The sequence below is a fragment of the Nocardia sp. NPDC050717 genome (assembly GCF_040654275.1).
In the GTDB taxonomy this organism is placed as follows: domain Bacteria; phylum Actinomycetota; class Actinomycetes; order Mycobacteriales; family Mycobacteriaceae; genus Nocardia.
The window spans coordinates 1-55,197 of sequence record NZ_JBFAHR010000005.1 but is presented as its reverse complement, the minus strand read 5'-3'; the positions used below and the strand labels follow the sequence as shown (position 1 = coordinate 55,197).

Sequence of the window (55,197 nt, the reverse complement as noted above, 5' to 3'; positions counted from 1 at the left end):
GCCCTGGTCGTCGACGACGACGGCGCCCGATCCGGTGTCGAGCACCGAGCGGGCCTCGGTGCCCTCGTGGAAGGTGTAGCGGCCGCTGGCCGCCATGTGGGCGCGCAGCGCGGGCAACGCCTGGCGCGACTCGACCGCGGCGTCGGTGGAACAGTGCAGTCCGGCGAGGTATTTGCCGCGCAGCGCGGGATTGAGCGCGCGCACCTGCTCGGGTTCGAGCAGGGTGAAGCCACGATCGGCCGCGGTCGGCCCCGCCGCGGCGGCTTCGGCGACCGCGAGCTCGGCGGGCGTGCGCGCCAGGGTGATCGAGCCGGCGGGCCGGAAGCCGACACCGGCGACCCGGCCGCCGATCTCCTCCCACAACTCGCGGGAACGCAGGGTCAGCGCGAGCTCACCCGCTGCCCGTCCGGAGACCCAGACCAGGCCGAAGTTGCGGACCGTCGCACCACGGGCCTCCCGCTCGCGTTCGAGCTGGACGACCTCGTGCCCCCTGGTGATCGCCGCCCAGGCGTGTGCGGTGCCGAGTATCCCTCCACCGATGATGACCAATCGCATGGCATTGATAGTGGCAAATGGTCTAGACCGATGGGTGTGGCGTGAGCGAACGCTGGGTTAACGTTTGGTATAGACCAATCCAGTACGCTGGAGTCATGGACGCACCGGCCACGACGACCCGAGTTCCCAAGGTCTTCCTCGTTCGCACCGAGATCGACGCCATCCTGGCCGAACTCGGCGAAGGCGACCCGGTGCCCTCCGAACGCGACCTCGCCGCCAGGTTCGGCGTCGCCCGCGAGACGGTGCGACAGGCACTGCGAGAGCTGCTGGTGGAGGGCAGGATTCGCCGACGCGGCCGGGGCACCGTCGTCTCGCGCCCGAAGCTAACCCAGCCGCTGTCGCTGCGCTCCTACACCGAGGGCGCGCTCAGCCTCGGCCGGACGCCGGGCCGCATCGTGGTCACCTGGGAGGACATCCCCGCCGACGCGGAGACCGCCACCGATCTGGACCTGGAACCCGGCACGCGGGTCATGCACCTGGAACGCGTGCTGCTCGCGGACGGCGAGCGGATCGGGCTGGAGAGCACCTACCTGCCGCTGCACCGCTTCGCCGACCTGCGCGGCGGATACGACCCGACCACCTCGCTGTACGCGGCGATCCGCGCGACCGGCGTGGAATTCGCCGGCGCGCGGGAACGGATCGAGACCGTACTCGCCGCACCGCGCGAGGCAGGCCTGCTCGAATGTACGACGGCGCTGCCGATGCTGCTGCTGCACCGGCGAAGCGTCGACGCCGACGGAGCGCCCATCGAACGGGTGCGCTCGCTGTACCGGGGTGACAGGATCGCCTTCGAGGCGCTGCTGTCACCCGAGCACACGTGACGGATCTACTGCTCCGGCAGCCTTCGCCGCCCGCCCGCCACATCGGTGACGAGGTCGGTGTAGCCGTCGACCAGTTCGGCGAGGTGGTACCAGTGCTTGTGCGTGCTGTCGCTGCGCACCCCGTCCAGATCGATGGCCTGGTTGGCGTCGACCCAGCTGCGCGCCATCCGGTCGACCACGGCGCCCAGGCTCTCGGTGTGCAGTGACGCTCCGCTGCGATGCAGCGGGATCTCCTGCACGATCCAGTCGTTGATGTCGTCGACGAGTTCGCTGCGGCGGCAGTCGATCTCGGCGATCAGCGCGGCGTCACGCACCTGTGCCCGCCGCTCGTGCAGCTCGGCGAGCGCATGCGCTGAGCGCAACAATTCACGATCCTGAAAACGCCTGCCCTGGAATGCGCACAACAATTGCGGCGCAGTCGGCAGTACCCCCATCACCGGCGCGCTCATCGCAACGCCCCGAATTCACCCGACACCCAAGATTTGTGTACCAACATGATTGGCTCTCGATTCGGTTATCCCGGTCTTCTGTTCGGATTGCTCGCAACCAGGCTATCTGGATCATGCTCGCTCCCATGGCGAAACGCAAGATTGCGTTGTCACTCCTGCAGTAAAGCCACCCTGACAGAACCTGTGGTCACATCGAGCCCATCAGGGCCGTTCGCGTGACATCCGGGCCGCACAGCGCAATAATGCGAATCACCAAGCGCGCCAGAGGCGAAGGGGAACCATGGCAGGCAAGCGCACGACACTGACCGTCCGGCTCCGTCGGCTCGCCGCGATGCTCCGCGAGTTGCGCGAAAGCGCCGGGCTCACCAAGGAAGATGTCAGCGCTCGTACCGGCATCAACGTCACCACGCTCTATCGCATCGAAATGGCTCAGGCCCGCCCGCAGCGGCGCACCCTGGGCGCGATGCTCGACCTGTATCAGGTCACCGACAAAACGCGCGAAGAAGCGCTGAGTCTGCTCAGCGACGCACTCAAACCGGGGATGTCACACGCTTACGAAGGCGCTCTCTCCGATGTGTACGCCACCTACATCAACTTCGAGGCGGAAGCGCTTTCCGCGCGTCAGTACCAGACCTCGACTGTGCCCGGCCTGCTGCAGACCTTCGACTACGCCGCCGCGGTGATCGACACCTCGATGCCACGCCTCGACGCGTCGGTGATGGAGAGCAGGGCCAAGGCCAGGATGGATCGCGCGGTCAACCTGACCAAGGACGACCCGCTCGAGCTCTGGGTGGTGATGGACGAGGCGGCGATCCGCAGGGTCGTCGGCGGGCCCGCGACGATGATCGGCCAGCTCGACCGGCTGCTGCTCGAGACCAAGCGCAAGAACGTGATCCTGCAGGTGCTGCCGTTCGACGCGGGCGCGCATCCCGGCATGGCCGGTTCGTTCACCCTGCTCGACTTCCGCAACCCGGTCGATCCCGAACTGGTGTACGTGGAGAGCATGTCGGTGCACGACCTGGTGGAAGGTCATTCCGAGATCCGCCGGTTCGGCGTGATCTTCGACCAGCTGCGCGCCATGGCATTGAGCCCGCGCGACTCGGCCGCGCTGATCCAGCAGGCGCGCGACGACATCGCCGCGCGCGCCGAGCAGCAGAAGTAGTGCTCAGCGGGCCGCCCGCACCGGCGACCCGGCCATCGCGAGCGCCTCGGCGATCGCAGGCATACAGACCGCATCGAGCAGCTCGTCGTGCGTGGCGTCGAGCACGATCGCGGTGACGGTGCCCTCGGTGTGGGCCCGCCAGTTCCGCCGCACCGCTGCCGGGTCGGCCCCTGACGCGCGGCCCGCCACAACGACCGTCAGCTCGCCGGGCAGGATCGCCGGGGCGTGCCGGGCCGTCGCCCCGGCCGCCTCCGCGATGCGGTCGATGTCGGCGCCGGTGAGGTCGACCGTTCCCGCGAGCGCGGCCACGACGCGCGCGGCCGCGTCGGCCGAGGGCAGGTCACCGGCGCCGAACACCCAGCCGAACCTGGCCGCCCATTCTCCCGCGGACGGAGGCGATTGCCCGGCGGCGACCGGGCTGCCAGGATCGGCGCCGAGCACGACGAGCCGGACCTGCTCGCCCGCCCCGCGCAGGACGCAGGCGATCTCGTGCGCGACGAATCCACCCACCGACCAGCCGACCAGCTGATACGGACCGTGCGGCGCGACCCGCCGGATCTCGGCGACACACCGGGCGGCGTCGTCGCGCACCGTCCGCGGTGGCGGGCCGTCGGACGCCGCGAGGGCGGGCTGCAATCCGTAGACCGGAACGGCGGGGTCGAGGTGCCCGAGCAGGGCGGCGAAGCTCCAGGCGAGCCCGGCCTCCCCCGCCAGGCAGAACAGGGGCGCGCCGTCGACGGCGCCGCCGTGCGGGCGCAGGGGCAACACGACCGACAGCGCGGCGGAGCCTGCCCGCCGGTCGTCGGCGGGCGCGGCCGGACAGTCACGACGGTGCGGCCACCCGCACCCCGGGTCCTCCGGGGCGCCGTCCGTGTCGCCGTGCGTGCTCACACCACAGGATACGTCGTCCGAAACAGGCACCGTGCCAACACTTTCCGGGGCAGTCAGTAGGTGTGCGCGGGCAGGCGGCGCACCCCGGCGCACAGATCGTCGACCAGGCGCTGATAGCTGTCGGCGAGGTCGTCGAGGCGCACCCACTCGTCGTAGTAGACCGCGTCGGGCGCACCGGACAGTGCGCCGAACGCCTGTGCGCTGTGCCCGGCCAGCCGGTCGACCAGCCCGCCGAGCGTCTCGCAGTGTTCGGCGGCCGCGGCGTAGGGCACCGGCGCCGCCAGGATGGCCCAGCGGTCGATGGCCCGGATGAGCCGGGTCCGCCGTCGCTCGATCGTGGCCGACTCGCTCAGCGGTGTCCGCTCCCGCAGCTGGTGCAGCACGGCCAGTTCGCCCGCGGCGTCGAGCAGGGGGTGGTCATCGTGTGGCAAACCACGCACCGCCGCCAGGATAAGGTCGCGACCGGGCAGCAAGGTCGCCGAGTGCCCGCGCCGCGTCGCACCGGCGGCCGCCGAACCGACGACGTCATCGCGCGAAACCTTCATCCGGCTACCTCCGATCGGGCACGACACCACGGGTGCGGGTGTCCTCGTGTGCGGCGGGAGGACGCCGTCGCCGCGCTGGTCACGCGCCTCGGGCAATCATCCCGCCACCACTGTCCCGTACATCGTTGCCAGGCGGAACGAAATCGGTCATTCCGCCTGCCCGATCACTGCACGCGGAGGCTGCCGAACAGGCCGTCCTTCGCGTCCGCCGGACCCGCCGTGAAGTAGAGCGCGTTCGCGTCACCGAGGGTGTCGCCGTTGCCGAACCGCAGCGCCAGCAGGCCGGGGATCTCGACGGGGTTCGCCTCGTCGTCGCGCAGGTAGTCCACGAAGGTGCCGGTGGTGTCGTCGTAGGCGAGCACGCGGCCGAGGCCGCCGAAGTTGCCGACGAGCAGCTTGCCCGAGAGCGCGCCGAAGTTCGACGGCGCGATCGCCACGCCCCACGGCGCGTTGAGCCTGCCGCCGTCGTCGACGATGCGCACGAGCTTGCCCGCCGCGTCGAACTCGGCGAGCTTGCCCCGGTCCGGCTTGCCTGCCGCGGACTTGTCGGCCGCGGCGTCGAGCGTGGCTGGCTCGCCCTTCGCGAACTTCTTCGGGTCCTTGCTGTCGGGCTCGGTCACGGCGTAGGAGACGAAGACCCGGCTGCCCACGGTGGTGACGTTGAACGGCGCCGGATCACCGGGCACCACCTTCTTGCCCTTCTCCGGGGTGGCCGGATCGATCACCTCGCCGGTGGCGAACGGGTTGGCGAAACCGATGGTGGCCACCGGCTGCCAGAACTTGTCGAAGGTGCGGATCTGCGGATCGGCGCCGAAATCGGCGGCGAGCAGCTTGTCACCGGCCGGGGCGAGCGCGATGCCGAAGAACGACATGCCCTGAGCCGAGCCGTCGAAGACCTGGTTGGCGCCGCCGTCGCGGCGCACGGTCACCCCGTCGGGCGCCTGCTCGGTCCAGGCCGAGAGCTTGCCGGAGTCGGTGGCGAGGATGAAACGCGCGGAACCGCCGAGCGGCACGGGCACGCCGTCGACATCGACCCACTGGTCGCGCACGCCGAACAGGTCGGAGTTGATCGGGGCCGGGTTGAACACCACGCCGGTGACCTTGCCCGCGCTCTTGTCGGAGGTGTCGGCGTCGGCGCCCGGCACGCCGACCAGCTTGAACTGGTCCTGGGCGAGCTTCTGCAGCTTCTGCTCCGAAGAGGTGTGCACGTCACCGACGAACTGGAAGGACTTGCCGCCCGCGCCGACCCAGAAGTGACCGCCCGCGCCCTTGGGCCGGTCGGCCAGCCCCCACGCGTTGACCATCTCGGGGAACGTGAACTGGGCGTGATAGGAGTCCTTGTTGGCCGCCAGGTTCGTCTGGCTGTAGCGGTTGCCCTCGACCGCGGTGACCCCGTCGCCGCCGGACCCGTCTCCCGAGCACGCGGTGGCGAGCACCAGCACCGCGCCGACCACCACACCGCGCATCAGCCCGGACCGCACCCCGCGAGTACCCCGCACATGTCCGTTCACGTTCCTTCTCCCTTTCACCCTGCGCCGGACGGCGTTTCAGGCGACGCTGACCTTAGCCTGACCGTGGCGTCGGCGTGGCGTGACCGTCACCTCGGGGGCAGGTCTAGGCTGTCGCCGTGGTCGAACCAGCTGCGCCCGTCGCCCCGCATCCCGATATCGCCGCCCTCGCCCCGCTGCTCGGCAGCTGGCGCGGCCGCGGCCACGGCGAGTACCCGACGATCGCGCCGTTCGACTATCTCGAGGAGATCACCTTCGGGCACCTCGGCAGGCCGTTCCTGACCTACCGGCAGCGCACAAGGGCCGCCGACGACGGCAGGCCCCTGCACGCCGAGACCGGCTACCTGCGCTGCCCAGCGCCCGGCCGTGTCGAACTGCTGCTCGCCCATCCCACCGGGATCACCGAGATCTGCGAGGGCACCATCACCGAAACGGTCGACGGAATTCGGCTCGAACTGAACTCGACGAATATCGGGCTGAGCGGATCGGCGAAACAGGTTACCGCCGTGGGACGCTCATTCCACGTCACCGGCGACACCATCGACTACACATTGCGCATGGCCGCCGTGGGCGAAACACTCCAACACCATCTGGCCGCGACTCTGCAACGTTCGTGACCACGGCCGAATTCGGTTAATTACCCACACAGGGCCACTGAGCTGCGCGTTCGCGTGATCGATACCGATCATTCACCTTTTCATCACGGCCGGATAGCGATTGTGTTCGAACGCGCCCGCACATAACGCAACAATTGCGTGACGCTTACCGCGGCCGTCTGTCGCGCGGGCACCCACCGCTCTACGGTTTCAACCACAGCAAACGACCAGAACACAGACGAAAGGCTGCCCGGGAAAGCACGTCGACACCCTGGACGAGGGAGACGAACCATGAGGCGTTCCACTCTGATTCTGACCACTGCCGGAATGATCCTCGGCGGCGCGGCCGCCATCGACCTGCTCGATCGCGCGAGTACCAGCGCCGCACCCGAGCCCGTCGCCAGTTACGGCGTCCTGCACGAAGCGGCCACCGACCACTCCGACAGCGGCTCCCTCGCGGTGGTGTGGGCGGCCATTCAGTAACCGGGCGGCAGCGCGGCGAACATGTCCCTGGTCACGGCGACGGCGTTGTCCGAGCTGCCGCCCTTGACCAGCAGGGTCGCGAACGCCATGTCGCCCCGGTAGCCGACGAACCACGAGTGTGAACCACCGTCCACCTCGGCCTCACCGGTCTTGCCGTACACCTCGCCCTGGTCCCTGATCCGCTCGGCGGTGCCGCCGGTGACCACCATCCGCATCATCGCGCGCAGGCCCGCGACCACGTCCTGATCGATCGCGGGCCGGTCACCGGTGACCTGGGTGGGCCTGCCCGCGATCAGGTACGGCACCGGCGCCGAGCCGTGCGCGACCGTCGCCGCCATCACCGCCATCCCGAACGGGCTCACCACCACCCGGCCCTGCCCGATGCCGTCCTCGGCGCGCTGCACGAGTTCCTCGGCGGGCGGCACCGAACCCGACATGGTCGGCAGCCCTTCCACCGCGTAGTCCTGGCCGACGCCGAGCCGGGCGGCGGCCTCGGTGAGCGCGGCGGGTTCGAGCCTGCTGGCCAGCCGCGCGAACGTGGTGTTGCAGGAGCGCTCGTAGGCGTTGGCCATCGGCACCTCGCCGACGGTGAAGAGGTTGTAGTTGGGGATCGTGCGCTCCCCGATGGTGATCCGGCTCGGGCAGGGCAGCACCGTCTCCGGTGTCGCGATGCCGGCGGCCATCGCGGCCGAGGCGGTCACCGTCTTGAAGATCGAGCCCGGCGGGTACTGGCCGCTGGTGGCGACGGGCCCGTCGCGATCGGCCGCCTTGTTCTGCGCGACCGCCAGGATCGCGCCCGTCGACGGGCGGATCACCACCATCATCGTCTGCTCGGTGCGCAGGTCCACCGCGTGCTGCGCGGAGTTCTGCACGAACCGGTCGATACTCAGCGCGAACGAGGGCGCGGGCTGGGCCGGAACCTCGTGCAGCACATCGAGATCGGCGCCGTTGGCATTGCGGGTGACCACGCTCCAACCCGCCTTGCCGTCGACCTCGGCGATCACCGTCTTGCGGACCTGGGTGAGCAGATCGGGCGCGAACTTGCGGTCGGTGGGCACCATGTCCCACTCCTGGGTCAAGGTGACGCCGGGCAGCCCGATCAGCTCGCTGCCGATGGTCTCCGCCTCGTATTCGCTGAGCAGGATCACCGTGGCCGTGCCGCCCGCTCGGCGCGCCGCGTCCAGGATCGACTGCGGGGTGTAGGCGACGGGATCGATGCGGCTCAGCGCCGCGGCGAGCGCACCGGCGACCCGATCCGGCTCCGGTGCGGCGGCCACGTCGAAGCGCACCCGCGACACCTTGCCCGGCACCAGCACATCGCTGCCCGCCGACTCGTTGACCCTGGCCCGTGGCGCGGGCGCGGTGCGCAGCTCCATGCTCTGGGTGTCGCCGAGCTTGGGATGGATGTCGGCGGAGGTCCAGCGCACCAGCCAGCGTCCGCCGCTGCGGCCCATCTGCAGCTCGCCGGTGTAGGTCCACTGCCTGCCCTTGGGCAGCGTCCAGGCGTAGGTGTAGTCGACGGTCGCGGTGTCCCCGTGCACGCGGGCGTCGCCGGTGCGGATCTCCAGCTTCTCGGCCTGCAGCGCCTGCCAGGTCGAAGTCAGTGCGGCCGTGGCCTTCTCGGGCGCGGTGGTCAGCCCGGCGGCCGCGGCGAGATCACGCTCGGCGAAGGCCTCGGCGAAGGCTTCCGCGGCGGGCACCGGCCCCTGCGGACCGGACGAGCAGGCGGTCGCCGCCACCGCGAGGGCGGCCACCGCGAATGTGGTTACCATCGGTGTCCTCATCGGGACCGATGGTAGCGGCGACCGGGCGGCAAACCCCGGATGACGGCGCCGTACACGCCCGCCGATCAGTCGACGAGCACCGTCGCGAAGGTGGCGATCTGGCGGAATCCCACACGGCTGTAAGCACGTCGGGCGATGCGGTTGTAGTCGTTGACGTACAGGCTCGCCGTACGGCCCGTCGCCACAACGGCATTGGCGACCGTCGCGGTGCCCGCCGTGCCGACGCCGGAACCACGGAAGTCCGGATGCACCCAGACGCCCTGGATCTGGCCGGTGCGCCGCGACAGCGCACCGATCTCGGCCTTGTAGACGACCACGCCGTCCTCGAAACGCGCCCAGGCCCTGCCGGATTCGATCAGGCTCTGGATCCGGCGCCGATAGCCGCGGCCGCCGTCGCCCGCGCGCGGGTCGACCCCGACCTCCTCGATGAACATGGCGATCGCGGCGGTCAGGTAGCGGTCGATCTCGTCGGGTCTGACCCGGCGCACGCCCTTGTCCGGGTCGGCCAGCGCGGGCGCGGCGAGCGCGAGCAGCGGCTGTTCGGCGCGCAGATCCCTGGCCGGCCCCCACTTGGGCGCGAGCATCTCCCACATCGGCAGCGCGAGTTCCTGACGGCCGACCAGCGAGGAACACACGCGCGGCCACCGCGCCGCGCGGTCGGCGAACGCGCGCAGGGCCTGCTGGTCACCGCGCAGCGGCACCAGGTTGGCGCCGGAGAAACACAGCGAATCCGCCGGACCGCCCCGGCTCCACAGCTCGCCGAGCCCCGAGCGCGCGTCGAGACCGAACTCCTGCACGCGCGCCGCGATCATGCACGACGCAACGGGGTCGGCGTCGAGGACGCGGAGCACCTCGCCCAGGTCTCGCACGGACACCGGGCGCGCGGGGGTGGTCTTGGACCGTCGCGTCGGCTCCAGCAGACTCCGCACGGCACCAGCCTGCCACGAATGCGCGCCGAACGGTACGGGACCGCCGAATCCGGCCCGGCGGCCCGCCGTCTCAGCCGACGGTGACGACGGGCTCGGCGCCCGGCTGCTCACCCATCTCCTCGGCGATGCGCATCGCCTCTTCGATCAGGGTCTCCACGATCTGCGCCTCCGGCACGGTCTTGATGACCTCGCCCTTGACGAAGATCTGGCCCTTGCCGTTGCCGGAGGCGACCCCGAGATCGGCCTCGCGGGCCTCGCCGGGGCCGTTCACGACGCAGCCCATCACGGCCACCCGCAACGGCACCTCGAGGCCGTCCAGGCCCGCGGAGACCGCGTCGGCCAGCGTGTACACGTCCACCTGGGCGCGGCCGCACGACGGGCACGACACGATCTCGAGCTTGCGCGGGCGCAGGTTCAGCGACTGCAGGATCTGGCCGCCGACCTTCACCTCCTCGGCGGGCGGCGCCGACAGCGAGACACGGATCGTGTCGCCGATGCCCTCGCTGAGCAGCGCGCCGAACGCGACCGCCGACTTGATCGTGCCCTGGAACGCCGGACCGGCCTCGGTGACGCCCAGGTGCAGCGGGTAGTCGCTCTGCGCGGCCAGCTGCCGGTAGGCCTCCACCATGATCACCGGGTCGTTGTGCTTGACCGAGATCTTGATGTCGCCGAAGCCGTGGTCCTCGAACAGGCTCGCCTCCCACAGCGCCGACTCGACCAGCGCCTCCGGGGTGGCCTTGCCGTACTTCTCCAGCATCCGCTTGTCCAGCGAACCGGCGTTCACGCCGATGCGGATCGGGATGCCCGCCGCGCCCGCGGCCTTGGCGACCTCGCCGACCCGGCCGTCGAACTCCTTGATGTTGCCCGGGTTCACGCGGACCGCGGCGCAGCCCGCGTCGATCGCGGCGAAGATGTAGCGCGGCTGGAAGTGGATGTCGGCGATCACCGGGATCTGCGACTTCTTGGCGATCGTGGCGAGCGCGTCGGCGTCCTCCTGGCGCGGACACGCCACCCGGACGATGTCGCAACCGGACGCGGTGAGCTCGGCGATCTGCTGCAGCGTCGCGTTCACGTCGTGGGTCTTGGTGGTCGTCATCGACTGCACGGAGATCGGCGAGTCACTTCCCACACCGACATTGCCCACCTTCAGCTGGCGGGTCTTGCGCCGGGGTGCGAGAACAGCAGCGGGAGCGGCGGGCATCCCCAATCCGATGGTGCTGGTCACGGTCGGCTGCCTTCTTTCGTGTACGTGTCGGTGTGAGGCGGTGGTCTCGCTGCCGAGCTTAGTCGCGCGGGGTGACCCACCGCCCTGTGAGGGCCGCGACAGCGGCGCGGACGGTCAGGGCAGCCGGATCGGGTTGACGATGTCGGCGGCCAAGGTCAGCAGCATGAACGCACCACCGATCACCACCGCCACATACGTCACCGGCAGCAGCTTCAGGTAGTCGACCGGGCCGGCAGGGGCCTTGCCGAACAACCCGCGGATCGTGTTCCTGACCTTCTCGTAGAGCACCACCGCGATGTGCCCGCCGTCCAGCGGAAGCAGCGGCAGCAGATTGAACGCGCCGAGGAAGAAGTTCAGGCTCGCCAGCACCATGATGAACATGCCCCACAGGCCGCGCTCGGCGGTCTCCCCGCCGATGCGGCTGGCGCCGTACACGCTGACCGGAGTCTCCGGATCGCGCTCGCCACCCGTGACGGCCTCCCACAGCGCCGAGACCTTCTGCGGCATCTTCGCCAGCGACTTCACCGTCTCGACGAAGAAGTCACCGGTGAAGGTGATGGTGGCCGGGATGGCCGCGATCGGGTCGTACTGCTTGGGCTCGGCGAAATCGGGACCGACGCCGACCGCGCTCACCTCGCGACTCGGGCCTTCCTTCGGCGAGCGCATCACCCGCTCGGGGGTGACCGCCACGGTGAGGGTCTGACCGGCCCGCTCGATCGTGTAGGTGAAGGTGCCGGTCTGCTTCTGGGTCTCGGCCTGGAACTGCGCCCAGGTGGTGACCTCCACGCCGTTGACGGCCTTCACCACGTCACCGCGCTGGAGTCCGGCGCGCTGGGCGGGCCCGTCACCGGTGCAGGGGGCCAGGGTCTTCTCCGGTGTCTCCTGCGCGACACAGCTCATGTTTCCCAGCGCCGTGGCCGGAGGCTGCTCGAGCTGCGGCAGACCCCATCCGATCGCCAGCACCACCAGCAGGATGAAACCGAGCAGGAAGTTCATCGCGATGCCGCCGAACATCACCACCAGGCGCTTCCAGGTCGCCTGCCGGTACATCGCCCGGTCGACGTCCTCCGGTTCGAGTTCGTCGAGCGCCGTCATGCCCGCGATGTCGCAGAACCCGCCCAGCGGCAGCGCCTTGAGTCCGTACTCGGTCTCGCCGCGGCGGAACGAGAACACCTTCGGCCCGAAACCGATGAAGTAGCGGCGCACCTTCATGCCGGTGGCCTGCGCAGCCCACATGTGCCCGCACTCGTGCAGCGCGATCGAGATCGTGATACCGAGGGCGAACAGTGCGAACCCCAGCGCGAATACCATCAGGCCTCTTTCTCTGGCGGCTGGCGCCGCGGGTTTTCGGCCTCGTGACCTCGCGTCCGAGGAGCGATACTGCGCCTTCGGCGTTCCGTCTCGCTCCTCGGACGCGAGGCGGCCGAAAACGTGGTGGTCAATTTTCGTCGCATCCGCTCAGGACGCGATGACGTGCGCGGCGTACTCCCGTGCCCAGCGGTCGGCCGCGAGGACGTCGTCCAGGGTATCGGGTTCGGCGTGCCAGCGATCGGCGGCCTCCACCGCCTGGGTGACCGTGCGCACAATGGCGGGGAAGGTGATCTTTCCGTCGAGGAAGGCCTGGACAGCCACCTCGTTGGCGGCGTTGTAGACGGCGGTGACGCTGCCGCCCGCCTCCCCTGCCTGCCTGGCCAGCCGCACCGCGGGGAAGACCTTGTCGTCGACCGGCTCGAACGTCCAGGTGGCTGCGGTGCCGAAATCGCAGGCGGCGGCCGCGCCCGCGATCCGGTCGGGCCAGCCCAGCGCCAGCGCGATCGGCAGCTTCATGTCCGGCGGGCTGGCCTGGGCCAGGGTGGAGCCGTCGGTGAAGGTGACCATCGAGTGCACGATCGACTGCGGATGCACGGTGACATCGATGCGGTCGTAGGGCACGCCGAACAGCAGATGCGTCTCGATCAGCTCGAGGCCCTTGTTCACCAGCGACGCCGAGTTCAGGGTGTTCATCGGGCCCATGGACCAGGTCGGGTGGGTCTTGGCCTCGGCGGGGTTCACCGATTCGAGCATCTCGGCGGTCCAGCCGCGGAAGGGTCCGCCCGAGGCGGTGAGGATCAGCCGGTCGACCTCCTCGGCCCGCCCGCCGCGCAGGCACTGCGCGAGCGCGGAGTGCTCGGAGTCCACCGGCACGATCTGGCCGGGCGCGGCGGCGCGGGTCACCAGCGACCCGCCCGCGACCAGCGATTCCTTGTTGGCCAGGGCCAGCCGGGTACCCGCTTCGAGCGTCGCGAGGGTGGGTTCCAGGCCCAGCGAGCCGACCAGGGCGTTGAGCACCACGTCGGCCTCGGTGCGGCGCACGAGTTCGGTCGCCGCGTCGGGCCCGCCGAGGTCGAGGTCGAGCGCCTGCGCGGTGGCGGGATCGGCGACGGCGACATTGCGGGTGCCGGTGGCGGCCATCTGCTCGGCGAGCAGGGCGGGGTTGCCGCCGCGCGCGGCCAGACCGACCACCTCGAAGCGGTCGGGATTGGCGGCGATCACCTCGAGCGCCTGGGTCCCGATCGACCCGGTACTGCCGAGGAGCAGCACCTTCACCCGATCGGTGGACGTGGAGTGGCCTTGTGCGGCACGCGTTGCTGGGTGGGACACGGGCCCATTGTGGCAGGGCTGCTGGCTACGACGGACGGTCGTATGCCACGATATGCTCACTCGCCCAACCAGAACTCGAGCCCTAAGGAGCGATCGTGGCCGCCACGGACCTCGAAAAAGCCAGCACCGAGCGCGCCGTCGCCACCAGCGTCGACCCCGCCGAGGTGCCCTCGGCCGCATGGGGCTGGAGCGGCGAGTCGCCCAAGACCTTCCGCATCGCGGGCTGGATCGTCGTGGTCGGCCTGCTCGGCATGACCATCGGCAACCACCAGGGCCACGTCGAGGACATCTTCCTCATCGGCCTGGCCGCCCTGCTGGCCGCGATCATGGTCGTCGACTCGCTCACCAAGCGCGTTCCGAGGTAGTCCTCGGTTCCCTCGACCACGCCTGCGAGCGCTCCGGCGCCGCAGGCGTTTTCGTGTCTCCGGAGGTCAGCGACCGCGACGGGCGTTCGGCTTCCTGCCCTTGCCCTGCTGTTTGGCGACCGGCTTGCGCGCGGTCTGCTTGCGCGCCGGTTTCGCGGCCGCGCGCCGGGCCGGTTCGGCGGCCACCGCGCCGCGGGAACTGTTGGCCGAGCGGCCGCGCACGATGCCGACGAACTCCTCGATCAGCGCGTTGTCGGCCCCGGCGGGCCAGGCGAGCGCGATCTCGGTGAACTCGGTGTCGCTGATCGGGCGGTACACCAGATCGCGCCGATGGTGCAGCCGGGCGATCGACTGCGGCACGACCGTCGCGCCGCCCACCGCGGCGACCAGAGCCAGGGTGTCGGCGGCCCGGTCCACATCGGCGCCGTCCTGCATCCGCTCATCGGCCAGATCAGCCGGGCTGATCGTGTCCAGCAGGGACAGCGCGTCGTCCTTCTGCACCACGGCGACCGGCGTCTCGCGCCACAGCGCGATCGTGTGCAGCGCGGCGGTGTCGATCGGCAGGCGGACGAAACACAGGTCGACCCGGCCCGCGCGCAGCGCCTCCTCCTGCTCGGCCTGGGCGATTCCGACGACCTCCAGCGGATGATCGGGCAGCCGCTCGCCCCAGACCCTCGCCCACTTCGTCACTGTCACGCCCGGCACGAACCCGACCCGCAGGCTCGCGGGCGCCTCGGGTTTCTGTTCGCGTTCGGCCTGCTCCCGCGCGCTGATCAGGCCCCTGGCATGGGTGAGCAGGGCGGCGCCGTCCTCGGTGAGCTGGGTCGGCGACGCGCCGGGCACGAAAACCCTTGTGCCGAGCTCTTTCTCCAGCTCGATGACGGTCGCGCTCAGACTCTGCCGGGAGATCCGCAGGCCCTTGGCCGCCCGCGCGAAATGCAGTTCCTCGGCGACGGCGACGAAGCGACGCAGCCGCGCGAGGTCGATGGAGTCGGCGGCGGTGACATCGAAGTCGCTCATTCTGACCAGGATATGGCACCAGGCACGCGCTTCCGCGCACCGCTCACAGGCTCGTCAGCAACCACACCACGCCGAGCACACACCCCACGATCGCGGCCACGATCAGCAGGGTGCCGAGGATCGAGCCCCACCCGCTGCTCGCCGGAGCGGGCGGCGGGACCGGGGGACGCATCACGGGCGCCTGCCAGGCGGCCGGCGTCACGGGACGCGGCGGGACCGGCTGCCGCGGCGGCTGATAGATCGGCTGCGGACCCGGCGTCGGCCGCGGGGCCACCGGCATCCCCGGCGCGCTCACCGGGCGCATCGGCCCCATCCCGACGAAGGGCTGCGCGTGCGCGCCGGACGTGGGCCGGGCGAGTGGCCTGGCACCGGTCGTCGGGGTGCGCATCGCCCGGCGCACCGCGTCGACGAACTCCTCGCACGAGGAGAACCGGTCGGCGGGCCGTTTGGCGAGCGCGCGGGCCATCACTGCGTCCAGGACCGGCGGCAGCCCGCCGCGGCGGGGGCTGATCGGCGGCGGCGGGGCCTGCAGGTGACCGGTGATGACGGCAGCCGGGCTGGTGCCCTCGTAGGGGGCGGTGCCGGTCAGCAGCACATACAGGGTGCAGGCCAGCGAGTACTGGTCGGCGCGGTGATCGAGGGCGGCGCCGGTGAGCTGCTCCGGCGCGGCGTAGGCGAGGGTGGCCGTGAACGAGCCCGTCTCGGTCAGATGCCCGGAATCGTCACGGAGCCGGGCGATGCCGAAGTCGGTGAGGTAGACCCGCTCCTGGCTGTTGGATCGCGCCAGCAGGATGTTGCCCGGCTTCACGTCGCGATGCAGCACGCCGGCCCGGTGCGCGTAGTCCAGCGCCGCGGCCGTCTCGCCGATGATCTGTACCGCCCGATCCGGCGGCAGCGTCCGCGGATCCAGGGTCGAGGCGTCGACGCCGTCGATGTACTGCATGCTGATCCACAGCTGGTCGTCCTCGACCCCGCGGTCGAACACGGTCACGATGTTCGGGTGGTCGAGCTGGGCCACCAGGTCGGCTTCCCGCTCGAACCTGGCCCTGATCTCGGCGTCGGAGTACAGCTCCTGATTCAGCAGTTTCAGCGCGGTCCACCGCGGCAGCCGCGGGTGCCTGGCCAGATACACCGACCCCATCCCGCCACGGCCCAGCTGCCGGTCGATCGTGTATCCGGCGAACACCGTCCCGTCAGAAACCACTCTGACCCCCGAATCTCGCTCGTCGTCCGACGCGCTGGACCCTATCAAAACGGTGTTCGCGGCGTCGCGGGCATTGCCCGAGCGAGGTCAGCCGAGGGGGAACGACGCGATGTCCGCCAGCAGGGCAGGCATGTCCTTGTCCAGCGTCGACATCGCCCAGCCGTGGGAGAACACGAGGACCCAGCGTTCCCGTCCGGGATCGCTGAACGTCGACACCACGACCGACATCGAGTATTGGCCGTTGTAGTACATCGCGCGGTGGTCGTCGGTGCGGGTCCCGGCGGTCGCGCTCCCCACACCGGTGGTCTCCCGTTGGAACTGCGCGATCGCGGCTTTCGCCGACTCCACCGTCGGGAAGCCGTAGAGCGAGTACGCCGTGGCGGTGACGTCACCGGGTTTGCACGCCCATTTGGCCTCGGCCGCCTGGAAGGTCAGCTCCCAGGTGACCTCGGCGCGATACTTCGTGTCGGCGTAGGCATCACACGCGCGGCCGCCGTAGCCGTTGCCTTCCGCGTACGAGCTGGACGAGGAGCTGCTGCCCGGCTCGGCGGGCGGCAGCAGCTGGGGAAACGCCGTCGACATCGCGGCGAGGTCGCGGCGGGCCTGCGTCTCGGTCAGCCCGAGCAGCGAGGTGCCGCCCGCCCGCGCGACCAGGTAGGCCGCACCGAGCGCGACAACGACCGCGATGACCAGCACGATCGCGAGGCGGCCGCCCTTCCGCGGCGCCCGCGCCGGGCGGGGCCGGCGCGGATCCAGGTGCGGTGGAGGTGCCGAATAGTACTGGGGTGCGGGCGGATAGGGCGCCCGATAGGGGCCGGGAGCTTGCGGAAGCCGCGGCATCGACGGCGCCGCGAACACCGTCGGCTGCGCGCCGGCCCCGCTCAGCGCCCGACGCGCGGCAGCGGCGAACTCCGCGCACGAGTCGAACCGCTCGGCGGGCCGCTTCGCCAATGCGCGGGCCAGCACCGCGTCCAGTTCGGCAGGCAGCTCGGGCCGACGCGCACGCGGCGAGGGCGGCGGCGCCTGCAGATGCCCCTGGATGACGTGCACCGGATTCGTCGCCTCGAACGGAGCGACCCCGGTGAGCAGGGAGAACAACGTGCACGCCAGGGAGTACTGATCGGAGCGATGATCGAGGTACGCGCCGGTGAGCTGCTCGGGCGAAGCGTAGGCCAGCGTGGCGGTGAAGGTGCCGGTCCGGGTCAGCTGATGACTGTCGTCCCGGGGCCGCGCGATCCCGAAATCGGTCAGCAGCACCCGCTCCTTGCCATCGGCCTCGGCCAGGAGAATGTTGGCGGGCTTCACATCCCGATGCAGCACCCCGCTGCGGTGCGCGTGATCGAGCGCCGCCGCGGTGCCCTCGATGATGCGCAACGCCCGCTCCACCGGAACCGGATGCTCGATCGCGGCCGCGTCGACACCATCGACGAACTGCATGCTGATCCACAGATGACCGTCCTCGACACCACGGTCATAGACCGTGACGATGTTCGGATGCTCCAACTGCGCGGCCAGATCCGCCTCCCGCTCGAATCGGGCGCGAATCTCGCTGTCGGAGAAGAGGTCCGGATTCAGCAGCTTGAGCGCCAGCTGACGCGGCAGCCGCGGATGCCGAGCCAGATACACCGAGCCCATGCCCCCCTGCCCGAGCTGTCGCTCGATCGCGTACCCGGCGAAGATGTCCCCCGTTGCAAGCATGTCTCCCCCGTTGTTCTCGCCGATCGGTGCCGCGCCGCGAGCGAGCGTCCGCCGACCGGCAACCGTCAACTCGGCCTCCCGAAGGCACAGGGTATCGGACGGCGGCCGTCGTCACTCCTCGACGCGGACCCCCATCGATCGCGCCGTGCCCGCGACGATCCGCATCGCCACCTCCACATCGGTGGTGTTGAGGTCGGGGAGTTTGCGCAGGGCGATGCGGCGCAACTGTTCTCGGGAGAGCGCGCCGACCTGCTTGTGCCCGGGCTGCGGCGATCCGCCGGTGCCGAGCGCCGCGCGGATCAGTGATGCCGTCGGCGGGGTCTTGAGTCGCATGGTCCAGCGTTTGCGGGCATCGATGGTGATGACCGCGGGGATGATCTCCCCGCGGCGATCCGCCGTCGCCGCGTCGTAGCGGCGTTTGACCTCGAACGGTGGGACGCCGGTGGGACCGAGCATCTTGCCGAGGATCATGAGCGAGGCATTGCCCGCTTCTAGCTCGAGAGTGACTGTGAGAGAGGCTGTTTCGCGCGCCATAGTCAACGATCTCGGATGCGGGCCTCGTTCCGGTCCCGCGCCGGTAACGCCTCGGCGGCAAGGGGCGTGCCCCGCGTGTTCGAGTCGCCGCGGCCGCGTTCACCTGTCAGGCTGTGGCGGTGAAACGTGACGTTTCCGCCGCCCTGGAGATCGCGGTGCACGCCGACACCATCCTGCAATGGCAGCTCGCCGTCGCCCGGCAACCGGGCATCGACGTGGTCGAATCGCTGACCTGTGCGCTCGACGGCGAGCTCCTCGTTCCGCGCGAACTGATCGGGCCGCACCATTCCCGGCTGCACGTCCTCGAGGTCGGGGCGGGCACCCTGCGCCTGGACTATCAGGCGACGGTGTTCGGCACCGCCGTCCCCGACGTGGCCACCGACTACGACGTGGCCCTGTATCGCCGTCCCAGCCGCTACGCCGAGTCCGACAAGCTGCTCGGTTTCGCCGCCGCCGAATTCGGTTACGGCATCGTCGATCCGGATGTCGCCGCCCGGGTGGCGGCCTGGGTGGGCAGAAGGATCTCGTACGTCGCGGGCAGCAGCGCGCCGATCGACGGCGCCGTGGAGACGCTGCTGTCGGGCACCGGCGTCTGCCGCGACTTCTCCCACCTGGTGGTGGCGCTGTTGCGCGCGGTCGGCGTCCCCGCCAGGGTGGCCGCGGTCTACGCCCCCGGCTGCGTACCCATGGACTTCCACGCGGTGGCCGAGGCCTGGGTCGGCGGCGCCTGGCTCACCCTCGACCCGACCTGCCTGGCACCCCGCTCCAGCCTGGTCCGCATCGCCACCGGCCGCGACGCCGCCGACATCGCCTTCCTCGACAACCACGGCGGCGACATCACCCTCCGCTCGATGACCGTCAACGCCTTCGTCGACGGCCCCCTCCCCTACGACGACTTCGCCGCACCCAGCATCCTCACCTGACGCCGTCGCCGAATCCGTTCCCGGAGCGGCGCGGAAGGTCGGGGGCAGGTAGGTTTTCCGCTGGAAGAGGGAGTTCATGAACACTTGGCGCGAGCTGGACGCGGCCACCCGGAGGGCACTGCTCCGGGGCGAACCCGCCACCGATCCCGAGGTCGACCGGATCGCGCGAGCCCACGCGGAACGCGAACTCGGCGTCCCGATGGGCCGCCGGATCGTGTACGCGGTACCGGTCGGGATCATCGCGGGCGTCGGACTGGTCGTGGCGCGCTCCGTCACCGGCTGTTCGATCACCGATCTCGCGCCCCTACTCGTGCTCGCGACCGTCTGCTACTTGGTCGTGGCCGTCCGCCGCAAACTCGCGCTGACCCGGATTCTGAACGTCAGTCACGGAACTCCGCGCGAGACCGTGCCGGCGGCGGTGCCCGAACAGTTGGTGATCAGGGTTTCCCCGGCCGGCGCGCTGAAGATGGTGGCGCCCTACCTGATCCTGGTCGCCGGTTTCCTGATCGCCGGTGTGGTGTGGTCGATTCCCTGGTTGACCATCGGTGCCGTGCTGGTGGCAGTGCCGGTGCTCGCGTACACGGGCTACCTGCTGACCGGGACGAAGGCCGACCGGGGCATGGTCCTCGACGCCTACGGACTGCACTACCCGCATCGCCGCGCCCACGTCTCGTGGGAATCGGTGCGCGAGATCAGGGTGCTCCCGCTGCGCGCGACGGCGAGCGACCCGCGTCAGGTCGTCGCGTTCATCCTGCACGACGACGAGCACTACCTCCGGCAGCTCCCCGCCTGGGAAGCGCGCCTGTGCCGGATGAACAGGAAGACCTACTTGTCGTCGCTGGTCATGATCGACGGCTTCGTCGACACGCCTGTCGGCGCGATCGCCGCCACCGCGGCCGCGCTGTCACGGTTGCCCGTCACCACCAGCCGCTGACCCGGGCTGATCGGGCTCAGCCCTCGGCCGCGAGCTGTCCGCAGGCCGCGGCGATCTCCTGGCCGCGGGTGTCGCGGACCGTGCACGAGACGCCCTGAGCGATCACGCGCCGGACGAACTCGCGCTCGACCGGCTTCGGGCTCGCGTCCCATTCGCTGCCCGGAGTGGGGTTGAGCGGGATCAGGTTCACATGGACGAGCGGACCGAGCGCCTTGTGCAGCTTCTTGCCGAGCATGTCCGCCCGCCACGGCTGGTCGTTGACATCGCGGATCAGCGCGTACTCGATCGAGACCCGGCGCCCCGACTTGTCCGCGTAATACCGTGCCGCATCGAGCACCTCGGCGATCGACCAGCGGTTGTTCACCGGCACCAAGGTGTCGCGCAGTTCGTCGTCGGGCGTGTGCAGTGAGACCGCCAACCGCACCGACATGTCCTCGTCGGCCAGCTTGCGGATCGCGGGCGCGAGGCCAACCGTCGAGACCGTCACCGACCGCTGCGAGATGCCGAGACCGTCGGGCGCGGGCGAGGTGATCCGACGCACCGCGTTGACCACCCGCTTGTAGTTGGCCAGCGGCTCCCCCATGCCCATGAAGACGATGTTGGACAGCCGGCCGGGGCCACCGTGCACCTCGCCGTCGCGCAGCGCCGCCGCGGCGGCGCGCACCTGGTCGACGATCTCGGCCGTCGACAGATTGCGGTTGAGACCGGCCTGACCGGTCGCGCAGAACGGGCACGCCATGCCACAGCCCGCCTGGCTGGAGATGCACAGGGTGTTGCGGTCGGGGTAGCGCATGAGCACGCTCTCCAGCAGCGTGCCGTCGTGCGCGCGCCACAGGGTCTTGCGGGTGTCGCCCTCGTCGCAGGCCAGGTGGCGGACCACCGACAGCAGCGGCGGGAACAGCGTCTCACCGACCTTCTCGCGCACGTCGGCGGGCAGATCCGTCATCTGCGCCGCGTCGGCCTGCAGGCGGCCGTAGTACTGGCGGGCCAGCTGGTCGGCGCGGAACTTGGGCAGGCCGAGCTCCTGCACCGCGGCCTTGCGCTCGTCCGCGTCCAGATCGGCGAGGTGGCGCGGTGGCATACCGCGACGCGGGGCATCGAACACGAGGGGCAGGGAGGTGGCCATAATTCCACCATTGTCCCAAACGGCGACGGGCGCCCGATGGCCGGGCCGCCACGCCGAACGCCGTTATCGAGAAGATGCGTGCACCGGTGATAGCCGTCGGCCATGATCGAACCATGTCCACCAACGCAGAATCCGGTGCGTCAGCCGCCGCGCACGAGCCGACGACGCCGGAAACCGAGTCAGCGGCCAAGCATCGCCGCGTCGAGCACGTCCCCGCCCAGCGGCGCATCCCGAAGGGGGTCCGTGGCTCGCGGACCGGCTACACCTGGATCGGTCTGCTCGCGGCGGCGATCATCGGCATCGTCCTGCTGGTGTTCATCATCCAGAATCTCGATCAGGCGAAGGTCACCCTGTTCTTCTGGGATTTCTCGCTGCCGCTCGGCATCACCGTGCTGCTGTCGGTGATCGCAGGCGCGCTGGTGATGGGCCTGGTCGGCGGCGTCCGGATCCTGCAGCTGCGCCACGCCGCCAAGAAGCCCTGAGCTACAGCAGGGCGCTGAGCACCAGCCAGGACACGAAGGCCGAGGGCAGCATCGAGTCGAGCCGGTCCATGATGCCGCCGTGGCCGGGCAGCATCGTGCCCATGTCCTTGATGCCGAGTTCCCGCTTGATCTGGGACTCGACCAGGTCGCCACAGGTCGCCACGACCACCAGGCCGACGCCGAGCACCACACCGATCATCGAGTTCGCTTCGAGGAGCAGCGTGACGGTCAGCAGACCGCCGATCACGCTGAACACCAGCGAACCGCAGAACCCCTCCCACGACTTCTTCGGGCTGATCGCGGGCACCATCGGATGGCGGCCGAACAGCACCCCGGCCACATAGCCGCCGACGTCGGAGCACACCACCAGGATCATGAACGTCAGCACCCGCAGGTTGCCGTCGGGTTCGAGCAGCAGCAGCGTGGAGAACGCCGCGAGCAGCGGAATCCAGGTGAGGGTGAACAGCGCGATCGAGGTGTCGCGCAGGAAGTTCTTCGGCGCGGTGTTGAGGCCGTGATCGAACAGCCGCCACACCATGCAGACCAGTGCCGTCGCGGCGAACGCGCCGACCACCCCGCGCGCACCCCACGGCCAGCCGAGCCAGAACACCGCCTGACCGCCCACCAGCAGCGGGATCCGCGGCACGAGGACATCGGCCTCCCGCAGCCGCTTGGCGACCTCCCAGGTCGCCACGCCGACCGCGACACCCGCCACGCCGATGAAGACCTTGGGGACGAACAGCAGGATCGCGATGAGCGACAGCCCGAGGCCGAGACCGACCGCCAGCGCCGCGGGCAGGTTGCGACCCGCCCGCGACGCAGGCGCCTGCGGCTCGGCATGCTCGTCGGCCTGTGGTGTCGGCGTCGCCGCGTCGGTCGGGTCGACCTGATCCGGCATCGGCTCCGGTGCCGCTCCCGTGGCGGCGGCGTCTTCGGCCACGATTGTCCCGTCGCTCAACTCGTCGTTCCGTTCATCCCCCGCACGAGCGGGACTGGCGAGATCTGCGCTCAGACCTCGAGCAGTTCGGCTTCCTTGTGCTTGACCAGCTCGTCGATCTGGCCCACGTACTTGGCGGTGGTCTTGTCGAGCTCCTTCTCGGCGCGCCCGACCTCGTCCTCACCCGCCTCGCCATCTTTCTGGATCCGGCCCAGTTCGTCCATCGCCTTGCGGCGGACGTTGCGGATCGAGACCTTGGCGTCCTCGCCCTTGCCCTTGGCCATCTTGACCATCTCGCGGCGGCGTTCCTCGGTGAGCTGCGGCACCGTGATGCGCAGGATGTCACCGTTGTTCGTCGGGTTGACGCCCAGGTCGGAGTTGCGGATCGCGTTCTCGATCGGGCCGAGCTGGCTCTGCTCGTAGGGCTTGATCACAACCATGCGCGGCTCGGGCACGGTGATGCTCGCCATCTGCGTGATCGGCGTCGGCGAGCCGTAGTAGTCGACCACCACGCGCGAGAACATGCCGGGGTTGGCGCGGCCGGTCCGAATGGTTCCCAGATCGTCCTTCGCCACCGAGACGGCCTTCTCCATCTTCTCCTCGGCATCGAAGAGCGCTTCATCAATCACGACCGATTCCTCCACAGCGTCGTCATCGTCGTCCTGTCGCGGGACCGGGATCAGGACCGAACCAGGGTGCCGATGTGTTCACCGGCGACCGCCCGGGCAATATTGCCCTTGGTCAGCAAATTGAACACCAGAATCGGCATCTGGTTGTCCATGCAGAGACTGAAGCACGTGGCATCTGCCACCTTCAGACCCTTTTCGAGCACTTCCTTGTACGTGATCTCGGTGTACATGCTCGCGTTCTTCTCCACGCGCGGGTCGGCGTCGAACACGCCGTCGACCGCCTTGGCCATCAGCACCACGTCGGCGCCGATCTCGAGCGCGCGCTGTGCGGCCGTGGTGTCGGTGGAGAAGTACGGCATGCCCATACCGGCGCCGAAGATCACGACGCGGCCCTTCTCGAGGTGCCGCTTGGCGCGCAGCGGGAGGTACGGCTCGGCGACCTGCCCCATGGTGATGGCGGTCTGCACGCGCGTGTCCACCCCCTGCTTCTGCAGGAAGTCCTGCAGCGCAAGGCTGTTCATGACGGTGCCGAGCATGCCCATGTAGTCGGAGCGGGCGCGTTCCATGCCGCGCTCCTCGAGCTCGGCGCCGCGGAAGAAGTTGCCGCCACCGATCACCACGGCCACCTGCACGCCGGTCTCGACGATCTCGGCGATCTGCTCGGCCACGGTCTGCACGACATCGGGATCGAGGCCGACCCCGCCACCGCCGAACATCTCCCCACCCAGTTTGAGCAGCACCCGGCGGTATCCAGGGCGGTCGTTACCCGGGTCGGTCATGGGTGTTCGTCTCCTTCGGCAAGGTCGAGATCGGTCGAACTGCGGGCACGCGAATCGGCCGCACAGCAAGGCGAAGCGGCATCCATCCTGCCTTATCCGGTTCTGTTCACCGCACAAGACCCCCTCGGCCGCCGCCGGGAATCGGCGAGAGCCCCTCGGGTGCAGACGTGTGCTGCTCCCGAGGGGCTCTCGTCGGGCGGGATCAGGCCTGGCCGACCTCGAAGCGCGCGAAGCGCTTCACGGTGACGCCGGCATCCTCCAGAAGGGCCTTGACGGTCTTCTTGGAGTCGGTGACAGCGGCCTGCTCGAGCAGGACGACGTCCTTGAAGAAGCCGTTGACGCGGCCCTCGGTGATCTTCGGGAGGGCGGCCTCGGGCTTGCCCTCCTCACGCGCGGTCTGCTCGGCGATGCGGCGCTCGTTCTCGACGATGTCGGCCGGCACCTCCTCGCGGGTCAGGTACTTGGCCTTGAGCGCGGCGACCTGCATGCCGGCGGCACGCGCGGCCTCGGCGGCGGCGTCGCCCTCACCCTCGTACTCGACCAGCACGCCGACGGCGGGCGGCAGGTCCGAGGCACGCTTGTGCAGGTAGGTGGCGACCGGGCCGTCGAAGGAGACGACGCGACGCAGTTCCAGCTTCTCGCCGATCTTGGCGGCCAGCGCCTGCACGGCCTCGTCGACGGTGCTGTCGGCCAGCTTCAGCGCCTTCAGCGCGTCCAGGTCGGCGGGCTTGGCGGCGGCGGCCGCGGTGACGATGGCGTCGGCCAGCTCCTGGAACTCCGCGTTCTTGGCGACGAAGTCGGTCTCGGAGTTGATCTCGACCATGACGCCGTCCTTGGCGATGACCAGACCCTCGGCGGTCGCGCGCTCGGCGCGCTTGCCGACGTCCTTGGCGCCCTTGATGCGCAGCACCTCGACGGCCTTGTCGAAATCGCCGTCGGACTCGGCCAGCGCGTTCTTGCAGTCCATCATGCCGGAGCCGGTGAGCTCACGGAGCCGCTTCACGTCAGCAGCGGTGTAGTTCGCCATCGGGGGCGAGCCTCCTCGTGTGTGGGGTGCTTGGGGGTTTACACCACCTTGCCGACCGCTTCTGAATTCAGAAGGGCCGGCAAGGTGAACGTAGAGCTACCGATCAGCTCAGAAGTCGGCCGGGGTGTGCTGCGCCGGGTCGGCCTTGACCTCGGCCGCGGCCTCGGCGGGCGTCTCTACGGCGGCCTCGGCGGCCGGGGTCGCCTGAGCCAGCAGCTCCTGCTCCCACTCGGCGAGCGGCTCACCGGCGCCGGCCTCGGGCTTCGCGTCGCCGGAAGCCTGGCCCGCGCGGGCCTGCACGCCCTCGGCCACCGCGGAGGCGACGACCTTGGTGAGCAGAGCGGCGGAACGGATCGCGTCGTCGTTACCCGGGATCGGGTAGTCGACCAGGTCGGGATCGCAGTTGGTGTCCAGGATCGCGATGACCGGGATGTTCAGCTTGCGCGCCTCGCCGACGGCGATGTGCTCCTTGTTGGTGTCGACGACCCAGATGGCCGAGGGCACCTTGGCCATGTCGCGGATACCACCGAGGGTGCGGTCCAGCTTGGTCATCTCACGCGTGAGCATGAGGATTTCCTTCTTGGTGCGACCCTCGAAGCCACCGGTCTGCTCCATGGCCTCGAGCTCCTTCAGGCGCTGCAGGCGCTTGTGGACGGTCGAGAAGTTGGTGAGCATGCCACCCAGCCAGCGCTGGTTGACGTAGGGCATCCCGACGCGAGTCGCCTCGGCCGCGATCGACTCCTGGGCCTGCTTCTTGGTACCGACGAAGAGAACGGTGCCACCGTGGGCGACGGTCTCCTTGACGAACTCGTAGGCCTTGTCGATGTAGGTCAGCGTCTGCTGCAGATCGATGATGTAGATGCCGTTGCGGTCGGTGAAGATGAACCGCTTCATCTTCGGGTTCCACCGACGAGTCTGGTGCCCGAAGTGCGCGCCGCTGTCGAGCAGCTGCTTCATGGTTACGACAGCCATAGCTCCCGTATCTCTCTTTCGTTGCCGGTTGCCGCAGTCGATCGGCGATCGACTGCCCTGGCGCCACCGAAACCGCCGGACCCGATCGGAAAACCGGGACCAGCCGACGATTCCACTGTTCATCCGCTGGAGAACTCGCGCGGATCAGCCCTCTCGGACCGTCTGCGTTGCGAGCGACGACCGGATGGACGAGCACAGGTGGCGCGCGAAGTCGGTCCGTGCCGTGCACATGCTGCTGAGCACAAACCGCGTTGATCAGTCTACGCGGACCGGGGCCAGGGCCGAAATCGCCCCCGCGCATCGCCCGCCGTCCGCCGCGGTGAAGTGCGCGATATCCACATCCGGTGAAGTTGTCCCCAATCGCCGAACGCGTCGCCCGGCGAGGTCCTCCGCCGTCGAGAGTTGGGGCATGAACATTTTCGCACGCACCCTGATCTCGACGTTTTCGCTGGTATGCGCCCTGGGAGCGCTGGCCGCGCCCGCCGCGGCGCAGTCGGCTCCCGCGACACCAGTGTGCTCGGGCACACCGGCGCTCCCACCACCCGGCCCCGCCGAGCGCCCCCGAAATGCCCCGATCTGTTCCGGCGGTCCGACGACGACGGTTCCCACCACTGAGCCGACACCGCGACCCGTGCCCGTCCGGATCACCGTCCATGACCTGGCCACCGCCCCGCCCGCCTCGGCACGCGGTGAGACCGCGCCGGTCGAGGTCGAAATCGTCGTGCGCGGCGGTGGTACCGGCTCGGCGGCGGAGCTGCCCGCGGTGCTCCGTGACCTGGTGCGCGCACTGGCCACGCCGCAGCGCGTCCCGACACCGCGCCCGCACCGCTGAGGCCTGCCATGGGCACGCACCGGCGTCACCGCTCGCAATCCGGCCGCCATCGCTGGGCGAACGGCATCGCCGGGGCTCCCGCGACGCGTCTCGGCGGTCGGGCGGAGCGGGCTCTGGTCGGGTGCCGAGGTGTCGCGCCGGCGCCGTCGGCCCGCGCGGGACGAACCGTCGCGGCCGTGGTCCGCGCCGCTGTCGCGGTGCTGGCGCTGGTCCTGGTCCTGTCCGGTGCGACCGTGGTCGCGGACGCCGCGGAGCCCGGGGTCTTCGGGTGGCCGTTGCGGCCGCGGCCGAGTGTCGAGCGGCGGTTCGACAAGCCGGAACGGAACTGGCTGCCGGGACATCGCGGCGTGGATCTGGCGGGTTCCGCCGGGCAGCACGTCCTGGCGGCCGGGGACGGCATCGTGGTGTTCGCCGGAGTGGTGGCGGACAAACCGGTGGTGTCGATCGATCACGCCGGCAGACTCCGCACGACCTACGAGCCGGTGGAAGCCCAGATCTCGGTCGGCGCGCGAGTCTCCCGAGGGACACCGATCGGCACACTGGTGGCCGGGCACGAGGGGTGTCCGGCCGCCGCCTGCCTGCACTGGGGCGCGCGCCGGGAAGCGTCCGCGCACGGCAGGCGCGAGTACGTCGACCCGCTGGGGCTCCTGCACGAGGTGCCCGTCCGGTTGAAACCGCTGGTGACCTGAGGCACCACTCGCCCGAACTCGCGGCGCCGGGACCGACAATCGGGAGATGGCAGTGTTCCCAGCGCCCTTCACCTACGCGGAAGTGGGTGCTACCCGCGCGCAGATGCCCACCGGGTACCACGTGTTCGAACTCCGGCGCGCGATCGGAGCCGGTCGCGATCTCTTCGACCGGGGTGCCGAGCACATCCTCGCGTTCGGCATCCAGCGGAGCCTCGGCCTTCTCCGGGACGCCGACAGCGAGACGGCGCGGGCCGGTACGGAACTGACCGTGCGGATCGGATTCGGGCCGATCGGTCTCATCGCACCCTGCCGCGTCGTCCATGTGCTCGACGAGCCGCACCGGCGTGGGTTCGCCTACGGCACACTCCCCGGCCATCCGTTGATCGGCGAGGAGTTGTTCGCCGTCGAATACGACCCGGCCGACGACACGGTGTACGGACTGATCACCTCGTTCTCGCGACCGGGCACCTGGTACGTGGGCGCGGGTCGTCCCGTCGTCCGCCTGGTCCAACGCTGGTTCGCCCACCGCTACCTGCGGACGCTGCCGACCAACCGGTGAACAACCCACCGCTCCGGCGACGTCGGCTGAGGTGATCAACCGCTCGCACGGATTGGTGGCATCGCCGGCGACAACGAGGCGACAATCGGACCATGGCCGACAACGCAGTGCCGTTCACCTACCCCGACGTGGGCGCGACGCGCACGTCCTTTCCCGCCGGGTATCAACAGCTCCGGCACCGGCGGTTGATCGGCCACGGTCGGGATCTGTTCGAGCAGGCCGCGGCCCACATCTTCGACTTCGGGATGCAGAAGGGCGTCGGCATCTTCCAGCACGCCGACACCGAGACCGCCGAGGCGGGTACGGCGTTGACGGTCCGGCTCGGTATCGGTCCGATCGGTATCACCGCGCCGTGCCGCGTGGTCTACGTGCTGCACGAGCCGAACCGTCGCGGGTTCGCCTACGGGACGTTGCCCGGCCATCCCGAGATCGGCGAAGAACTGTTCGCCGTCGAATACGACCCCGCCGAGGACGACGTCTACGGCCTCGTCACCGCGTTCTCCCGCCCCGGCGCGTGGTACACCCGCCTCGGTGGACCGATAGCCCGCGCCGTCCAGCGCTGGTTCTCGCATCGGTACCTGAACACTCTTCCCACCAATCGCTGACACCAGGACCGCCACGACGGACTCCGCGTGCCATCGCTTGCCGCCTGCTCGAGTTCCGGACGATGCCCAGCGCCGGGCCACGCGCTCGGAGCGGTACAGGCGGCGCCGGCGGGTCGGGGCGCCGAGCCGGTCCGTCGGCGCTCTCGGCGGCCTGCCGCGGCGGTTGGTGACAGCGACCTGTGCCGGCTTCGGCGGCGAGTGTTGACCTGATCGCCCTCTGACCCGTTGGTGGCACATGCGCTGCGGGCATCGGGGTGTCCGCTCGCATCGACGGTCCTGATGCCGTGACTACATGGACCGCGCCGCCTGCTTTGTCACGCCCCTGATGTCGGCGAGGCGTGTGCAACGGCCACGCGTCCACCGCGGCGACGATCGGCGCAGTTCGGTCCGCTACGGCGCGTCCTGGAGCAGAGCCGCCAAGGTGTCGGCCTCCGCGCTCAGCTGACTACTGCGGTCGGTCGCGCCCAGCTTCTCGTATTCGCTGGCGGTGGAACGCCTTTCGTCGATCTCGCGGCGGACGATCGCTTCGATGTCGGCTTCGGTGAGGTGGCGGCGGCTGACCTCGGCGGCGCCGAGACCGATGGCACTGTCTTCCAGCGCACCGGCTTTCACCTCCGCGGCGTCGACGGCTTCGGCGTTGTCGATGGCTCCCAGCGCCGAGCGCAGTGCCGCGACCGCGCTACGGTCACGCGATTTCATGGCCGGCTTCAGGGCAGCGCGCAGCCGGTCACGCAGAGCGGGGGCGAGCTGATCCGACGCTTCGGGAGTCATGCTAGTCGAGGGTAATCGGGGTGACAGAGAGGGTCGAGCGAGTTCTGCCGCGCCGGACACCCGACGATCAGCCCACCCACCGATCGAAGACGACACCGCCGAGTGCGATGAGCGTCATCACCGCCACCGCCACGGTCGTGATCGCCACGAGCCGCCCGCCCGCTGTCACCCGCCCCCGGTGCAGCGACCGCCCACGCGACCATCCGAGCGTGCTCACAAGCACCGCGACCACGGCCGCCACGAGCGGCAAGGCGAGCGTCGGCCAGCCGTCACGGGTGACCTGGTGAGCGAACAACAGCGCACACGCCGCCGCCCCGAGCGAGGTACGCCGCCAAGCCAGCGCAGTCCGCTCCGACGCCAGCGTCGGCGGCGCCGTCACAACAGCACCACCGAACCAGCGAGCCGCACCGCGACGGCAGCACCGACGAGTGAGCGCGCACCGGTCAGCCTTCCCCCGCCGCTGCCCTCGTGGACGAACGGCAACGCGCGACCCGCCGCCTCTGGCGAGGTACACCGCCAAGCCAGCCCAGTCCGCTCCGACACCAGAGTCGGCGGCGCCGTCACAACAGCACCACCGAACCGGCGAGCCGCACCGCGACAAGTGAACGCGCACCGACCAGCCGCCCTCGCCGCTGCCCGCACGAAAGAACAGCACCGCGGGACCCGCCACCGGGCGAGATACCCGACCCGCCACCGAGCGAGGTAAGCGACCCGCCACCTGGCGAGGTGCGCCGCCAAGCCAACGCAGTCGGCACCGACGCCAGCGGGCGCGAGGTCGGTGTGGGTCGTTGCGCTGTCGGAATCTGCGCGGTCATGAGAGCAGCACCGCCAGGCAGGCGAGGACCGCGACGACCGCAACGCCGACGGACAGGACGGGGACCAGGATGGTGCCGGGCAATGGTGCGCCGCCGCGCATGGCGACACTCACCCGGCGCCAGTGCCGGAATGCCCCCAGTGCCACCGCGAACGACATGACCAGGCAGCTCACCGCGATGAGGCCGCCGAAACCCGCGAGGCGCAGTGGTTGCACCAGTGTGTGCACCGCGACCCCGCCTGCCAGCAAGCCCAACGAGGTGCGGATCCAGGCCAGGAACGTCCGCTCGTTGGCGAGCGTGAACCGGTAGTCGACCTCCCCTTCCCCGTCCTCGGACTCGCCCCCGACCTCGGGCAACACCATCACCACCACCTCCGAAGGTCCATCATGCCGCTGGGCGACCCGGGCGGACCGCAACCGCGCCGCGCACGGTTCGGCCGGGACGGATCCTGCTGTTCAACCCGATGACCAAGCCGAACGTGACCTCCGAGGGCGAGGTCGCGATGACCCTGTTGCCGGATGTGCTGGCGGCCAAGGGTTTCGAGAAGGCCACCTACTTTGCGCAGGACCCGGGGAAGGACGCGATGTGCCATCGTCGAGTGCCACCGCCCTCGATGGGGGGCCAACCCTCGCTCGGGGCCACCCCTCGGTCGAGTGCCGCCCACCCGGTCGGCTGCCACCCCAGGTCGGGTGCGGCCTCAGGGTGGGTGCCAACCCCGGTCGAGTGCCGCCCCCGGGTCGGGTGCCACTCCCGGTCGAGTGCCGCCCCTGGGTCGAGTGCCGCCCCTCGGTCGAGTGCCGCCCCTCGGTCGAGTGCCGCCCCCGGTCGAGTGCCGCCCCGGTCGAGTGCCGGCCCCTCGGTCGAGTGCCGCGCACGGTGGCGTTGAGCGCCAGACCTTCCGCCATGGACGGCTGATCAGGGTGCGCCGGCGGAACACTGCTTACCCTCGCCGGCCGTACCGGTTGCCGCTCGCACTCAGAGCGCTACCTGTCGCGCAGCTTGCCCGGGGCGACGTGCACCACACCGTCGGCGTCCGAATAGCCGAGTGCGTCGCCGATCCCGATGTCGGCATCCCGCCGGACGATACGAACTCGGACACCAAAGCTGGTCCTCCGCACCCGGCATCGCACTGTCGGATTTTCACCGCCGAAGCGCGAGCTGCCACGGCCGCACTTCCTTCAGGCACGTGGGTGGGCTTGGTCGTGCACGCGTTTGAGTCGTTCGACCGACACGTGGGTGTAGAGCTGAGTGGTGGCCATGCTGGCGTGGCCGAGGAGTTCCTGGACGACGCGCAGGTCGGCGCCGCCCTCGAGGAGGTGGGTGGCGGCGGTGTGGCGCAGGCCGTGGGGGCCCATGTCGGGGGCACCGGGGATGGCGGCGACGGTGTCGTGCACGACGGTTCTGGCTTGGCGCTGGTCCAGGCGGCGGCCGCGTTGGCCGAGCAGGAGGGCGCGGCCGGACCGCTCGTTGACTAGGGCGGGCCTGCCCGCGCGCAGCCATGCGTCGAGTGCCGTGTCGGCGGGGCCGCCGAACGGGACCGAGCGTTCCTTGTTCCCTTTGCCGAGCACACGGACGAGCCTGCGTTCGCGGTCGATGTCGTCGATGTCGAGTCCGCACAGCTCGCTCACGCGAATCCCGGTGGCGTACAACAATTCGACGATCAACCGGTCGCGCAATGCCATCGGATCCTGTTGGGCCGCACCGGATTCCGCCGCATCCATCGCCTGGACGGCCTGTCCCCGCGCCAGCACGGCGGGCAACACCCGATGCGCCCTCGGCGCCTGGAGCCGCAGGCCAGGGTCGACGGTGAGCCGTCCGGTCTCGGTGAGCCAGGCGGTGAAAGTCTTCGCGGCCGAGGCTCTCCGGGACAGGGTCGTCCGCGCCGCACCCGCCGCCGCCAGCTCGGCCAACCAGGACCGCAGCAACGGCAGGTCCAGCTCCCGCACCGCTGAGTCCGGCGACCGCGCGTAGAGGTGTTCCAGCAGCGACCGCACATCCCCGAGATACGCCCGAACCGTGTGCGCCGACCGATTCCGCCCCAACCGCAGGTGCCGCCCGAACTCGGTGAGCAGCGCGGTCAGATCATCGGGCAACACATCCATCTCCCCACGGTCGCCCCTCCCCCGCACCCACGCAACCCACCACGCCGCAGCGAACACGAACGCCCCAGCTCCCGATCGCTTCGTCTCACGATGGGACCACCCAAGCACCCCGGGATCTAGGCGATGGGTGCCGTCCCGCCGATGTGGCACCCGCGACTGTGAACACGTTGCACACGAACGGAATTAGACATCTAGGTCATCGGCTGCGGCGCGATCGATCCACTCGCCGAGCATGCCGCTGTAGCGGCGCACGCATGCCTCCACCACAGCGGTCGACGCTGTTCGGCGCGCTCATCGGCGAGCGTGCCTTCGCTCTCGCGCACGTTTTGGTGAGCGCCCGCGCCCCACCATAGGCGAACAGCCGGCAAGGGAGCGGTCGCGGCCGGTCCTGGCCTACCGCCCCGACGTGATCCTGCATGCGTTGAACATCGCGGGCATGGCGGCTTCGTTCGAAAGGGGAGCGCCCTGCGGGTGATCGCTGGTTGGGGTCGTCGAGCCTCGCGAGTAGGCAGCCCACGACACCAGCATCTGGTCCGACTACGACCACGACAGCATCGCCGACCCGAAACGCAGGCGGGTCGCTCGAAATCCTCGAAACCCCTTCATCCAGTTGGACGTTCGCATCGAACGCGACAACCGCTCACGCTGCCACACCGGTGGCCGTCCAGCTCACCAGGCGGACAGGCTCAGGTACCTCTCAACGCCCGCCGGTGCGTCGGGATCCGATGCGGAACCAACCGTCGGAGTCGCAGCCGACCAATCCGGCGAGCTCCAGACTGACCAGGACGGCTCGGACGGTGGCCAGATCGTGTCCGGACTGCTGGGCCAGGTCGCCGGGGAGGCGGGCGCCGACGGCGGGGAGGGCCGCGTAGACATCCGCTTCGACACCGCGCAGGTGGGCAGCGGGGTCCGGTGCCTCGTTGTCGGCGGCAGGCAGGCGCAGGGGACCCGCCTCGTCGATGACATCCTCCGCGCGCGTGACGAGCAGCGCCTCACCCTCCCGGATCATCCGGTGGCAGCCCGCCGAGGACGCGGACCCGACAGGGCCCGGCACCGCCATGGCCGGCCTGCCGAGGCGGCGCGCCCACTTCACCGTGTTGCGGGCGCCGCTGCGCAAGCCGGCTTCGACGACGAGGACGCCGTCGCCCAGTGTCGCGATCAGCCGGTTGCGCGCGAGGAAGCGGTGCTTCTGCGCGCTGGTGCCCGGCGGATACTCACTGACGACGAGCCCGGTGTCGGCGATGGCGGTGAGCAGGCGGTCGTGCTGGGCCGGGTACGGCCGATCGACACCGCACGCCAGGACGGCGACCGTCGATCCGCCGACGGCCAGTGCCGCCCGGTGGGCGGCCGCGTCGATGCCGAAGGCGGCACCGGAGACGATCGTCCAGCTGCGGCCCGCCAGGTCGCAGGCGATCTCGCTGGCGACCTGCACGCCGTAGCCGGTGCTGCAGCGCGAACCGACCATCGCCACGGCACGTTCGGAGGCCGCCTGCAACGACAGCGGGCCCCGCGCCCACAGCACCAGCGGCACCGCACCCTCACGATCCCGATCGGTGTCGAGCTGACTCAGCCCGAGCATCCGCCACTGCGGCCACTCCGCGTCATCGGGTGTGATGACCCGCCCACCGAGCCGCGCCATCGTCTCCAGATCCGCCGCCGCCGAATCCAGTGCGCGCCGCGCGGCCGTCGGCCCGCGCAACGCCTCCGGCAGCTCGCACTCGCGGACCGCGCGCGCGGCTTCACACACGCCCACCGACGCGATCAACGCCGACAGCGGCGCGCAGGGCCCCTGCACCACCCGGGACAGGTACACCCACGCCAATCGCCGCTCCTCCGTCCCGCCGTCGAGATCGACCACCCCGGTCACCGGGCGCCTCGTCGACGGACGGCCGAAGCAGCGCGAAGGTCGCTACGTCGGCGACGATGTCTGCCGCGCCGGCAGGCAGGCCCCTGCTCCCGAAAGGACAACGGCGACATGGGCACACATCGCACGTTGCCCGTCGACGACCACGCGGGCAGCCGGACGCACAGCCCTTCGCACTGAGCAACCGCCTCATCCGGACGGCCGTCGGCGACCGGCCGGTGGTCGACGATCTTGCGCAGCCGCGCGCCGCCGGGGCGTTCCTCGCGGACCATGGCGTCAGCGGCATGTTCGCCTTGCTCGACGACATCACATGCCGGCCGCGCCGATGAGGTACCCGCCGCCTTGCCCACCTCGCGGGCCGGGTGTTCCCGTCGAGCCCGGGCTGGATCACCGTAGACGGTGGCCGAGGCCGATTCGGCGCCGTGCCGCGGCAGCCGGCGACAGCCGAGGGCGCAGGCGTCGATCGCACCGATCGAGCACGCGGAATAGCGCGACCGGCGACCGCGATGCGACGACTCCGCGGCAGCGAGAACCCGAATCGATGTGCCGCACCGCCGAAGTCGAGGCATCCCCGCGAGACGGTGAGCACCGTCTAGGCGAAGCACGCCGACGTGGCGGTCGTCGAACCGTCCGCGGACCATCCGCACGACGGCGGTGTGAGTGCCGGGTGCACGCCGGTGAGCCGCTGGTGCGGCCGCGGCCCCCGGATTGATTGCCCTGCGCCGACACACCCTCGCCGACCTGCCGTTCATTGCGCACCCCGCTGACGGAAGTTCAACGCCGACAGCACATCCTGCACACCCGGCACCTCGCCACCCCGCAGATCACAGACGGTCCAGGCGACGCGGATCGCGCGATCGGCCCCACGAGCCGACATCCGGCCGAGCCGCAACGCCGTATCGATCGGCGCGATCGATTCACGGGGCAGCCGGAACCGCTGCCGCAGGATGTGCCCTGGCACTTCGGCATTGGTCGCCCAGCCGTCGGCGCTCCAGCGCTGCGCGGCCCGCGCGCGGGCCTCGGCCACCCGCGCGGCCACCGTGGCGCTGGTCTCCGCCCTGGTGTCGCCGAACGTGGCACCCGCCTGGCCGTGCATCTGCACCCAGATGTCGATGCGGTCGAGCAGGGGCCCGGACAGCTTGCCGAGGTAGCGGCGCCGGGCCAGGGGCGCGCAGATGCAGTCGACATCGCGGGCAGGCGCGCACGGACAGGGGTTGGCGGCCAGGACCAGCTGGAACCGGGCCGGATAGCGCGCGACGCCGTCGCGCCGGGCGATGCGCACTTCGCCCTCCTCGAGCGGAGTACGCAGCGCCTCCAGGACTTTCGTGCCGATCTCGGCGCACTCGTCGAGGAAAAGCACGCCCCGATGAGCCCGGCTCACCGCGCCCGGCCTGGCCATGCCGGAGCCGCCGCCGATCATCGCGGTCACCGAAGTGGAGTGATGCGGGGCGACGAACGGGGCCAGGGTCATCAGCGGCTGCTCGGCCGACAGGGACCCCGCCATCGAATGGATCGCCGTCACCTCGAGCGACTCGGGCTCCGACAGCGGCGGCAGCAGACCGGGAAGCCGTTGCGCCAGCATGGTTTTGCCGATCCCCGGCGGACCGGTGAGCAGCAGGTGATGGCCGCCCGCCGCAGCGACCTCCAGTGCCCAGCGCGCCTCGTCCTGGCCGACCACATCGCTCAGATCACCGCTGGGCGCCGCCGCGCCGGGGACGACCCCGTCCGGCTCCAGCAGGGCGCCCTCGCCACGCAGCCAGGCGACGACGGCACGCAGGCTGGTCGCCCCGAGCACCTCGATGCCCTCGACCAAGCCGGCCTCGGCCACCGCTTCGGCGGGCACCACCACGGTCGGCAATCCCGCGGTGCGCGCCGCGATCACCGCGGGCAGCACGCCGCGCACCCGCCGCACGCGCCCGTCGAGCGCCAGCTCACCGAGCAGCACGGTCTTCGGTAGTCGCTCGCCCGGTACCGCGCCCGAGGCATCGAGCACCGAGACCGCCAGGGCCAGGTCGTACACGGAGCCCACCTTCGGCAGCGTCGCCGGCGACAGGGCCAGGATCACCCGCCCGTCCGGCCACTTCTCGCCCGTGTTCGCGACCGCCGACCTGACCCGGTTACGCGACTCCTGCAGCGCGGTGTCGGGTAGCCCGACCAGATTCACCGAAGGCAGGCCCTGGCCGATATCGGCCTCGATCTCCACCAGCTGACCGTCGACACCGGTCACCGCGACCGACAGCGCTCGTCCGAGCGCCATCAGAACGCGGCGGTCAGGTGGTCGATGACGGGCCGGTGCCCGCGCGGGACCAGCACCGACACCACATCGAACCGGATCCGGCGCCACGGCCCTTCCTGTTCGGCCAGCCACAGCAGCGCCAGACGCCGGATCCGCTGCTGCTTGCTGAAGGTGACCGACTCGGCGGGCACGCCGAAACCGAGCCCCGATCGCGTCTTCACCTCGACGAATGCCGTGATCTGCGGGTCCTGGACGATCAGGTCCAGTTCGCCATAGCGGCATCGCCAATTGCGGGCGACGATCTCCATGCCCGACTCACGCAGATACTGCGCGGCCAGTTTCTCTCCGTATGCGCCGAGCGCCTGCTTGTCTGCCATGGCTGCCAGCGTGCCGCCCGGCGCGGTCGGCCTCGGTCCGCCGACCTGGGCAAACGACAAACCTGTGGACAACCGCCCGCCTGTGGACAACCACGGGCGGGCGGGGCGGCATCACTCGGGCAGCCGCAGGTCCGGCTTCTCCAGCTCCTCGATGTTCACGTCCTTGAACGTGATCACCCGTACGTGCTTGACGAAGCGCGCCGGGCGGTACATGTCCCACACCCACGCATCGCTCATCCGCACTTCGAAGTAGACCTCGCCGTCGGCGTTCTGCGGCCGCAATTCGACAGAATTGGCCAGGTAGAAGCGACGTTCGGTCTCCACCACGTACGAGAACTGGCCGACGATGTCCTTGTACTCGCGGTACAGGGACAGTTCCATCTCGGTTTCGTACTTCTCGAGGTCCTCAGCACTCATCGGGTGGGAAGTCCTCCTTCTAGCAGCGCCGCGTTCATAGCTGACATCATCGCGCATGCGCGGCGCGGGGAGCCACTCGGCTACCGTCCGGCACCTCGAGGTCGCGCACATTCCGCCAAGAACGGCGGTGTTCGGTGCTCGGTCCGAGTTCGCGCAGCGCCGCCGTGTGCTCGGGCGTGTTGTAGCCCTTGTGCGCGGCGAAGCCGTATCCGGGGTGTTGTGCGTCTAGATCGACCATCATCCGGTCCCTGGTCACCTTGGCCAGGATGCTGGCGGCGGCGATACAGGCGGCGGTGCCGTCACCACCGATCACCGGCAACGACGGCGCGGGCAGACCGGGGACCTTGAAACCGTCGGTGAGGATGTAGCCAGGGGTGCGCCCCAGACCCGCCACGGCCCGGCGCATGCCCTCGATATTGGCCACGTGGATGCCGATCGAGTCGATCTCCCAGGCGGGCACCACGACGACGCTCCACGCCAGCGCCAACCGCTGAACGACCGGGAACAGCTCCTCACGGGCCGCCTCGGTGAGTTTCTTGGAGTCGTCGAGCCCGGACAGCTTGTCGTAGGCCTTGGGCGCGAGCAGGCACGCCGCGATCACCAAGGGCCCCGCGCACGGGCCCCGTCCCGCCTCGTCGACACCGGCCACCGGGCCGAGGCCACCGCGGATGAGCGCCGCCTCGAGTGTGCGTAGTCCCCCGGCCCGGCGCATCACCACCCGCGGCGGCCAGTTGGTCCGATCCTGCCCCACAGTTCGATTGTCCCCGTGTCTCAGTTTTCCTGCGCGTTCTGGCTCTTGACCGGACCCATCCGGCCCGGCGGCCAGATCTTGAAGACGGTCTTGCCGCGCACATTGTCCACCGGCACCGTGCCCTGCAGGTCATCGCTGACGTGGGCGCGGGAATCGGCCGACTCGTTGCGGTTGTCGCCCATCACCCACAGGTTGCCCTCGGGCACCTTCACCGGGCCGAATACGCGGCCTGCCGGGTAGACCGCGTTGGGGCGGTCGGTGAACCAGGGGTAGTCCTTCTTGATGTAGGGCTCGTCGAGCGGTTTGCCGTCGACCATGACCCGGCCCTGCGGGTCACAGCACTGCACGGTCTGCCCACCGACGGCGATGACGCGCTTGACGAGGTCGTTCTCGTCGGGCGGCACCAGGCCGAAGTAGGAGAGGAAGTTCTGCACTCCGCGGATGACGGTGTTGTCCGAACGCACGGACTTGTAGTGCCCGTTCCACGACGGCGGGCCGACGAAGACCACGACATCGCCGGGGCCGGGTTCGGACCCGTAGTAACTGATCTTCTCGACGTAGATGCGGTCGCCGATCAGCAGCGTGTTCTCCATCGACTGCGACGGGATCACATAGGGCCTGCCCACGAAAGTCACCATCAGCGCGGCGATCACCGCGGCGATCACGATCAGAATCGGCAACTCCTGCCAGAACGGCCGCTGCTTCTTCGCGCCGCGCGCTCGTTTGCGCCGCCCACCTTCGTCGCCCGAATCGGACACCGACACCGACCCACTTTCGTCTGCCACGCCGAACAGAGTAGCCCGGCGCCCCGACCGAAGTCGGAGCGCCGGGCCACCGGAAAACTGTGTGCTGGAATCAGCTACCGCAAGATCAGCGCTTTTCCTTGATCTTGGCGGCCTTGCCGCGCAGATCGCGCAGGTAGTACAGCTTGGCGCGACGCACGTCACCACGGGTCACGACATCGATGTGGTCGATGTTGGGGCTGTGCACCGGGAAGGTGCGCTCGACACCCACGCCGAAGGACACCTTGCGGACCGTGAAGGTCTCGCCGATGCCGCCGCCCTGACGCCGGATCACGACGCCCTTGAAGACCTGGATGCGCTCCTTCGAGCCTTCGATGACCTTCACGTGCACGTTCAGGGTGTCGCCCGGACGGAAGTCGGGGACATCGCTACGCAGCGACTTCTCGTCGACGAAATCAAGGGTGTTCATTTTCCACCTTTTCGGATTCTTTGCGCGAACAGAGGAACCTGGCGGCACTCGCGCGCTCGACCGGTTCATGCTCAGAACAGGAGTGCTCTCGGACATGACCCGTCCAAGGCAACCGGTTCATTGTGCCAGACCGGGCGGCCGCGGCTGAAATCGGGCGGTCCCCGTCACGAGTCGACGGGCTCGTCGACCCGCCTGCGATGCGGCAGATGCGGATGCGGCGGCGGGGCGGGCGGCGCGGCGACGACCCTGCGCCGCAGCTCGGCCTCGGCCGCCGTCTTGGCGTGCTCGACGTCGGGTTTGCCCGCGATCAGGTCCTGGATGAAGATCTTCGCCCGGATGACCGGGCGCCGGTAGCGACGTTCCCTGGCGAGCGCCCTGGCCATCGTGCGTGGCCGGTCGCCGTAGCGCCAGCGCGCCCACGGGGCGGCCGGCCTGCTCAACCGGACGGCGCCGATCAGCAGCAGCGGGGCGAAGAACATCCCGAACAGGCCGGTCCAGATCTTGCCCTTGGCGATCACGACGGCGGCCAGCACCAGGTTCAGCACCAGCGACGCCAGCAGCGCGATACGGATCCAGATGCCCCGCGATTCCCGGAAGTCGTCGTAGTCGAGGAAGGTGGCCGGTTGCACGCCGAGCAGCAGCAGGCCGGTGACGGCCAGGGCGACGAAGACCGCGTCGACCGAGGTGCGGCCCTGCTCCTCCCAGTAGACGTCACGCAGATAGAAGATGAGCGCGAACTCGTCGAGCACCAGTGCGGCGCCGATGCCGAACAGGGTGGCGAGCACGCTCGAGGTGACCTGGGTGGAGTCCTCGGCGGTCGCGATCAGCCCGATGCCCGACAGCAGCACCGTGATGACACCGAACACCATGTGGTGGATGTGGGTGTCGCCCGCCTTGATGTTGCCCGGCCACCACCGCACATTCGCCCTGATCATCCGGACGCTGACCCGGATGACCAGGAACCCGAGGATGAACCCGAGCAGGAAGCACAGCAGGGGCAGGCGGCCGTGCGCGATCACGTCGTCTTCGAGCCACCGTCGCATGCCGACCGCCTGCCGTCGAGTTACTTGCCGCCGAATCCCGCCCGGCGCAGCGCGTCGGCCATCGATCCGCTCGGCTCGGCCGCCTGCCTGCGCTGGTTGCCGCCACGCCCTTGGGCCTGGCCGCGTCCCTGCGCCTGTCCACGTTCCGAGCCCTGACCACGCCCGCCCTGCGGACGGCCCTGGCCCCGGCCTTGGCCGCGCGGTGCGCCGCCACCACGATTGTCCCCCTGCGCGGGCTTGCCGGGCTCGTCGTCGAGTCGCAAACTCAAACCGATCCGCTGCCGGGCCACGTCGACCTCGAGCACCTTCACCTTCACCACGTCGCCGGACTTGACCACCTCGCGCGGATCCTTGACGAAGGTGTGCGACATGGCCGACACGTGCACGAGACCGTCCTGGTGCACGCCGACGTCGACGAACGCGCCGAAGGCGGCCACATTGGTCACGACGCCCTCGAGCACCATGCCCGGCTCGAGGTCGGCGACCTTCTCCACGCCCGCCGCGAACTCGGCGGTCTTGAACTCCGGACGCGGGTCGCGCCCCGGCTTCTCGAGCTCGGCGATGATGTCGCTGACGGTCGGCACACCGAACTTCTCGTCGGTGAAGTCGGCGGGCCGCAGCGCGCGCAGCGTGCTGGTGTTGCCGATGACCTCGGCCACCGGACGACCGGTGTGCTCGAGGATCCGGCGCACGACGGGGTAAGCCTCCGGGTGCACCGCGGAGGTGTCGAGCGGGTCGTCGCCGCCGCGGATCCGCAGGAAGCCCGCGCACTGCTCGAACGCTTTGGGCCCGAGCCGCGGCACCTCCAGCAGCGCCGTACGACTGCGGAAGGGGCCGTTCTGGTCGCGGTGCGCCACAATGCTTTCCGCCACCGAGCCGGACACACCCGAGACGCGGGACAGCAGCGGCACCGAGGCCGTGTTCACGTCGACGCCGACCGCGTTCACCGCGTCCTCGACGACCGCGCCCAGCGAGCGGGCCAGCAGCGTCTCGGACACGTCGTGCTGGTACTGGCCGACGCCGATCGACTTCGGATCGATCTTCACCAGCTCCGCCAGCGGGTCCTGCAGACGGCGGGCGATGGAGACCGCGCCGCGCAGCGAGACGTCCATGCCGGGCAGCTCGGCCGAGGCGTAGGCCGAGGCCGAGTACACCGACGCGCCCGCCTCGGAGACCACGATCTTGGTCGGCTTGTTCTCGGGGATGCGCGAGATGAGTTCGGCGGCAAGGGCATCGGTCTCGCGAGAAGCCGTGCCGTTGCCGATCGCGATGAGCTCGACGTTGAATCGCGCCACCAGCGCGGCCAGCACGGCGAGCGACTTCTCGGTCTGGCCCTGGGGCTTGTGCGGGTAGATGACCTCGGTCGCGACGGCCTTGCCGGTGGCGTCGACGACGGCGACCTTCACCCCGGTGCGGTAGCCCGGGTCGAGGCCCATGGTGGTGCGGGTGCCCGCCGGGGCGGCCAGCAGCAGGTCGCGCAGGTTGGCGGCGAACACGTCGACCGCGTCCTTCTCCGCCGCCTGCCGCAACCGCATGCGGGTGTCGATGCCCAGGCTCACCTGGAGTTTGGTGCGCCAGGCCCAGCGCACGGTGTCGAGCAGCCAGGAATCGGCGGGGCGGCCCTGGTCGGCGATGCCGAAGGCGACCGCGATGCGGCCCTCGTAAATGGTGCGCGCGCCGGGCTCGGGCTCCTCGGTGTCGGGTTCGAGGTGCAGGGTGAGCACCTCTTCCTTCTCGCCGCGCAGCAGCGCCAGGATGCGATGGGAGGGCAGCTTGTGGAAGGGCTCGCTGAACTCGAAGTAGTCGGCGAACTTGGCGCCCGCCTCCTCCTTGCCCGCGCGCACCGTCGAGGTGACCTGGCCGCGGTTCCACATCAGTTCACGCAGCTCGCCGACGAGATCGGCGTCTTCGGCGAAACGTTCGACCAGGATGGCGCGGGCGCCCTCGAGCTGTTCGGCGGTGTAGCCGGCCGGGTCGGTGGTGGGGTCGCCGATCAGCGCGTCGGCCACCGGCTCGTGCCCGGCCTCCCGCGCGATCTGCGCCTTGGTGCGGCGCTTGGGCTTGTACGGCAGGTAGATGTCCTCGAGCCGGGCCTTGGTCTCGGCGAGCATGATCTGCTGGTGCAGCGCGGGGTCGAGTTTGCCTTGGCCACGGATGGATTCGATGATCGCGCCACGCCGCTCGTCGAGTTCGCGCAGGTAGCCGAGGCGCTCTTCGAGCTGGCGCAGCTGGGCGTCGTCGAGGCCACCGGTGACCTCCTTGCGGTAGCGCGCGATGAACGGCACCGTGGAGCCGCCGTCGAGCAGTTCGACGGCGGCACGGACCTGAGTCTCGCGCACCCCCAGTTCGTCGGCGATCCGCCTGCCCACGCTGGCGAGGATGGTCGTGGTGTCGGTCTCGGGCGCTGTCGTCACGTCCGCAGAGACTACAGCTCTCCCCCGACACCCGGTGGACTCCCAGGTCATCGGATCGTCGTGATCTCGGGGTCGGTGACGGGACGATCGAGCACGGTGTCGGTGTGTCCCCGCAGGAACTTGTCGAACATCGCCGCGACGTGGGCGCGGACCAGTGCCGCCATCCGATCCGGGTCGATCGTCCCGAGGTAGCGCGCGGCCTGCGGCCGGGCGGGGGCCGGCACCAGCGACGGCATGTCGGTGAAGTCGTAGTGCGCCGAATTCGCCACGGCCAGATGCCGTTTCCAGCCGGTCGCCGAGCGCCAGAACGCGTCCAGCGAGGGATAGGCGTCGCCGACCTCCTCGATCTGCGCGCTGGTCAGCACCAGGGTCGGCCGGTCCACGCCCTCGGTCACCGCGCGGCCGAAGGCCTCGTCGACACCGATCTGCCCGTCCATGTCGACCGCGGCGTCGATGCGGCGGTCCTCGTGCATCGCTTCGACCGCGGTGTAGCCGCCCGAGGAATGCCCGACGGCCCCGACCCGATCGAGATCGAGCACACGGCCGAGGTCGGCGGGCAACCGATCCCGTTCGGCGTCCGGATTCGCGCCGTCCGCCATGCGGGCGAGAGTGTCGAGGACGAAGCGGAAGTCGCCCAGTCGCGCGGCGACGTACTTCTCCCGGATGACGGTGTCGAATCCGTTCGGCGCCGCCGCCGGCGGCACGATCCGGCCCCCGGGGAATTCGACCGCCGGGCCCGTCTCGTAGGTGTGGTCGAGGGTCACCACGACGTAGCCCCGGGAGGCCAGGTCCTCGGCGAGACCCGTTCCGAGGACGCGCGACACACCGGCACCGGGCGTGTACAGCACCACCGGATAGCCGTCTCCGGCCCGTGCGGGCGCCCCGCGGTGGGAATGGGTCAGCGCACCGGGGAGTTCGATGCCGAGTGCCTGTTCCAGCCCGGGAACCAGTTCGGTCGAGGCGTAGTGCCCGCGCGGGTAGCGGCCGACCTCGGTCGCCGGGTAGAACACCGAGACCATCAGTTCTCTGGCGCGGTCGGGCGCGAAGGGGTCGGACCTGGCCTCGTCGACCAGATGCAGGGTCGTAGTCCCCACCGGGTGCGCGCCGGTCGGCGCAGGGAGCACGAAGATGCCCGGATCGGCACCCGCGCTGCCCCCGGTCGCCGTGACGACCAACGCGCCGACCACCGCCGCCACCCTGCCCGCGCTACGGATCACCCGCTCCCCCAAGACCTTCGGTTCGCCGGGTGCGCCCCGGCGATTCGCCGGAAACGCTATCAGGACTCGAAGATCACGGCGGAGCGAAGCAGGCCGGTTTCCCGGTGATCAGCCCAGGATCTCCCTGGCGAGTTCGCGCATCTCGGCTTTGCGGACCTTTCCGGTGACCGTCATCGGGAACTCGTCGACGACGTGGACGTAGCGGGGAATCTTGTAGTGGGCCAGGCGGCCGGTGCAGAAATCGCGGATCGCGGTGGCGTCGAGCGGGGTGGCGCCCTCGCGCAGGCGCAGCCAGACCATCAGTTCCTCACCGTATTTCGGGTCGGGCACACCGATCACCTGGGCATCGACGACGTCGGGGTGGGTGTAGAGGAATTCCTCGATCTCGCGCGGGTAGATGTTCTCGCCGCCGCGGATCACCATGTCCTTGATCCGGCCGGTGACCGAGACATAGCCGTCGTCGTCCATCACGCCGATGTCGCCGGTGTGCATCCAGCGTGCCGCGTCGATCGCCTCGGCGGTCTTGTCGGGCTGGTCCCAGTAGCCGAGCATCACCGAATAGCCGCGGGTACACAGCTCTCCCGCCTCGCCACGCGGCAGCGTGCGGCCGGTGCCGGGGTCGACCACCTTGACCTCGAGGTGCGGCCCGACCCGGCCGACGGTGGCGGTGCGCCGGTCGATGCTGTCGTCGCGGCGGGTCTGGGTGGACACCGGCGAGGTCTCGGTCATGCCGTAGCAGATGGAGACCTCGGCCATGCCCATCCGATCGATCACCCGCTTCATCACCTCGACCGGACAGGGCGAGCCCGCCATGATGCCGGTGCGCAGGCTCGACAGGTCGGGGGTCGCCCCGCCGTCGAGTTCGGCGAGCATCGCGATGAACATCGTCGGCACGCCGTAGAGCGAGGTGCAGCGCTCGGCGGCGACGGCGGCCAGGGTGGCGGCCGGGTCGAAGGACGGGGCCGGGATCACGATGGCCGCGCCGTGCGAGGTCGCCGCGAGATTGCCCATGACCATACCGAAGCAGTGGTAGTACGGCACCGGCACGCAGATCCGGTCGGCCTCGGTGTATCCGCACAGTTCCCCGACGAAGAAGCCGTTGTTGAGGATGTTGTGGTGGCTCAGGGTCGCACCCTTCGGGAAACCGGTTGTCCCCGAGGTGTACTGGATGTTGATCGGGTCGTCGGCGGACAAGGTCGCCGCGATCGCGGCCAGCCGGTCGGTGTCGGGGGCGGTGTCGGCCACCGCCCGCCACTCGTCGGTCCCCAGGATCAGCACCTGTTCCAGGGCCGCGCAGTTCGGGCGCACCTGCTCGATCATGTCCACATAGTTCGAGGTCTTGAACTCGGGCGCGGCGACCAGCATGCGCGCGCCGGACTGCCCGAGGACGTACTCGAGTTCGCTGGTCCGATAGGCCGGATTGATGTTGACCAGGATCGCGCCGAGCTTGGCCGTCGCGTACTGCACCAGGAACCACTCCGCGCAGTTCGGCGCCCAGATCCCCACCCGGTCACCCGCGACGATGCCGCGCGCGGCCAGCCCGGTCGCGACGGCGTCGACCGCCGTGCCCAGCTCACGGTAGGTCCAGCGGCGGCCGGTGGGACGGTCCACCAGCGCGTCGTTGCCGGGGAAGGCCGCGACCGTGCGATCGAGATTCGCGCCGATGGTGTCGCCGAGCAGCGCGACATCGGCGAGGCCATGGGTGTAGCTCAATTCGGACATCAGCGGTTCTCCTTGCCGCGCAGCAGGAATCGCTGCACTTTTCCACTGGGAGTCTTGGGCAGACTCGCCACGAAATGCACGGTTCGCGGGTAGGCGTGCGCCGCGAACTTGTCTTTCACCAGCTGTTGCAGCTCAGCGGCCAGCTCGGGGCTGCCGTCGCCGCCGTCGCGGGTCACCACGAAGGCTTCGAGCACCTCGCCGCGCAGCTCGTCGGGCATGCCGACCACGGCGGCCTCCACGACCTCGTCGTGCAGCACGAGCACGCTCTCGACCTCGAAGGGGCCGATCCGGTAGCCGGCCATGATGATCACGTCGTCGTCGCGGGAACTGAAGCGGAAGAAGCCGTCGGCGTCGCGGGAACCCACGTCGCCGGTCAGATACCAGCGGCCGTCGGCGGTGAAGCGGTCGGCCGTGCGCTCGGGGGCGTCGAGGTAGCCGAGGAACCACAGCAGCGGACTGTGGTGGGTGTCGATCGCGACGCGGCCGATTTCGCCCGGCGCCGCCTCCACGTCGGCGTCGTCGGACAGCACCGCGCAGCGCCAGCCGGGCAGCTCGGCGCCCATCGACCCGAGCGGGGCGGGCCGGTCCAGCTCCGGATGCCAGGCGTGGCAGATGACCATGCCGTGTTCGGTCTGGCCGTAGTGGTCGCGCACGGCGACGCCGAGCGACTGCTCCGACCACGCCACCACATCGGGGGTGAGCGGTTCGCCCGCCGAGGACGCCCGCCGCAGCGTGATCCCCTCGGGCGTGGCACCCGCGCGCAGCGCACGGTACACCGTCGGTGCCGCCGCGAAGTTGGTGACGCCGAAGCGGCGCAGCACCTCCACGGTGAGCGGCGCGGAGAACCCGGCGTGCAGCAGCAGACTGCGCACGCCCGAGGCCAGCGGCGCCAGGATCGCGTAGTAGAGGCCGTAGGCCCAGCCCGGGTCGGCGGCGTTCCAGTAGACGTCCTCCGGCCGCACGTCCAGGGCGAATTCCTGGTAGGCGTGGAACGAGGCGAGCGCGCGCACCGGGATCGGCACGCCCTTCGGTGTGCCGGTGGTGCCACTGGTGAACAGCTGGATGAGCAGGCCGTCACCGCCGACCGCCACCGGCTCCGCGCGCGGGTCGTCGGGCTCGTGCGCAGCGAGCAGATCCGCGAACGAGAGCGTGCCCGGCACCGTGTCGCCGCCGACGACTATGGTCCGGCGGTGCGGGTCGGCCGGGATGTCCTCGCTCGCCAGTTTCGGGGCCTGGTCGGCGTCGGCGATCACGACCGCGGCCCGGCTCGCGGCGAGCCGGAAGCCGACGGCGGGCGGGGCGAAGGCGGTGAACAGCGGCACGTGCACCGCGCCGCGTCGCCAGATCCCCAGCAGCGCCACCACCAGATCGGCGGACTTGGCCATCAGGGTGGCCACCCGGTCACCGGGGCCGACGCCGAGCTCGGCGAGGGCGGCCGCGAATCGCGCCGACCGCTCGCGCAGTTCGCCGTAGGTCAGGTCGTGCGCGCTCAGGTCCGACTCGACGACGGTGAAGGCGATCCGCTCGGCCGGATGCCGATCACACAGCAGGTGGGCCGCGCAGGCCTCCGGTGCGTCGTAGCGGGTGAGCAGGTCGCGTACGCGCGCGTCCAGGTCGGTAGTCATCGTCGTTCTCCTCCAACACCCTGGGCCGGGCCGCCAGGTCTCCCTTAGAATGTGGCACACCTCACGTTCGCTACTACCCCCGAAAAGGGGTGACCATGTCGGCCACTTCCCTGCTGCGTCCGCGCGACGGTGATGCGCTGCGCGCCGAGATCCGCTGGGTGGCGCGCCGGGCGAATGTCCCGGTGGTCTTCGGCGGGCCCGTCGACGAGGACGCACTCCTGCTCACGGAGTTCGTCGGCACCGTCACCACCGGGCTGCGCGGGCTCACGGTGCTGCGCACGTCCGGGCTGGGTGGCCAGGTCATGGAGCATCACCGGCCCGCGGCGGTGGCCGACTATCGCGGCGCCTCCTCGATCACCCACCACTACGACGGGCCGGTCGTCGGCGAGGGCCTGCGCTCGGTGGTCGCGGTGCCGGTCGTGGTGGCCGACCGACCGAGAGCCGTGCTCTACGCGGCGACCCGCGGCACGAGCACGCTCGGCGATCGGACGACCGAGGTGGTCGTGCAGGCGGGCAGGCGGCTCGCGACCGAGATCGCGATCCGCGACGAGGTGGATCGGCGGGTGCGGCTGCTCGCGCTCACCGCCCCGGCGCCGTCGGCCGCCCCGGAGGTCACCGAGGAGCTCCGCGGGATCCACGCCGAGCTGCGAACCCTGGCCGCCGACGCGGGCGACGCGGCGCTGCGCGACCGGCTCACCGGTCTCTGCGACCGGCTCACCGGCGTGCTCGTCGGCGAGTCCACCGAGGCGGTGCCGCGGCTGTCGCGGCGCGAACTCGACGTGCTCGCCCAGATCGCGCTCGGCTGTACGAATCAGGAAGCGGCGCTGCGGCTCTCACTCGGGGCCGAGACGGTCAAGAGCTATCTGCGGCAGGCGATGAGCAAGCTCGATGCGCGCACCAGGCACGAGGCGGTCGTGCTCGCCCGGCGGCATCGACTGCTGCCCTGATGTGGGATTTGTCACGCGCCGACCGAGCGCTCCGGTGCCGGGTGCGCGCGGATCGACCGTCGCCTCGATGTCCGGTATGCCCGGGTCGCCCGGCGGCATCCTCACCGCGACCGTCTAGCGTCGCCTCGAATTCGCAAGGGACACAAGGCCTGAACTGCGCGCATCGATGACGCGATGGCCGACCGGCGGTGCACAGCGATCGCCGGACCCGTTCCGGATGGAACGAGCAATCCCCAGCGTGGACTTCCACGTAGCGAACAACCCAGGTGAATACCCAATTGCCTTTGCGACAAAACAATCTCGATGCCCGTCCGGACCGGTACCGTCGGTCCGATGACGGAGCCTTTCCACCTGGCCGGTGTCTCGCTCGACTGTGACGACCCCGAGACCCTCGCCCGCTTCTATCTGGGGTTGCTCGGCGGCCGCGTGTTGTGGAACGACGCGCACAGCGTGGGAATCCGCATTCCGTCCGGGCTGACCCTGGCCGCGCAACGCGTCGAGAACTACTACCCGCCGCAATGGCCGGGGAGCGCCGCCGTGCAGCTGGAGCTCGCCGCCGACGCCGATCTGGCCCTGTGTGAACAGCACGCCCTCGCGATCGGCGCGAAACCCGCTCCGGTGCAACAGGATCCGCGCTGGCGAGTGCTGCTCGACCCGGCCGGTCATCCGTTCTGCATCACCACCAGGTCCGTCACGACCTGACGGCCGCTACTCCGGCAGCAGATCGGGGCGGCGCGCGCGGGTGCGTTCCAGCGCCTGTTCGTGCCGCCAGGCGGCCACCTTGGCGTGGTCGCCGGAGAGCAGGACCGGCGGCACGTCCAGACCGCGCCAAGACACCGGGCGGGTGTAGCTCGGGCCCTCGAGCAGGCCGTCGGAGAACGAATCCTCCTGGTGGGATTGCTGATTGCCGAGGACGCCGGGGATCAGGCGCACCACGGCCTCGGTCATCACCAGTACCGCGGCCTCGCCGCCGATGAGCACGTAGTCGCCGATGCTCACCTCTTCCACCCGGACGCGGCGGGCGGCGTCGTCGAAGACGCGCTGGTCGATGCCCTCGTAGCGGCCGCACGCGAAGACCAGATGCCGCTCGGTGGACCAGCGCTGGGCGGTGGCCTGGGTGAATGGCACCCCCGCCGGCGTGGGGACGACGAGCAGGGCGTCGTCGGGGCACACCTCGTCGAGCGCGTCGCCCCAGACGGTCGGCTTCATGACCATGCCGGGACCGCCGCCGTAGGGCGAATCGTCGACGGACTTGTGCACGTCGTGGGTCCAGCGACGCAGATCGTGCACACCGATCGAGATCAGGCCCTTGTCGACGGCCTTGCCGAGCAGCGCGGTGCGCAGCGGCTCCAGGTACTCCGGAAAGATCGTGACGACGTCGAGTTGCACGAATTACTCCGGATCGAGCAGGCCCTCGGGCGGATCGATGACCACCAGTCCGTCGGCGATCGACACGGTCGGCACGATGGCGGTGACAAAGGGAATGAGGATCTCGCGGCCGTCGTCGGCGGCGCGCACCGACAGCAGTTCGCCCGCGGCCGAATGCAGCACCTCGGTGACCTCGCCGACCACGGCGCCGTCGGTGAGCCGGACCTCGAGGCCCTCGAGCTCATGGTCGTAATAGGAGTCGTCGTCCGAGGGCGGCAGCGATTCGCTGTCGACGACGAACAGCATCCCGCGCAGTGCGTCGGCGGCGGTGCGGTCGTCGACGCCATCGACGAACACCAGAAGCCGGCCCGAGTGCTCTCGGGCCGACTTCACGGTGTAGTCGCGGGTCGCCTTCGCTTTCGGCATCCTGCCGTGCAGGGTGGCGCCCGGCGCGAACCGGAGCTCCGGCTCGTCGGTGCGCACTTCGACGACGAGTTCGCCGCGCACGCCGTGCGACTTGGCGACCCGACCTACGACGAGTTCCATCTAGGCGTCGGTGTCGACCACGTCGACCCGGATACCGCGGCCGCCGATACCGGCGACCAGGGTGCGCAGCGCGGTCGCGGTGCGACCACCGCGTCCGATCACCTTGCCCAGGTCCTCAGGGTGGACGTGCACCTCGACCGTGCGTCCGCGGCGGCCGGTGATCAGCTCGACGCGGACGTCATCGGGGTTGGCGACGATGCCGCGAACCAGATGTTCGACGGCATCGGCAACAACGGCAGTCATTACTCGGCAGCCTCGGCGGCGGGAGCCTCAGCGGCGGCCTCGTCCTTCTTGGCGGCCTTCTTCTTGGGGGTGACGGCCTCGGCGACGGGCTCGTTGTCGGCGGCGGCCAGCGCGGCGTTGAACAGGTCCAGCTTGGACGGCTTGGCGGCCTTCACCTTGAGGGTGCCCTCGGTGCCCGGCAGGCCCTTGAACTTCTGCCAGTCGCCGGTGATCTCCAGCAGGCGCTGCACCGACTCGGTCGGCTGCGCGCCGACGGACAGCCAGTACGCGACGCGATCGGCATCGATCTCGATCAGCGAAGGCTCTTCCTTCGGGTGGTACTTGCCGATGGACTCGATGGCCCGGCCGTCACGACGGGTGCGGGCGTCCGCGACGACGACGCGGTACTGCGGGTTGCGGATCTTGCCCAGGCGGGTGAGCTTGATGCGAACAGCCATGCTGATCTGCCTCTTTCGATAGGAGTGGTCACCACGCGATTCGGCGACCCGCATGGTCTGCGGGTCCGGTTTCGCGCATGGAGTGCGTGACCGCCGCGCGGTACGGAACCGGAGACGGGCTGACACTGTCCAGGAAGGACGGTTGACCATTGTGCCAGACCGGCCCCACCCACCCGAAATCGCCTCCGCGCTACCTCACCGCAACCGCGCGGTGTCGATCACCACGGGGACCGGGCCCGGCGCCTTGACCGATTCGCCGTCGGCGGCGAAGACCTCCTGGCGGTACCCGGTCTCGCCCAGGCTGTAACCCCAGAATCGCGCGGGCCGGCCGTCGGGGAGTTCGAGGATCCAGAGATACGGCACGCGGGCCGAGGCGTACGCGGCGATCTTGGTGTCTCGCTCTGCGCGGGTATTGCCAGGAGACCAGATCTCCACGGCGAGAACGAGGTCCTCGGCCGCGAAGTTGACACGGTCGGGCGGAACACTGACCACCGAGACATCAGGGATCACCCCGATACGGAGCGACGTGCTGATACGAACACCTACCGCGGGCAGCGCGGTGAGATCCGCGCGGCCGCTCGCGCGAACAGCTCCGCGCAGCGCGACGAACAACTCACCGGCGGCGTACTGGTGCGGACCACCCGGCGGCGGCGTCATGTGCAGGTACCCCCAGATGAGTTCGAGTCGCGATCCATCCACCGGCTGCTCTTCGGCGAGCCAGTCTTGCACGGTCGTCGGGCCCAGCGGGTGGATCATCGAAACCTCGGCACTCATGGTCATTTCGTCCGACCTCCCCGTGCACCAGTGATGGCCACTCGAACTGCGACACGTTCCCCACGGCATCGGCTCCTGCGACGCGGGCATTGTCAAGTGTAGCGAGTCCGCCCAGCGAACAGCCGCGACGCGGCACCGATTTGCGCCGGGTTCGGGCTGGTCGGACAGGCTCGACAGCATCGACCGGACCTGCGCGGAGAGCCCGGGCGGCCGCGTGGGGTCAGCGGTGGCCGGTGACGGGGTTCGGGGTTTTGACGACGAGGCCGCGTAGGACGACCCATTGCGGGTCGGTGAGGGCGGCGGGGTGGTCGCGGGGGTCTTCGGCGTAGACGACGAAGTCGGCGGGGGCGCCTTCGGTGACGGACTCGCGGCCCAGCCAGGTGCGGGCGTTCCAGGAGGCGGCGCCGAGGGCGTCGTGGGGCGAGAGGCCCGCGCCGGACAGGGCGGCGATCTCGTCGGCGATGCGGCCGTGGCGGATGGAGCCGCCCGCGTCGGTGCCCGCGTAGATCGGGACGCCGGCCTCGTGGGCGCGGCCGACGGTGTCGCGGACGCGGCGGTGCAGGTCGCGCATGTGGGCGGCGTAGACCGGGAACTTGGTGGCGCTCTCGGCGATGCCGGGGAAGGTGTCGATGTTGATCAGGGTCGGGACCAGGGCGGTGCCGTGGGCGACCATGAGTTCGATGGTGTCGTCGGTGAGGCCGGTGCCGTGCTCGAGGCAGTCGATGCCCGCGTTGATCAAGCCGGGCAGGGCGTCCTCGCCGAAGACGTGCGCGGTGACGCGGGCGCCGTTGGCGTGGGCGGCGTCGATCGCCTGTTTCAGGATGTCGTCGCTCCACAGCGGGCGCAGGTCGCCGACCGAGCGGTCGATCCAGTCGCCCACGATCTTGACCCAGCCGTCGCCGAAGCGCGCCTGCTCGGCGACGATCTCGGGCAGGTCGCGCTCGTCGTCGAGTTCGATGCCGAGTTCGCGGATGTAGCGCTTCGGGCGGGCGATGTGGCGGCCGGCGCGGATGATGCGCGGGAGTTCGGCGTGCTCGTCGATGAACCGGGTGTCGATCGGCGAACCCGCGTCGCGCAGCAGCAGCGCGCCCGCGTCGCGTTCGGTCTCGGCCTGCTCGACGGCACCGTCGTGGGTCTCGTCCCCGCCGCCGTAGCGGATGCCGACGTGGCAGTGCGCGTCGACCAGACCAGGGACGATCCACCCTGCGCGGCACAGGGTTTCGGCCCCCGGCACCGGCTCGAAGGTCACGGCGCCGTCGACGACCCAGAGGTCACGTTCGATGTCCCCGGGAAGAACCACACCACGCAGATGCACACGAACCTCCAGACGTCGGCCTGAATCCGAACCTACCGCGCGGGTTCGGCACACGCACCCGATCCGCGCCCCGCAGTCGGCCCGGCTTTCGCCGGAACTCCGCGCCGCCGCGGCCCACCCGGCGCTGGTCGGGGTGCGAACCATCGCCGGCAGCCGCGCTGCCGGGCGACGAAGTGCCGCCCCCGGCGGTCGCGGTGGCGGCGAGCGCGGTCAGCTGTCGAGAAAAACGCGCACCGCTGTGACACTCGGGCGATCGGCCGCGAAGTCGACGAACGCGATTCCGCGCGCGTCGCCGAGCCGCACGCTGGCGCTCACCGTGCGCCCGGCGGCGATCAGCTTGTCCCACTCCATCCCCCGCGCCCGGTCGGCGAATGCCGCGACCCCGATCGGGTTCCCGGCGGGGAGTTCGATCACGGTGCGCTCGTCGAGCAGCGCCCGCACCCCGTCGACGTCACCGGCCGCGGCCGCCGTGAACAGCGCGCGGACGGCCCTCTTGCCCCGGCCACCGATGCCCCGCAGCGCGCGCATCATGCCCATCGCGCCGCCGACGCCGAGCTCACCGATCAGCTGTGAGCCGAGCTTCGCGCCCGCGAGTACGCCCGAGGGGCCGGTGCGCAGCAGCCGTCCGATCATCACGCCGAGTTCCCAGTGCGCGGCGAGCCGGGCGATCCGCCAGCCGCCGTCGGTCGCGACCAGGTCGTAGCGCAGGTGCATGGGCACCGAGACCGTGGCGCCTGTCGACATGGTCGTCTCGATGTGCAGATCGCGCACGACCGTGTGCCCGGCGACGATGTCGCGCTCGACCCGGAAAGCGATCGTGTTCGGCGCGATGAACACGTTATAGAAACGCGAGATGGCCTCGGGCCCGATGTGCTCACGGGAGCCGTAGGGATCGTGCACCGCGGCCCGGTCGGCGAACAGGCCGACCCAGGCGGCCTTGTCGTGCGCTGCCACGGCACGCGGGGATGCCAGCACCGCCGCCAGCAGGTCTTCAGCGGTCCGGTCGACCGGCATGTTCGTCCTCCATTGTCACGCTCCCCCTGCGCCATCCATGATAGAACGTGTTCTAGTTTTGCGTCGCCGATCGTGGCAGGCGCCTGTTGGACAGAGGATCTCGATGGACTGGTACACCGGGAACACGACCTACGACACGGTGCTGGCCATCGCCTTCGCCTTCGCCGCGTTCGTCATCGTGGGCGGGTTGTTCGCACAGAGCCCGTACGGCCGCTTCGCCTCGAACGCGGTGGGCTTCAATCTCGATCCCAAGCTGGGCTGGTGGCTGATGGAGCTGCCCGCGACCGTCGTGTTCGCGGTGTTCTACCTGAGCGGCCCCGACCGCTTCGAGCCCGTTCCGCTGGTGCTGGCCGCGATCTGGGTGCTGCACTACGGCAATCGCGGCTGGTTCTTCCCGCTCTCGATCCGGCAGATTCCCGGCAAGAAGAGCACCTTCAACGTCTCGGTCGTCGGGGCGGGCGTGTTCGTGACGGCGCTGCACGGCTACCTCAACGGCGCCTTCTTCAGCAACGACTACAAGAATCAGTACAGCACCGCGTGGCTCACCGACCCGCGCTTCCTGATCGGGCTGGTGGTGTATCTGGGCGGGTTCGCGCTGCTGGTGCGGTCGGAATCCATCGTGCGGAATCTGCGCGACAAGAACGATCCCGGCGCCGCCGAGTACCGCGTCCCGCACGGCGGCGGCTTCCGCTTCGTCAGCAGCCCGGCCTATCTCGGCGAGCTGATCGCGTGGGCGGGGTTCGCGCTGCTCACCTGGTCGCTGGCCGGGGTGGCGATCTTCCTGATCACCGCGGGGAACCTGGTGCCCCGCGCCTTCGCGACACATCGCTGGTACCGCGAGAAGTTCGCCGACTACCCGGCGAACCGAAAGGCGTTGATCCCCGGCGTGATCTGACAAAGCCGGCCCCGCACGACCCGACCTCGAGGAGGGTCCGCCGCGTCAGCGGCGGTCGCGGCCGTCCCGTCGATCAGGCGCCGTTGCGTCACGACGAAGTCGAAGCAACGGGTCGGCTCCGGCTTCTTCGGCCTGACCGTCGCCGAGCGTGCCGCGAACCTGCTGGGTAAGCGGGTGCTGGTGCTCGAC

At 70.1% G+C, this 55,197-nt stretch carries 58 protein-coding genes and 1 pseudogene (1 of these 59 only partly in view); 16 read left to right on the top strand and 43 right to left on the bottom strand.

All coding sequences use genetic code 11. The features are described from left to right. Positions 1–555, bottom strand: the 5' portion of a protein-coding gene (locus tag AB0H56_RS12865; RefSeq protein WP_357161421.1) for a TIGR03364 family FAD-dependent oxidoreductase. Its footprint begins 573 nt before the window's first position; the window shows 555 of its 1,128 coding nt (coding positions 1–555); it begins with the start codon at positions 553–555; its stop codon lies off the left edge, out of view. Between the two features lie 95 nt (positions 556–650). Here AB0H56_RS12865 and AB0H56_RS12860 point away from each other — a divergent pair, with 95 nt between their 5' ends. Then, positions 651–1,376 carry a GntR family transcriptional regulator gene (locus tag AB0H56_RS12860; RefSeq protein WP_357161418.1) on the top strand — a complete coding sequence of 242 codons (726 nt, stop codon included), beginning with the start codon at positions 651–653 and terminating at the stop codon, positions 1,374–1,376. A 5-nt stretch (positions 1,377–1,381) separates the two neighbouring features. Here the strand turns inward: AB0H56_RS12860 and AB0H56_RS12855 are convergent, their stop codons facing one another. Then, a complete protein-coding gene (locus AB0H56_RS12855; RefSeq protein ID WP_110035845.1) occupies positions 1,382–1,741 on the bottom strand; it encodes a DUF4254 domain-containing protein in 360 nt (119 codons plus the stop codon). A 364-nt stretch (positions 1,742–2,105) separates the two neighbouring features. On the opposite strand from AB0H56_RS12855, the gene AB0H56_RS12850 reads away from it, so the two are divergent. After that, positions 2,106–2,987 (top strand): helix-turn-helix transcriptional regulator, encoded by an 882-nt coding sequence (locus AB0H56_RS12850; RefSeq protein WP_357161414.1) that lies wholly within the window; start codon positions 2,106–2,108, stop codon positions 2,985–2,987. A 3-nt stretch (positions 2,988–2,990) separates the two neighbouring features. Here the strand turns inward: AB0H56_RS12850 and AB0H56_RS12845 are convergent, their stop codons facing one another. The 3 genes from AB0H56_RS12845 to AB0H56_RS12835 form a co-directional block, all read right to left on the bottom strand. Then, positions 2,991–3,878, bottom strand: a complete 888-nt coding sequence (locus AB0H56_RS12845; RefSeq protein ID WP_357161411.1) for a thioesterase domain-containing protein — start codon at positions 3,876–3,878, stop codon at positions 2,991–2,993. A 53-nt stretch (positions 3,879–3,931) separates the two neighbouring features. After that, positions 3,932–4,423, bottom strand: a complete 492-nt coding sequence (locus tag AB0H56_RS12840; protein WP_357161408.1) for a hypothetical protein — start codon at positions 4,421–4,423, stop codon at positions 3,932–3,934. Positions 4,424–4,587: 164 nt separating this feature from the next. Further along, complete coding sequence (locus AB0H56_RS12835) at positions 4,588–5,889, bottom strand: TIGR03118 family protein (RefSeq protein ID WP_357162029.1); 1,302 nt, start codon at positions 5,887–5,889, stop codon at positions 4,588–4,590. 161 nt (positions 5,890–6,050) lie between these two features. Between AB0H56_RS12835 and AB0H56_RS12830 the strand changes: the two genes are divergently transcribed. Together AB0H56_RS12830 and AB0H56_RS12825 are read left to right on the top strand one after the other, a co-directional pair. Further along, positions 6,051–6,548 carry a peroxynitrite isomerase gene (locus AB0H56_RS12830; protein ID WP_232999883.1) on the top strand — a complete coding sequence of 166 codons (498 nt, stop codon included), beginning with the start codon at positions 6,051–6,053 and terminating at the stop codon, positions 6,546–6,548. Positions 6,549–6,818: 270 nt separating this feature from the next. Further along, positions 6,819–7,010, top strand: coding sequence for a hypothetical protein (locus tag AB0H56_RS12825; protein ID WP_110035850.1), 192 nt, complete (start codon positions 6,819–6,821; stop codon positions 7,008–7,010). Here AB0H56_RS12825 and AB0H56_RS12820 read toward each other — a convergent pair. The 5 genes from AB0H56_RS12820 to dxr all read right to left on the bottom strand — a co-directional run bounded on the left by AB0H56_RS12820 (position 7,004) and on the right by dxr (position 13,588). Further along, positions 7,004–8,782: a penicillin-binding transpeptidase domain-containing protein gene (locus tag AB0H56_RS12820; RefSeq protein ID WP_357161404.1), complete on the bottom strand. Its 1,779-nt coding sequence runs from the start codon at positions 8,780–8,782 to the stop codon at positions 7,004–7,006. The two genes, AB0H56_RS12825 and AB0H56_RS12820, sit on opposite strands and share 7 nt — an antisense overlap. 77 nt (positions 8,783–8,859) lie before the next feature. After that, positions 8,860–9,723, bottom strand: a complete 864-nt coding sequence (locus AB0H56_RS12815; RefSeq protein WP_357161401.1) for a GNAT family N-acetyltransferase — start codon at positions 9,721–9,723, stop codon at positions 8,860–8,862. Positions 9,724–9,793: 70 nt separating this feature from the next. Then, positions 9,794–10,948: a flavodoxin-dependent (E)-4-hydroxy-3-methylbut-2-enyl-diphosphate synthase gene (ispG, locus tag AB0H56_RS12810; protein ID WP_110035852.1), complete on the bottom strand. Its 1,155-nt coding sequence runs from the start codon at positions 10,946–10,948 to the stop codon at positions 9,794–9,796. 114 nt (positions 10,949–11,062) lie between these two features. Next, positions 11,063–12,259 carry a M50 family metallopeptidase gene (locus AB0H56_RS12805; protein WP_357161397.1) on the bottom strand — a complete coding sequence of 399 codons (1,197 nt, stop codon included), beginning with the start codon at positions 12,257–12,259 and terminating at the stop codon, positions 11,063–11,065. Positions 12,260–12,406: 147 nt separating this feature from the next. Beyond that, complete coding sequence (gene dxr, locus AB0H56_RS12800; RefSeq protein WP_357161394.1) at positions 12,407–13,588, bottom strand: 1-deoxy-D-xylulose-5-phosphate reductoisomerase; 1,182 nt, start codon at positions 13,586–13,588, stop codon at positions 12,407–12,409. Positions 13,589–13,683: 95 nt separating this feature from the next. Here dxr and AB0H56_RS12795 point away from each other — a divergent pair, with 95 nt between their 5' ends. Beyond that, the gene (locus AB0H56_RS12795; RefSeq protein WP_357161391.1) at positions 13,684–13,953 is read left to right on the top strand and encodes a DUF2631 domain-containing protein; all 270 of its coding nucleotides are present in this window, start codon (positions 13,684–13,686) and stop codon (positions 13,951–13,953) included. Between the two features lie 66 nt (positions 13,954–14,019). Here the strand turns inward: AB0H56_RS12795 and AB0H56_RS12790 are convergent, their stop codons facing one another. From AB0H56_RS12790 to AB0H56_RS12775, 4 genes and pseudogenes are all read right to left on the bottom strand, one after another. Next, on the bottom strand, positions 14,020–14,973 hold the full coding sequence (locus AB0H56_RS12790) for a LysR substrate-binding domain-containing protein (RefSeq protein ID WP_357161388.1): 954 nt from the start codon (positions 14,971–14,973) through the stop codon (positions 14,020–14,022). 418 nt (positions 14,974–15,391) lie between these two features. Then, positions 15,392–16,177, bottom strand: a pseudogene (locus tag AB0H56_RS12785) (serine/threonine-protein kinase); the annotation flags it as partial. Positions 16,178–16,264: 87 nt separating this feature from the next. Beyond that, positions 16,265–17,875: a serine/threonine-protein kinase gene (locus AB0H56_RS12780; protein ID WP_357161385.1), complete on the bottom strand. Its 1,611-nt coding sequence runs from the start codon at positions 17,873–17,875 to the stop codon at positions 16,265–16,267. Positions 17,876–17,986: 111 nt separating this feature from the next. Beyond that, on the bottom strand, positions 17,987–18,409 hold the full coding sequence (locus AB0H56_RS12775; RefSeq protein WP_357161382.1) for an uL11 family ribosomal protein: 423 nt from the start codon (positions 18,407–18,409) through the stop codon (positions 17,987–17,989). A gap of 119 nt (positions 18,410–18,528) precedes the next feature. On the opposite strand from AB0H56_RS12775, the gene AB0H56_RS12770 reads away from it, so the two are divergent. After that, complete coding sequence (locus tag AB0H56_RS12770; protein ID WP_357161379.1) at positions 18,529–19,332, top strand: transglutaminase family protein; 804 nt, start codon at positions 18,529–18,531, stop codon at positions 19,330–19,332. A gap of 76 nt (positions 19,333–19,408) precedes the next feature. Next, positions 19,409–20,266 carry a hypothetical protein gene (locus AB0H56_RS12765; protein ID WP_357161377.1) on the top strand — a complete coding sequence of 286 codons (858 nt, stop codon included), beginning with the start codon at positions 19,409–19,411 and terminating at the stop codon, positions 20,264–20,266. A gap of 16 nt (positions 20,267–20,282) precedes the next feature. On the opposite strand, the gene rlmN is transcribed toward AB0H56_RS12765, so the two are convergent. Further along, a complete protein-coding gene (gene rlmN / locus AB0H56_RS12760; RefSeq protein ID WP_357161374.1) occupies positions 20,283–21,392 on the bottom strand; it encodes a 23S rRNA (adenine(2503)-C(2))-methyltransferase RlmN in 1,110 nt (369 codons plus the stop codon). Between the two features lie 113 nt (positions 21,393–21,505). Between rlmN and AB0H56_RS12755 the strand changes: the two genes are divergently transcribed. Further along, positions 21,506–21,874: a lipopolysaccharide assembly protein LapA domain-containing protein gene (locus tag AB0H56_RS12755; protein ID WP_357161371.1), complete on the top strand. Its 369-nt coding sequence runs from the start codon at positions 21,506–21,508 to the stop codon at positions 21,872–21,874. 1 nt (position 21,875) lies between these two features. Here AB0H56_RS12755 and AB0H56_RS12750 read toward each other — a convergent pair whose 3' ends face one another. The 5 genes from AB0H56_RS12750 to rpsB all read right to left on the bottom strand — a co-directional run bounded on the left by AB0H56_RS12750 (position 21,876) and on the right by rpsB (position 26,218). After that, a complete protein-coding gene (locus AB0H56_RS12750; protein WP_357162026.1) occupies positions 21,876–22,772 on the bottom strand; it encodes a phosphatidate cytidylyltransferase in 897 nt (298 codons plus the stop codon). 110 nt (positions 22,773–22,882) lie between these two features. Next, positions 22,883–23,440, bottom strand: a complete 558-nt coding sequence (frr, locus tag AB0H56_RS12745; RefSeq protein WP_110036136.1) for a ribosome recycling factor — start codon at positions 23,438–23,440, stop codon at positions 22,883–22,885. 50 nt (positions 23,441–23,490) lie between these two features. Further along, the gene (gene pyrH / locus AB0H56_RS12740) at positions 23,491–24,219 is read right to left on the bottom strand and encodes a UMP kinase (RefSeq protein WP_110035864.1); all 729 of its coding nucleotides are present in this window, start codon (positions 24,217–24,219) and stop codon (positions 23,491–23,493) included. Positions 24,220–24,421: 202 nt separating this feature from the next. Then, positions 24,422–25,246 (bottom strand): translation elongation factor Ts, encoded by an 825-nt coding sequence (gene tsf / locus AB0H56_RS12735; protein ID WP_232999897.1) that lies wholly within the window; start codon positions 25,244–25,246, stop codon positions 24,422–24,424. Between the two features lie 108 nt (positions 25,247–25,354). Beyond that, positions 25,355–26,218: a 30S ribosomal protein S2 gene (gene rpsB / locus AB0H56_RS12730; protein ID WP_019048186.1), complete on the bottom strand. Its 864-nt coding sequence runs from the start codon at positions 26,216–26,218 to the stop codon at positions 25,355–25,357. Between the two features lie 409 nt (positions 26,219–26,627). Between rpsB and AB0H56_RS12725 the strand changes: the two genes are divergently transcribed. The 4 genes from AB0H56_RS12725 (at position 26,628) to AB0H56_RS12710 (ending at position 28,903) form a co-directional block, all read left to right on the top strand. Further along, on the top strand, positions 26,628–27,050 hold the full coding sequence (locus tag AB0H56_RS12725) for a hypothetical protein (RefSeq protein WP_357161365.1): 423 nt from the start codon (positions 26,628–26,630) through the stop codon (positions 27,048–27,050). A 212-nt stretch (positions 27,051–27,262) separates the two neighbouring features. After that, on the top strand, positions 27,263–27,739 hold the full coding sequence (locus tag AB0H56_RS12720; protein WP_357162023.1) for a M23 family metallopeptidase: 477 nt from the start codon (positions 27,263–27,265) through the stop codon (positions 27,737–27,739). Between the two features lie 46 nt (positions 27,740–27,785). Then, positions 27,786–28,298: a DUF1990 domain-containing protein gene (locus tag AB0H56_RS12715; protein ID WP_357161362.1), complete on the top strand. Its 513-nt coding sequence runs from the start codon at positions 27,786–27,788 to the stop codon at positions 28,296–28,298. 92 nt (positions 28,299–28,390) lie between these two features. Further along, the gene (locus AB0H56_RS12710; protein ID WP_357161359.1) at positions 28,391–28,903 is read left to right on the top strand and encodes a DUF1990 domain-containing protein; all 513 of its coding nucleotides are present in this window, start codon (positions 28,391–28,393) and stop codon (positions 28,901–28,903) included. 390 nt (positions 28,904–29,293) lie between these two features. Here AB0H56_RS12710 and AB0H56_RS12705 read toward each other — a convergent pair whose 3' ends face one another. From AB0H56_RS12705 to AB0H56_RS12630, 16 genes are all read right to left on the bottom strand, one after another. Then, on the bottom strand, positions 29,294–29,674 hold the full coding sequence (locus AB0H56_RS12705) for a hypothetical protein (RefSeq protein WP_357161356.1): 381 nt from the start codon (positions 29,672–29,674) through the stop codon (positions 29,294–29,296). Between the two features lie 67 nt (positions 29,675–29,741). Then, complete coding sequence (locus AB0H56_RS12700; protein WP_357161353.1) at positions 29,742–30,053, bottom strand: DUF202 domain-containing protein; 312 nt, start codon at positions 30,051–30,053, stop codon at positions 29,742–29,744. 432 nt (positions 30,054–30,485) lie between these two features. Beyond that, entirely contained in the window at positions 30,486–30,851 is a 366-nt protein-coding gene (locus AB0H56_RS12695; RefSeq protein ID WP_357161350.1) for a DUF202 domain-containing protein, read from the bottom strand. Positions 30,852–31,667: 816 nt separating this feature from the next. Continuing rightward, positions 31,668–32,591 carry a tyrosine recombinase XerC gene (locus AB0H56_RS12690; RefSeq protein WP_357161347.1) on the bottom strand — a complete coding sequence of 308 codons (924 nt, stop codon included), beginning with the start codon at positions 32,589–32,591 and terminating at the stop codon, positions 31,668–31,670. 697 nt (positions 32,592–33,288) lie between these two features. Continuing rightward, positions 33,289–34,458 carry a DNA-processing protein DprA gene (gene dprA, locus AB0H56_RS12685; RefSeq protein ID WP_357161344.1) on the bottom strand — a complete coding sequence of 390 codons (1,170 nt, stop codon included), beginning with the start codon at positions 34,456–34,458 and terminating at the stop codon, positions 33,289–33,291. A 745-nt stretch (positions 34,459–35,203) separates the two neighbouring features. Continuing rightward, positions 35,204–36,712 carry a YifB family Mg chelatase-like AAA ATPase gene (locus tag AB0H56_RS12680; protein WP_357161340.1) on the bottom strand — a complete coding sequence of 503 codons (1,509 nt, stop codon included), beginning with the start codon at positions 36,710–36,712 and terminating at the stop codon, positions 35,204–35,206. Continuing rightward, positions 36,712–37,068, bottom strand: a complete 357-nt coding sequence (locus AB0H56_RS12675) for a YraN family protein (RefSeq protein WP_110035873.1) — start codon at positions 37,066–37,068, stop codon at positions 36,712–36,714. The genes AB0H56_RS12680 and AB0H56_RS12675 overlap by 1 nt, the downstream gene beginning before the upstream one ends. A 111-nt stretch (positions 37,069–37,179) precedes the next feature. Further along, positions 37,180–37,485, bottom strand: a complete 306-nt coding sequence (locus tag AB0H56_RS12670) for a DUF2469 domain-containing protein (protein ID WP_011210678.1) — start codon at positions 37,483–37,485, stop codon at positions 37,180–37,182. A 46-nt stretch (positions 37,486–37,531) separates the two neighbouring features. After that, on the bottom strand, positions 37,532–38,236 hold the full coding sequence (locus AB0H56_RS12665; protein ID WP_357161338.1) for a ribonuclease HII: 705 nt from the start codon (positions 38,234–38,236) through the stop codon (positions 37,532–37,534). Positions 38,237–38,256: 20 nt separating this feature from the next. Further along, positions 38,257–39,000 (bottom strand): signal peptidase I, encoded by a 744-nt coding sequence (gene lepB, locus AB0H56_RS12660; RefSeq protein WP_110035875.1) that lies wholly within the window; start codon positions 38,998–39,000, stop codon positions 38,257–38,259. Positions 39,001–39,106: 106 nt separating this feature from the next. After that, positions 39,107–39,448 (bottom strand): 50S ribosomal protein L19, encoded by a 342-nt coding sequence (rplS, locus tag AB0H56_RS12655; RefSeq protein ID WP_019048201.1) that lies wholly within the window; start codon positions 39,446–39,448, stop codon positions 39,107–39,109. A 164-nt stretch (positions 39,449–39,612) separates the two neighbouring features. Continuing rightward, positions 39,613–40,491: a hypothetical protein gene (locus tag AB0H56_RS12650; protein WP_357161335.1), complete on the bottom strand. Its 879-nt coding sequence runs from the start codon at positions 40,489–40,491 to the stop codon at positions 39,613–39,615. A gap of 20 nt (positions 40,492–40,511) precedes the next feature. Continuing rightward, positions 40,512–42,905, bottom strand: a complete 2,394-nt coding sequence (locus AB0H56_RS12645; RefSeq protein ID WP_357161332.1) for a Tex family protein — start codon at positions 42,903–42,905, stop codon at positions 40,512–40,514. 47 nt (positions 42,906–42,952) lie between these two features. Further along, on the bottom strand, positions 42,953–44,122 hold the full coding sequence (locus tag AB0H56_RS12640; RefSeq protein WP_357161329.1) for a hypothetical protein: 1,170 nt from the start codon (positions 44,120–44,122) through the stop codon (positions 42,953–42,955). Positions 44,123–44,230: 108 nt separating this feature from the next. Then, entirely contained in the window at positions 44,231–45,844 is a 1,614-nt protein-coding gene (locus AB0H56_RS12635; RefSeq protein ID WP_357161326.1) for an AMP-binding protein, read from the bottom strand. After that, complete coding sequence (locus tag AB0H56_RS12630) at positions 45,844–47,469, bottom strand: AMP-binding protein (protein WP_357161323.1); 1,626 nt, start codon at positions 47,467–47,469, stop codon at positions 45,844–45,846. Before AB0H56_RS12630 ends, AB0H56_RS12635 begins: the two co-directional genes overlap by 1 nt. A 95-nt stretch (positions 47,470–47,564) precedes the next feature. Between AB0H56_RS12630 and AB0H56_RS12625 the strand changes: the two genes are divergently transcribed. Both AB0H56_RS12625 and AB0H56_RS12620 read left to right on the top strand, forming a co-directional pair. After that, positions 47,565–48,416, top strand: coding sequence for a LuxR C-terminal-related transcriptional regulator (locus AB0H56_RS12625; RefSeq protein WP_357161320.1), 852 nt, complete (start codon positions 47,565–47,567; stop codon positions 48,414–48,416). Positions 48,417–48,749: 333 nt separating this feature from the next. Then, complete coding sequence (locus AB0H56_RS12620) at positions 48,750–49,118, top strand: VOC family protein (protein WP_232999913.1); 369 nt, start codon at positions 48,750–48,752, stop codon at positions 49,116–49,118. 6 nt (positions 49,119–49,124) lie between these two features. On the opposite strand, the gene trmD is transcribed toward AB0H56_RS12620, so the two are convergent. From trmD to AB0H56_RS12585, 7 genes are all read right to left on the bottom strand, one after another. Then, positions 49,125–49,805 carry a tRNA (guanosine(37)-N1)-methyltransferase TrmD gene (trmD, locus tag AB0H56_RS12615; RefSeq protein WP_110035881.1) on the bottom strand — a complete coding sequence of 227 codons (681 nt, stop codon included), beginning with the start codon at positions 49,803–49,805 and terminating at the stop codon, positions 49,125–49,127. A 3-nt stretch (positions 49,806–49,808) separates the two neighbouring features. Then, positions 49,809–50,330: a ribosome maturation factor RimM gene (gene rimM, locus AB0H56_RS12610; RefSeq protein WP_357161316.1), complete on the bottom strand. Its 522-nt coding sequence runs from the start codon at positions 50,328–50,330 to the stop codon at positions 49,809–49,811. Continuing rightward, positions 50,331–50,573 carry an RNA-binding protein gene (locus AB0H56_RS12605; RefSeq protein WP_019048210.1) on the bottom strand — a complete coding sequence of 81 codons (243 nt, stop codon included), beginning with the start codon at positions 50,571–50,573 and terminating at the stop codon, positions 50,331–50,333. It abuts the gene before it with no gap. Further along, complete coding sequence (gene rpsP / locus AB0H56_RS12600) at positions 50,573–51,010, bottom strand: 30S ribosomal protein S16 (protein WP_357161312.1); 438 nt, start codon at positions 51,008–51,010, stop codon at positions 50,573–50,575. Before rpsP ends, AB0H56_RS12605 begins: the two co-directional genes overlap by 1 nt. 195 nt (positions 51,011–51,205) lie before the next feature. Further along, positions 51,206–51,784, bottom strand: a complete 579-nt coding sequence (locus AB0H56_RS12595) for a Uma2 family endonuclease (RefSeq protein WP_357161309.1) — start codon at positions 51,782–51,784, stop codon at positions 51,206–51,208. Positions 51,785–52,004: 220 nt separating this feature from the next. Continuing rightward, a complete protein-coding gene (locus AB0H56_RS12590; RefSeq protein WP_357161306.1) occupies positions 52,005–53,099 on the bottom strand; it encodes an amidohydrolase family protein in 1,095 nt (364 codons plus the stop codon). A gap of 210 nt (positions 53,100–53,309) precedes the next feature. Next, positions 53,310–54,113 carry a nuclear transport factor 2 family protein gene (locus AB0H56_RS12585; protein WP_357161303.1) on the bottom strand — a complete coding sequence of 268 codons (804 nt, stop codon included), beginning with the start codon at positions 54,111–54,113 and terminating at the stop codon, positions 53,310–53,312. A 103-nt stretch (positions 54,114–54,216) separates the two neighbouring features. On the opposite strand from AB0H56_RS12585, the gene AB0H56_RS12580 reads away from it, so the two are divergent. Together AB0H56_RS12580 and AB0H56_RS12575 are read left to right on the top strand one after the other, a co-directional pair. Then, positions 54,217–55,008, top strand: coding sequence for a 3-oxo-5-alpha-steroid 4-dehydrogenase (locus AB0H56_RS12580; RefSeq protein ID WP_357161300.1), 792 nt, complete (start codon positions 54,217–54,219; stop codon positions 55,006–55,008). A 72-nt stretch (positions 55,009–55,080) separates the two neighbouring features. Continuing rightward, on the top strand, positions 55,081–55,197 hold a 117-nt coding region (locus AB0H56_RS12575), incomplete at its 3' end, for an NAD(P)-binding protein (RefSeq protein WP_357162020.1).

What these genes read in the sequence shown, in the direction of transcription:
- AB0H56_RS12695 (WP_357161350.1), bottom strand. Translation starts at nt 30,851, where the DNA reads ATGGTGTTGCCCGAGGTCGGGGGCGAGTCCGAGGACGGGGAAGGGGAG.
- AB0H56_RS12715 (WP_357161362.1), top strand. Translation starts at nt 27,786, where the DNA reads ATGGCAGTGTTCCCAGCGCCCTTCACCTACGCGGAAGTGGGTGCTACC.
- rimM (WP_357161316.1), bottom strand. Translation starts at nt 50,330, where the DNA reads ATGGAACTCGTCGTAGGTCGGGTCGCCAAGTCGCACGGCGTGCGCGGC.
- AB0H56_RS12705 (WP_357161356.1), bottom strand. Translation starts at nt 29,674, where the DNA reads ATGACTCCCGAAGCGTCGGATCAGCTCGCCCCCGCTCTGCGTGACCGG.
- AB0H56_RS12755 (WP_357161371.1), top strand. Translation starts at nt 21,506, where the DNA reads ATGTCCACCAACGCAGAATCCGGTGCGTCAGCCGCCGCGCACGAGCCG.
- AB0H56_RS12580 (WP_357161300.1), top strand. Translation starts at nt 54,217, where the DNA reads ATGGACTGGTACACCGGGAACACGACCTACGACACGGTGCTGGCCATC.
- AB0H56_RS12710 (WP_357161359.1), top strand. Translation starts at nt 28,391, where the DNA reads ATGGCCGACAACGCAGTGCCGTTCACCTACCCCGACGTGGGCGCGACG.
- AB0H56_RS12585 (WP_357161303.1), bottom strand. Translation starts at nt 54,113, where the DNA reads ATGCCGGTCGACCGGACCGCTGAAGACCTGCTGGCGGCGGTGCTGGCA.
- AB0H56_RS12765 (WP_357161377.1), top strand. Translation starts at nt 19,409, where the DNA reads ATGAACACTTGGCGCGAGCTGGACGCGGCCACCCGGAGGGCACTGCTC.
- AB0H56_RS12675 (WP_110035873.1), bottom strand. Translation starts at nt 37,068, where the DNA reads ATGGCAGACAAGCAGGCGCTCGGCGCATACGGAGAGAAACTGGCCGCG.
- AB0H56_RS12595 (WP_357161309.1), bottom strand. Translation starts at nt 51,784, where the DNA reads ATGAGTGCCGAGGTTTCGATGATCCACCCGCTGGGCCCGACGACCGTG.
- rplS (WP_019048201.1), bottom strand. Translation starts at nt 39,448, where the DNA reads ATGAACACCCTTGATTTCGTCGACGAGAAGTCGCTGCGTAGCGATGTC.
- AB0H56_RS12750 (WP_357162026.1), bottom strand. Translation starts at nt 22,772, where the DNA reads ATGCCGGATCAGGTCGACCCGACCGACGCGGCGACGCCGACACCACAG.
- rpsP (WP_357161312.1), bottom strand. Translation starts at nt 51,010, where the DNA reads ATGGCTGTTCGCATCAAGCTCACCCGCCTGGGCAAGATCCGCAACCCG.
- AB0H56_RS12840 (WP_357161408.1), bottom strand. Translation starts at nt 4,423, where the DNA reads ATGAAGGTTTCGCGCGATGACGTCGTCGGTTCGGCGGCCGCCGGTGCG.
- AB0H56_RS12790 (WP_357161388.1), bottom strand. Translation starts at nt 14,973, where the DNA reads ATGAGCGACTTCGATGTCACCGCCGCCGACTCCATCGACCTCGCGCGG.
- AB0H56_RS12805 (WP_357161397.1), bottom strand. Translation starts at nt 12,259, where the DNA reads ATGGTATTCGCGCTGGGGTTCGCACTGTTCGCCCTCGGTATCACGATC.
- tsf (WP_232999897.1), bottom strand. Translation starts at nt 25,246, where the DNA reads ATGGCGAACTACACCGCTGCTGACGTGAAGCGGCTCCGTGAGCTCACC.
- AB0H56_RS12635 (WP_357161326.1), bottom strand. Translation starts at nt 45,844, where the DNA reads ATGTCCGAATTGAGCTACACCCATGGCCTCGCCGATGTCGCGCTGCTC.
- AB0H56_RS12690 (WP_357161347.1), bottom strand. Translation starts at nt 32,591, where the DNA reads ATGGATGTGTTGCCCGATGATCTGACCGCGCTGCTCACCGAGTTCGGG.
- AB0H56_RS12605 (WP_019048210.1), bottom strand. Translation starts at nt 50,573, where the DNA reads ATGACTGCCGTTGTTGCCGATGCCGTCGAACATCTGGTTCGCGGCATC.
- AB0H56_RS12780 (WP_357161385.1), bottom strand. Translation starts at nt 17,875, where the DNA reads ATGCTTGCAACGGGGGACATCTTCGCCGGGTACGCGATCGAGCGACAG.
- AB0H56_RS12725 (WP_357161365.1), top strand. Translation starts at nt 26,628, where the DNA reads ATGAACATTTTCGCACGCACCCTGATCTCGACGTTTTCGCTGGTATGC.
- AB0H56_RS12680 (WP_357161340.1), bottom strand. Translation starts at nt 36,712, where the DNA reads ATGGCGCTCGGACGAGCGCTGTCGGTCGCGGTGACCGGTGTCGACGGT.
- AB0H56_RS12630 (WP_357161323.1), bottom strand. Translation starts at nt 47,469, where the DNA reads ATGACTACCGACCTGGACGCGCGCGTACGCGACCTGCTCACCCGCTAC.
- pyrH (WP_110035864.1), bottom strand. Translation starts at nt 24,219, where the DNA reads ATGACCGACCCGGGTAACGACCGCCCTGGATACCGCCGGGTGCTGCTC.
- AB0H56_RS12620 (WP_232999913.1), top strand. Translation starts at nt 48,750, where the DNA reads ATGACGGAGCCTTTCCACCTGGCCGGTGTCTCGCTCGACTGTGACGAC.
- AB0H56_RS12670 (WP_011210678.1), bottom strand. Translation starts at nt 37,485, where the DNA reads ATGAGTGCTGAGGACCTCGAGAAGTACGAAACCGAGATGGAACTGTCC.
- AB0H56_RS12625 (WP_357161320.1), top strand. Translation starts at nt 47,565, where the DNA reads ATGTCGGCCACTTCCCTGCTGCGTCCGCGCGACGGTGATGCGCTGCGC.
- rlmN (WP_357161374.1), bottom strand. Translation starts at nt 21,392, where the DNA reads ATGGCCACCTCCCTGCCCCTCGTGTTCGATGCCCCGCGTCGCGGTATG.
- AB0H56_RS12775 (WP_357161382.1), bottom strand. Translation starts at nt 18,409, where the DNA reads ATGGCGCGCGAAACAGCCTCTCTCACAGTCACTCTCGAGCTAGAAGCG.
- AB0H56_RS12860 (WP_357161418.1), top strand. Translation starts at nt 651, where the DNA reads ATGGACGCACCGGCCACGACGACCCGAGTTCCCAAGGTCTTCCTCGTT.
- AB0H56_RS12835 (WP_357162029.1), bottom strand. Translation starts at nt 5,889, where the DNA reads ATGCGCGGTGTGGTGGTCGGCGCGGTGCTGGTGCTCGCCACCGCGTGC.
- AB0H56_RS12825 (WP_110035850.1), top strand. Translation starts at nt 6,819, where the DNA reads ATGAGGCGTTCCACTCTGATTCTGACCACTGCCGGAATGATCCTCGGC.
- AB0H56_RS12820 (WP_357161404.1), bottom strand. Translation starts at nt 8,782, where the DNA reads ATGGTAACCACATTCGCGGTGGCCGCCCTCGCGGTGGCGGCGACCGCC.
- rpsB (WP_019048186.1), bottom strand. Translation starts at nt 26,218, where the DNA reads ATGGCTGTCGTAACCATGAAGCAGCTGCTCGACAGCGGCGCGCACTTC.
- AB0H56_RS12850 (WP_357161414.1), top strand. Translation starts at nt 2,106, where the DNA reads ATGGCAGGCAAGCGCACGACACTGACCGTCCGGCTCCGTCGGCTCGCC.
- AB0H56_RS12650 (WP_357161335.1), bottom strand. Translation starts at nt 40,491, where the DNA reads ATGCGACGGTGGCTCGAAGACGACGTGATCGCGCACGGCCGCCTGCCC.